Below are 57671 nucleotides of genomic sequence, written 5' to 3'. Positions count from 1 at the left end.
AACCATGTGCATGGCTACCTCCGGCACTGCGGCAGGAATGACCGTGAGCATCGAAGGTGTCCGCAATCGCAGTGACAAGCCGGTGACAGTCCTGACGGCCGAGCTCACCAGGGCGGTGCAAGTCCAGGTGCTCGGTATCAACGCGCTGCGGCAGGACTCCTCGACGCCATTCGGCGGATTCGGACAGTGGTACGGGTATCCGCCGAGGGGACTGCCGAAGGCGTGGCGGGCCGCCTGGAAACGCAGCGAGCCTGCCGAAGGCTCGGTGATTCCACCGCAAAGCGGCCGGGACGAATTCACCGGGTTCGTCATTGGCTACGCGGCAGTCCGCGGCTCGGCCGGGCCGCTTCGGATCACGTATGAAGATGGCGACGGGCGTCATGGTTCCGTCGAGATGTCAACGATCCTGGTCACCAGCCCGCATTGCCACGGACCTTTCCCGGGCTACCGGGGCTTCGGCAAGGAGTGAGCATCGGGATGGTCCCTCGCTGGGCGGCGATGGTGTTGGGGGCGCTGCTGAGGAGTCCGGACTGACATGGGTGTTCCCACCACACGCCGGCCAACCTTTCGCCAACCTCGCCGGCCTAGCGTGAGCCAGGTCACAGGTTCAGCCGTCGTTTGCATGCCCTCCAGGAGCGTTCATGACCAAGATCCAACTCACCGTCGACGGGGCCACGGTCTCCGACGAAGTCGAACCCCGGATGCTCCTCGTGCAGTACCTGCGCGAGAAGCTCGGAAAGACCGGCACCGTCATCGGGTGCGACACCAGCAACTGCGGTGCCTGCACCGTCCACCTCGATGGCAGGAGCGTGAAGTCCTGCAACGTCCTGGCCGTCCAGGCTGACGGACACGAGGTCACCACCATCGAGGGCCTCGCCCAGGACGGCGAGCTGCACCCCGTGCAGGCCGCCTTCCACGAGTGCCACGCCCTGCAGTGCGGCTTCTGTACGCCGGGCATGATCATGCAGTGCGTCGACCTGCTCAACGAGAACCCGAACCCGACCGAGGCTGAGATCCGGGTCGGCATCGAGGGCAACCTGTGCCGCTGCACCGGCTACCACAACATCGTGAAGGCCGTGGAGCACGCTGCCGCAGGAGGTGCCAAGTGACTGCCGTCCAGGAGCCGAAGGTCGCCACCGAGATCGGCCGCGACCGGCGCCGCAAGGAGGACCAGCGGCTGATCACCGGTCGCACGCGCTGGACCGACAACATCACGCTGCCCGGGATGCTCCACCTGGCCATGGTGCGCAGCCCGTTCGCGCACGCGAAGATCACGGCCATCAACGTCGACGACGCCAAGGCCTCCACCAACGTGGTCACCGTCATCACCGGTCGTGATGTGGCCGAGGAGCAGGGTTCGCTGCCCAACGCCTGGCCGATCACGCCCGACCAGGTCACCCCGGCGCACCCGCCGGTGGCCGTCGACCGGGTGACCTTCGCCGGTGAGATCGTCGCCGTCGTGGTGGCCCGCACCGCGGCCGAGGCCCGCGACGCAGCCGAGCTCGTCGATGTCGACTACGAGGAGCTGCCGGCCGCGCTCGACCTCAAGGAGTCCGCGGAGGACAAGATCCTGGCCCACCCCGACCTGGGCACCAACAAGTCGGCGCTGTGGCAGTTCGACTCCGGGGCCGCCGGCACCGGGGGCGACGTCAACGCAGCCATCGAGAAGGCCCGTGGGGACGGTGTGGTGATCGAACGCGAGTTCCGTCAGCAGCGCCTCATCCCGGCGTTCATGGAACCCCGTTCAGTGGTCGTCGACCCGACCGGCGAGCAGATCACGATGTGGTCGGCCACCCAGATCCCGCACATCCTGCGCTTCCTGCTGGCCGCTGTCCTGGGCATCCCCGAGCAGAAGATCCGGGTGATCGCGCCCGACGTCGGCGGTGGCTTCGGTGGCAAGCTGCAGACCACGCCCGAGGAGTTCATCGCCATGGTGCTGGCCCGTCGGCTGGGCAAGCCCGTGAAGTACACCGAGACCCGCTCGGAGTCCTTGATGGCAGCCCACCACGGTCGCGACCAGTGGCAGAAGCTCACCCTGTCGGCCGAGAGGGACGGCACGGTGACCGGTCTCAAGGTCGAACTGCTGGCGGACCTGGGCTCCTACGTGTCCCTGGTCGGCGGCGGTGTCCCGGTCCTGGGTGCGTTCATGTTCAACTCGATCTACAAGTTCCCCGCCTACCACTTCAGCTGCCAGACGGTCCTGACCAACAAGACCTGGACCGACGCCTACCGCGGCGCCGGCCGGCCCGAGGCCACCTTCGGCATCGAGCGGATGATGGACGAGCTCGCCGTCGAGCTCGACATGGAACCGTTGGAGCTGCGCGCGAAGAACTGGATCACCAACACCGAGTTCCCCTTCACCACGGTCGCCGGGCTCGAGTACGACTCCGGCAACTACGAGGAGGCCACGGCGCTCGCCAAGGAGCACTTCGGGTACGACGAGCTGCGGGCCGAGCAGAAGGCCCGTCGTGAATCGGGTGACCCGATCCAGCTGGGCATCGGCATCTCGACGTTCACCGAGATGTGTGGCCTGGCCCCGTCGCGGGTGCTGGGCTCGCTGGACTACGGCGCTGGCGGGTGGGAGCACGCCGAGGTCCGGATGCTGCCCACCGGCAAGGTCGAGGTCGTGACCGGTGCCTCCGCCCACGGTCAGGGACACGAGACGGCGTTCAGCCAGATCGTCGCCGACCGGCTCGGGGTCTCCTTCGATGACATCGAGGTCCTGCACGGTGACACGCAGGTGGCACCCAAGGGCCTGGACACCTACGGCTCGCGGTCGCTCGTGGTCGGGGGTGAGGCTCTGGTCAAGGCCGTCGACAAGGTGATCGAGAAGGCCAAGCCGATCGCGGCCCACCTGCTCGAGGCCTCGGTCGACGACATCGAGTTCACCGCCGGCCGACTCAGTGTCCGAGGCACCGACAAGGGCATGGCCATCGGAGAGGTGGCGTTGGCGACCTTCGCAGCCCACAACCTCCCCGACGGCGTGGAGGCGTCGCTGGACTCCGCGGCGACGTACGACCCGATCAACTTCAACTACCCGCACGGCACGCACCTGTGCGCCATGGAGGTCGACACCGAGACCGGTGCGGTCAAGATGCGCAAATACACCTGTGTCGACGACATCGGCAACATCATCAACCCGCTGATCGTCTCCGGTCAGGTGCACGGCGGCCTGTTGCAGGGCATCGCCCAGGCGCTGTGGGAGGAAGCCGTCTACGACAGTGCCGGGACGCTTGTCTCCGGTTCGTTCGTGGACTACCTGGTGCCGACGGCGGCCGACACCATCAGCTTCGACATCGACCACCGCAGCACCGCGTCGCTCACCAACACGCTCGGGACGAAGGGCGTGGGGGAGGCCGGGACGATCGCCTCGACCCCCGCAGTCGTCAACGCCGTGCTGGACGCCGTTCGCCAGTTCGGGGTGAAGGACATCACGATGCCGTGCACGCCGGAACGGGTCTGGAAGGCGATCCACGGGGCTGGGGCAGGTGGTGCGGATCCGACCACCGGTGAGGCCATGCCGCACTTCGACGAGTCCGAAGGAGGGGTCCAGTGATCCCCGCACAGTTCGACTACGTCGCTCCGGCGTCGGTGGAGGAGGCGCTCGCCGTCCTCGCCGAGCACGGCGACGACGCCAAGGTGATCGCCGGTGGGCAGAGCCTGCTGCCGGTGCTCAGGATGCGGCTCAACGCCCCCGAGATGGTGGTGGACCTCGGCAAGATCGACGCCCTGCGCGGCATCCGCGACGACGGTGACGCCATCGTCATCGGGGCCATGACCATCCATGCCGAGGTCGGCAGCAGCGACCTGGTGGCGGAGCACGCGGCGCTGATCAGCAAGGCGGTTGAGCACCTGGCCGACAACCAGATCCGCCACCGCGGCACCTTCGGTGGCGCCCTGGCCCACGCCGATCCCGCGGGCGACCTCGGGGCGCCGGCGCTGGCCCTGGGGGCGGAGTTCGTGATCGCCGGGCAGGGCGGCACGCGCACGGTCTCGGCTGACGAGTTCTTCGTCGACCTGTTCGAGACTGCCATCGGGGAGGGCGAACTGCTCACCGAGATCCGGATCCCGAAGCACACCGGCTGGGGTGCGCACTACGAGAAGTTCGTGCGCGTCGCCCACCAGTGGCCGATCGTGGCGGTCGCCGCGACGGTCCGATCCGAGGGCGGCACCATCGCCGAAGCCCGGATCGGCCTCACGAACATGGGGTCCACCCCGCTGCGGGCAGCCGTGGTCGAGCGCGCCCTCATCGGAGCACCGGCGACCGACGAGGCCGTGCGCGCGGCCGCCGCGGCCGCCGCCGACGGCACGAACCCGCCCTCGGACCTCAACGGCGACGGCGACTACCGCAAGCACCTGGCCACGGTGCTGACCCGTCGCGCCGTGCTCGCGGCTGCGGGAGTGTGAGCCCGTGGAACTGACCCACGAGTTCACCGTCCCGGCCTCGCTCGACGAGACCTGGGCAGCCTTCAACGACATCGAATCGGTAGGCGGGTGCTTTCCCGGTGCCGTGGTGACGTTGGTGGAGGGCGACACCTTCCAGGGCACGTGCAAGGTCAAGCTGGGTCCGATCGCGCTGGTCTACTCCGGCACGGGCACGTTCATCGAGAAGGATGAGTCGTCCCACACGATGAAGATCCAGGCCAAGGGCAAGGACAAGCGTGGCAACGGCACCGCCGGTGCCGACGTCGTGGCCACCATGGTGGACTCCGGCGACGGCACCACGGTGAAGGTGGTGACCGACCTGGCCATCACCGGGAAGCCGGCGCAGTTCGGCCGCGGGGTCATGCAGGACGTGAGCGACAAGCTGCTCGGGCAGTTCGTCGAGTGCCTGAAGACCCGGGTCGGCACCTCGGTGGAGGAGACCGCGGATGCGGCTGCAGCCGAGGCTGCGGCGCAGGCCGAGGCCGCCGCCCCGGCGACCGAGGCGGCCCCGGCGCCCGCGGCTGCACCACCGGCGTCCGCGCCGCGGCCGGTCGCGGCTGCACCGTCGCCCCACGACGATGCCCTCGATCTGGGTGCCACCGTGATCCCGATCCTGATCAAGAGCTATGGCAAGCAGATCGTTGCGGGCCTCGGCGTCCTCGCCGTGCTCGTCGTGCTGTGGAGGTTGATCCGCCGCTGATCGCGAGTTGCAGGGCCCGGTCAGTCCGCTGGCCGGGTCCTGTGCGGTCTGCGGTGCTCAGAACACGTTGAGCGGACGGAACTGCACCGAGATCCGCGGACCCGCGCGTGCGGTCTTGGGCACCGCGTGCTCCCAGGTGCGCTGGCAGGAGCCGCCCATGACCAGCAGGTCACCGTGTCCCATGGTGAAGGCCACGGAGGGACCGCCTCCGCGGGGCCGCAGCAACAGCCGCCGCGGGTCGCCGAACGACACGATCGCGACCATGGTGTCCTCGGTCTGTCCGCGTCCGATCGTGTCGCCGTGCCAGGCGACGCTGTCGCGCCCGTCGCGGTAGTAGCAGCACCCTGCGGTCACGAACGGCTCGCCCAGCGTCGGTCGGTAGTGGCCCGAGAGCGCGTCGCGGGCTGACGCAAGGCACGGGTGGGGCAGCGGGTCGGCGGCGGCGTAGGTGTGCACAAGTCGGGGTACGTCGACCACGCGGTCGTACATCTCCCGGCGCTCGGCCCGCCAGGGCACCTCGCTGACCAGGGCCGTGAACACCTCGTCCGCGCCCGTGAGCCAGTTGGGCCGGACGTCGACCCAGGCGCCGCGCGCCAGCGGCGTACGTCGGATTGCGCCCCCCAGTGGCCTGATGGTCACGGCGGGTGCAGTGTCGAACAGGTTGCCCTGGATCTCCACGGTCACCGGGGCAGACTACCACAGGTTCGAACACCTGTTCGAACCAAACAGGCGGCGTGGTCGCGAGGGGCGTGGCACCGAGGCGACTCGGGGTCGGCTCAGGGAGAACCCGGTAGCCGATCCCAGGCGTGGGCGGGCAAAGTTGTGCCATGACCACCATGACAACCGCTGGCCCGGCTGCCCGCGTCGAACACCTCACGAAGTCCTACGGCACCGGCGAAGCGCGCGTCACGGCGCTCGACGACGTCACCCTCGCGATCGCCGAGGGCGAGTTCACGGCCGTCATGGGACCCAGCGGGTCGGGCAAGTCGACCCTGATGCACTGTTGCGCAGCTCTCGACACGGCCGACAGCGGTGCGGTCTTCATCGGCGAGCAGAACCTCGTCGGGATGAAGGACAAGGCGCTCACGCAGTTGCGCCGTGACGCGATCGGTTTCGTCTTCCAGTCCTTCAACCTGGTCCCGACCCTGACGGCTCGGGAGAACATCCTGTTGCCGCTGTCGATCGCCGGCCGCAAGCCGGACCCCGCGTGGTTCGACAGCGTCATCGCGACCGTTGACCTGGCAGACCGACTGCACCACAAGCCCAATGAGCTCTCCGGGGGACAGCAGCAGCGGGTGGCGGTGGCCAGGGCGCTGGTGAGCCGCCCGCGCATCGTCTTCGCCGACGAGCCCACCGGCAACCTCGACAGCCACAGTGGCGCCGAGGTGCTCGGCCTCCTGCGCAGCAGCGTGAAGGACCACGGTCAGACCATCGTCATGGTCACCCACGACCCGGTGGCGGCCGCCTACACCGACCGTGTGGTGTTCCTGGCCGACGGTCGCGTCGTCCACGAGCTGCGTGACCCCACGCGGGACCAGATCCTCGAGACCATGGCCGCGATGACGGCGAGGGGCTGAACGGCATGCTCAAGGTCACGTGGCGCAACCTGATCGCTCGCAAGGTCAGACTGTTGCTCTCCGGACTCGCGATCGTCATCGGAGTGGCGTTCGTGGCCGGCTCGTTCATCTTCACCGACTCTCTCGGCGGCGCCTTCGACGACATCATCGAAGGCTCGACCGCTGATGTGGAGATCGCCCCGGCCGGGGCCAACGACTTCGACTCCGTGCAGGACTCCCGCACCATTCCCGCCTCGGTCGTGGCGGATCTGGAGAAGCTGCCCGAGGTCGGCTCGGTGCACCCCCAGAACGGCCTGCAGAGCGTCTTCGTGATCGGTGAGGACGGCAAGGTGGTGGGTGGCAACGGGCCGCCCGGACTTGCGTTCAACCCGAGTGGCGCCACCTCGCTGACCGGCAACCCGATCCTCGAGGTGGTGAAGGGCGAGCTGCCCTCGGCGCCGTACCAGATCGCCCTCGACGTCGACACGGCCGACAAGGCCGGCTACAGCGTCGGCGACACGGTCAAGCTGGTGACGCCCGGCAAGCCGCCGACGATGGAGACCACGCTGACCGGCCTGGTGGAGTTCGGCAACGGCAGCGGCCTCAACGGAGCCACGCTCACGCTGTTCGAGCGGAAGTTCATGCAGGACCAGTTCTTCGGCGGCAAGGACGTCTACTCCACGATCTCCCTCAACGCCGCTGACGGGGTCAGTCAGCAGGAGCTGCGCGACGCGGCCCAGGCGGTGCTGCCGAAGGGGGTCGAGGCCCGCACCGGCGACGAGTACGTGAAGACCAACCAGGACGCCCTCGACGAGATCCTCGGCTTCATCCAGACCTTCCTGCTGGTGTTCGCCGGAGTCTCCCTGGTGGTCGGCGTCTTCATGATCATCAACACCTTCTCGATCCTGGTCGCGCAACGCAGCCGGGAGCTGGCCCTGTTGCGCACCCTGGGCGCCTCGAAACGCCAGGTGACGGTGTCGGTGGTGCTGGAGGCGCTGGTGGTCGGGATCGTCGGTTCCACCATCGGGTTGGGCGTGGGCTACCTGTTGGCGCGCGGACTCGCGGCGATCTTCGGCCTGCTGGGCCTCGACCTCGGCAACGCCGACTACCCGATCACCGTGCCCACCGTGCTGTGGTCCTACGTGGTGGGGATCGTGGTCACCGTGATCGCGGCCTACCTGCCGGCCCGCCGGGCCTCCGCGATCGCCCCGATCCAGGCGCTGCGCGACGACGGCACCCTGCCCGAGACCGCGCTGCGGCGCCGCCTCATCGTCGGTGGAGTGCTGGTGCTGCTCGGGCTCGGCAGCCTGACGGCCGGTTTCGCTGGCGACGGCACGCTCGGCCTGAGTCTGATCGGCCTCGGCATGTTGCTGGTCCTCGTGGGAGTGGCACTGATGAGTCCGATCGCGGCGGTCCCGGTCATCAGTGCCTTCTCCGCTCCCTACCGGGTGTTCGGGACGGTCGGCCAGCTGGCCACCCAGAACTCGATGCGCAACCCGCGGCGTACGGCGGCCACGGCCAGTGCCCTGATGGTCGGTCTGGCGCTGGTCGCGATGATCTCGATCCTCGGTCGCTCGGCCTCGGAGTCGACGGAGGCTGCGCTCCAGGAGAACCTGACCTCGCAGTTCATCGTCTCCAACGTGGTGCAGCAGCCGTTCTCCACCGACGTGGCCACCGAGATCCGCAAGATCGACGGGGTGGCCGCCGTGGCGAGCCTTCGCTCGGCGTTCGTCGAGCTGGACGGTGACCGGGTGACCGTCGGAGCCATCGACCCGGCCGTGTTCTCGCAGGCGCTGGCTCTGCCCTTGATCTCGGGGTCGCTCGCGGACCTGAAGTCGGGCACCGTCATCGTCGCCAAGACCCGCGCCGACAGCCTCGGTCTGAAGGTGGGGGACAGCACGACCCTGAAGATGCAGGGTGGCAGCGTCCCGTTGACGGTGGCCGGAGTCCTGGCCACCACCGCGGTCGTACCCGCGGAGGCACTGGTCACGTTCGACACGCTCACCAAGGGCGGCATCGCACCCTTGGACTCCCTGGTCCTGGTGACCAAGGACCCGGGGGCCGACACGGCCACGGTGCGCGACGAGATCGAGGCGGTCACCCGGGACCTGCCAACCGTCACGGTGAAGGATCCCGAAGGGCTCGCCGCCGAGCAGCAGGGCCAGATCAACACGTTCCTCAACCTGATCTACGGGCTGCTGGCCCTCTCCGTCGTGATCGCCATCCTCGGCGTGATCAACACCTTGAGCCTCTCGGTGATCGAGCGCACCCGGGAGATCGGGCTGCTGCGAGCCATCGGCATGAGCCGGCGTCAGCTGCGCCGGATGATCCGGTTGGAGTCGGTGGTGGTGGCCGTCTTCGGTGCCCTGCTCGGCATGGTGCTGGGGCTGGCATTCGGTGCCGGACTCATCTACGCCCTGCGCGACCAGGGGCTGACCGAGTTGTCGATCCCGTGGTTCCGGCTGGCGATCTTCGTGGTCGCGGCCGGCCTGGTCGGTGTGCTCGCGGCCTACATCCCGGCTCGACGAGCCGCCAAGCTCGACGTGCTCAAGGCGATCGCCACGGAGTAGGGCGGGGTCCACGGGCTGGCCAAATTGTCCGTATTCTGCAGACGGGGTCGCTCTGCGTCCCTACAATCGAGGGATGACCGAGGTCGTGTCGAGCAAGGAGTCGCGCACCCTCCCCACCCTGAAACACATCCAGGTGCGGGAGTATGTCCGGGCGCTTGTCGACGGCTGCGAGCCCGGATCCTCGGCCCCGTCAGAGCGGGAGTTGGTGCAGCGGTTCGGGGTGGCCAGGATGACGGTCCGTCAGGCCATGGACGCTCTGGTGGGTGAGGGCCTGCTGGTCCGGATACCGGGTCGTGGCACCTTCGTGGCCCAGCCCCGGAGTCAGCCCGGCAAGCTCCTGAGCTTCTCCGAGGAGATGACCCAACGTGGATTGCTGCCGGAGTCGCAGACCCTGATCGCGCGCCGCGAGAAGGCCGGACCGGGCGTGGCCCGGGCTCTGAGCCTGACCGAGGGCGACCCCGTCATCCACTGGAAGCGACTGCGGCGTGCGGACGGCGTCCCGGCCTGTGTCGAGGACGCCTACCTCAACGAGGTCCTGCTGCCCGGCTTCCTGCAGAGTGGGATGCCGACCAGCCTGTACGCCGATCTCGAGAGCCGTGGCCTGCGTCCGACCTGGGCGGAGGATTCGGTCTCCGCGGACCTGGCCGGTGTGGATGAGGCGAGCCATCTCGAGGTCGATCCCGGCTCCGCAGTGCTCCGGGTCGCCCGTCGCGCCCTCGTCGACGACCGACCCATCGAGGTTTCTCGCGCCGTGTACCGTGCCGATCGCTACACCCTGTGGGTGCAGTTCGACGGGACCCTCTGAGCACTCCGGTCAGGCGCGGGCCTGGTAGGAGCCGGGAGGCACCCCGATGAGTCGGGTGAACTCGCGGGTGAAGTGAGCCTGGTCGAACCACCCGTAACGTGTAGCCAGGTCGGCCAGGGAGCCGTCGTACCCCTCGTCGAGCTCGGTGACGGCGTCGTGGATGCGATAGCGCGCGAGCACCCACTTCGGGCTCACCCCGACGTAGTGGGCGAACAGCCGCTGCAGCCGGCGTGCGGAGACTCCGAAGTGATCCTCCAGCTGGGCCACCCTGACCAGCGATCGGTCCGCGAGCATCGCACCGATGACCTGGAGCACGAACTGGTAGTCGTCCTCGGGAACGCCGTCCTGCGGGGCGAGGAGGGCCTCGACCCGGCTCCGGCAGGCGTCCAGGTCGAGCGCAGGTCCGAGCGCCTCGAGTGCCTCGCTCCTCGCTGCACCGACGACTCCGGTCGCTGGCACCGTGGCGTCGCGCAGGGCCCGGGCGCTGATGCCGGTCAGGCTGGTGAGGCCCCCGGGGCGGAACTTGACCCCGAACACCCAGCCCTCCCCGGCCACCCGCACGTCGAAGCGTCGGGTCACCACACCCGTCACCACGACGTGCTCGGGGCCGACGCCGTCGCGCCGGTGACCTCGCTCGACGCTGAGGTTGCAAGCAGGGTGCGGCAGGGTCGAGCTCAGGTGGGATGTGCCGGGAGGGAGGTGCCACCTCAGCAACCAGTAGTTGTCCACCCACGGCGACAGGTGGGCGGCACAGTCTGCCCGTTCGAGCTGGACGTGGCGCGCGAACTCCTCAGGACGCAGCACCCCGGCACCGGTCGTGGTGGCCTCCGACGTGTTTCTCCAAGCGTCCACTCAGCCCATCGTAGGAGGCTGGGGGGACACCACCACCCATCAGAGGAGCATTCGATGACTACCCCCGCCGCTCGCCTTGCCATGGTCACCCTGGACTGCGCCGACCCCGAGGAGAGCGCGAGGTTCTGGTCGGGCCTGCTGGGCTGGGAGATCGCCCACGCCGAGCGCGACTACGCCATGCTCACCGGCCCCGACCACGCGCTGGGATTCGGTCGTGTGGAGGACTACGTGCCGCCCGCCTGGCCCAACGAGCACGGCAGCAAGCAGTTCCACTTCGACCTGGCCGTCGCTGACCTCGACGAGGCCGAACGTCGCGCGGTGGAGCTCGGAGCGACCCGCCCCGAGGATCAGCCCGGAGAGACCTGGCGCGTGCTGCTCGACCCCGCCGGCCACCCGTTCTGCCTGACCGACGCTGCGAACTGGGGCTAGAGCGAGCCGAGCGGCGCGACGGTGGCGCCGGACTCCTCGCACACCCAGACCGGGTCGGGCCCGCCGAGCTCTGGATGGATGTAGATCGCGTGGGGCTCGTCGCTGTCGCAGGCCGAGCACAACGGCCAGCGGCCCACGCGCTCCAACAGGGCGTCCTGGATGTCCTGGGCGACGAGCCCGGCGACGTACGTGCCCCCTTCGGGCCACTGCTCGACCCACCAGCGGCGGGTGGTGACAGCCTCCTCGAGGAGCGAGACCACCTCGGCATCGGCGACCCGGGTGGTCTGCAGGTCGCGCAGCACCAGAGCGCGCGCGACGTACACCGCTGAGTCGTCCACAGGTTCATCCTGCCGCTAGCGGCCAAACGCCCGCCGTAGAGTTCACCTCATGACCGTGTCGGCAGGGGTTCAGCTCGAGGTCACGGTGCTGCACCTCCGCGACGTGGCAGGCGCTGTCGAGGGCGGTGCCGACCGGCTGTTCCTGACAGCCGGCGGGCTGTCGCCGGCACCCGCCGACGTCAGCGCAGCCGTGCGGGAGTCCGACCTGCCGCTGCGAGTGATGTTGCGCCTCTCGGAGCACCGCACCACCAACGGGGGTGAGTTCTCCCGCCTCGTCGCGTTGGCCGAGGAGTACGTCGCACTCGGCGCCGAAGGCGTCAGCTTCGGGTTCCTCGACTCCGACCTCAGGATCGATGTCGGCACGTGCCGGGCCCTGGCCCAGGCGCTCCCCGGTGTGCCGTGGACCCTCAGTCGCGCCATCGACGACACGTTGGAACCGGCCCGATCGTGGCGTCAGTTGGCCGGCCTGCCGGGGCTGGACGCCGTCCATTCGGCGGGCTCGCCGCGCGGTCTCGACGGTGGGTACGACGACCTGCTCGCCCTGGCTGAGGCCGATCCGGCGATCGCCGCCCTGCTGGTGCCGTCCGGGGGACTGCGTGCCGAGATGGTCCCGTGGTTCGTGCGCGCCGGCGTGACCCGGTTCCACGTCGAGGAGCAGGTCCGCCCCGGTGCCAGCGACAAGGCCTACGTCGACGCCGGCCACGTCCGGTCCTGGCGGCTGCTGCTCGACGCCGACACATGATCCTCATCGATCCGCCCAACGCGTCCGGTCACGGTCGGCTCTGGTCCCACCTGGCCAGCGACACCTCCTATGACGAGCTCCACGTCTTCGCCCGGGTGATCGGCGTGCCGGAGCGCGGGTTTGACCGTGACCACTACGACGTGCCCGCCGAGTGGTACGAGCGGGTGGTCGAGGCCGGAGCCACCCCGGTCTCGTCCCGGGAGCTGATCGTGAGGATCCAGGCCGCCGGACTGCGGCGGCGCAAGAGCCAGTCACTGCGTCCTCGGCTGCCGGGCCGTCCGTTGGTGCGGCCGGCGGTGCTCAGCCCGGGCGACGTCGTGGCCGTGGTCGCGCCAGCCGGGCCGGCCCACCCCGAGCGGGTGGCGGCAGGAGCGGCGATCCTGCGGGGCTGGGGGCTCGAGGTGCGGGTCGTGGCCGCCGACGGCGACGCCGAGTTCGGGTGGCTGGACGCACCCGACGACGACCGCGCGAGGGCTCTGACCCGGGCCTGGCTGGACCCCGCGGTGGCCGCCCTGTGGTGCACCCGGGGCGGGTTCGGCTCACATCGCGTCCTCGACCTCCTCGACTGGGGCGCGATGGCGGCGGCCAGCCCCAAGCTGCTGGTCGGCTTCTCCGACATCACCGCCCTGCACCAGGCCTTCGCCTCACGCTTGGGCGTGTCGACGGTGCACGGTCCGGGCGTGGCCGGACTGCCGGAGAGCGACCCGGCGACGCGGGACGCGGTCCGGTCGGTCGTCTTCGACGGGGTCACCGGCCCGATCCGCGGGACCACGGTGGTCGCCGGTGTCGCCGAGGGCACCCTGGTGGGCGGCAACCTCACCGTCCTGGCCAGCTCGTCCGGCGGACCGCTCGTGCAGCCGGCGACGGACTCGATCGCGATCCTCGAGGACGTCGGGGAGGCGCCCTACCGCCTGGACCGGTCCCTGACCCAGCTGCTGCGCTCGGGCTGGTTCGAGGGGGTCCGCGGGATCGTCCTGGGCCAGTTCACCCACTGCGGGGATCCCAACGTGGTCACCGACCTGCTGCGCACCCGACTGACCCCCCTGGGCGTTCCGATCCTGGGTGATGCCCCGATCGGTCACGACCAGTCCAACATCGCCGTCCCGCTCGGTGTCCGAGCCCGCCTGGAGGACGGTCAGCTCACCGTCGCAGCTCGCTGAGCTCGCGCTCGACGTTCGCCCGGGCCGGCGCCTCCCAGTGCTCGCGGGCATGGGCGGTGTGGAACAGGGCGGGCTTGGTCAGCAGGTCGGCCAGGATCGCCGACCGGCCGCTCGCGAAATCCGCGTCGCTGACGTGGGCGTACTCCGCGCGCACACTGGCCACGTAGGCGGCATAGCGCTCCGGTGGTGCCGCCAGGATCGCGAGGTCGGCGTCGCTCAGAGCGCCGCCGTTGACGTCATCGTCGGCCGGTCGGTGGTGCTCGGTCAGCAGCACCAGCCTGACCACCTCCTCGACGCCCGGGTGATCGGCCAGCGCCGTGGCTGCCCACTGGGCGGATCGTTCCTCCGCACCAGGCTGCCCGTCGTACACGGCGTCGTGGAACCAGGCCGCCAGCAGCACCGGCTCCCGGTCGAATGCCGTGGTCGGGGCCAGCTCGACGAGCCGGTCGAACACCTCGCACAGGTGGACGGTGTCGTGATAGCCACGGGAGCCGTCGGCATAGGCCGCCTCCAGTGCTACCCGCACGTCCTCGTGATCGGCGAGCGGCCACCACAGCGACAGCGAGGTCATGCGACCAGTCTGGCACCGAGTTCCTCGGGAAGGGGCCGATCGTGCAGGATCACCAGCGAACTCACAGCACGGGTCAGGCAGACATACAGCCGGCGCAGTCCGGTCACCCGATCGGGTTCCCCGGCCACGATCGCAGCGGGCTCGACGAGGACGACGTGGTCGTACTCGAGGCCCTTCGCCAGCGAGGCCGGCACGACGTCGAGGTGAGCGTCGAACTCGCTCGTGCCGTCATCCGCTGAGCCGACCAGCGCGACCTGGAGCCCGACGAGGTCGGCCAGGACCGTGCTGATCATGGCGTCGGGCACGATCAACCCGATCGAGCCCTCGCGCATGGCGATCGCGTCGAGGCGAGCGCGCAGGTCCCGCAGCGGCGCGAACCCGAGTTCGCCGCGGGTACGGCGCACCGACGTCGGCGGCTCCAGATCAGCGGCGATGTGGGGCAGCAACCCGGCGGCGTACTCGATGACCTCGCCGGGCACCCGGAAGCCCCGGGTCAGCTGCTCCACGTGCGCGCCCGGCTTGCCCAGGTGGACGAGCGCGTCGGTCCAGGACCGACTTCCCCACGGCGTCGTGGCCTGGGCGAGGTCGCCCAGCACCGTCATCGACCCGGTCGAGCAGCGGCGGCCGAGGGCGCGCAGCATCATCGCGGACAGGTCCTGGGCCTCGTCGAGCACGATGTGGGCCAGGGAGCCGGTGCGCTCCACCAGGTCGGTGGCCTCGTCGATCAGGACGGCCTCGGCCAATGTCCATCGGGTGGTGCCCGGCGAGCGCGCGGGGCGCGACCACAGCAACTGCGACTGCTCCTCGGCTCCGAGGACCCCCTCGGCGGCCTCGGCGAGGAACGCCGCGTCGGACAGCAGCCGGTGCACGAGCTTCGCCGGCTCGACCTCAGGCCACAGCGCCTTGGCGTAGGCCCTGACCGGCGCGCTGCGCGCGACTGCGTTCTGCACCCGGTCGTCAGGGGAGTCCCCGGCGTTCTCCATCTTCACCAGGATCCGGTGGGCGAGGGCCTGCGGCAGCATCGCCCGCGCGGCGCCGTACCTCACTCCGCGGGTGCGCAACTCGGCGACGATGTCCTCGGCCTCGTAGGCCGCGACCCGCCAGCGACTCGAACCGCGAGGCACGACCAGGCCCTCGCTGGGCAGCCGGAGCTGGGACCACAGCGCACGTTCCAGCACCTCGGCCAGGCGTGCGTCGCCCTTCAGGATGGCGATCTGTGCCGGCTCCTCGGCCCGGACCGCGGTCGCCTTGCCCACGAGGGCTTCGATGGTGGTCTGGCTGGCGTCGATCTCGCCCAGGGCGGGGAGTACGTCGGCGATGTAACGCAGGAAGCTCGCGTTGGGGCCAACCACCAGCACGCCTTGTCGCGACAGTTGCTCGCGGTGGGCGTAGAGCAGGTAGGCCGCCCGGTGCAGTCCCACCGCGGTCTTGCCCGTCCCCGGGGCCCCCTGGACGCAGATGGTGTCGCTGAGGGCTGCGCGGACGATGACGTCCTGCTCCGGCTGGATGGTGGCCACGATGTCGCGCATCGGTCCGACCCGGGGGCGTTCGATCTCTGCCTCGAGCAGCTCGGAGAAGTCGTCCTCGATGTTGGCGGTGAGGTCCTCGTCCTCGTAGGCGGTGAGGACACCTGCCTGGAAGCCGAAACGTCGGCGCCGGGTGATGCCCAGGGGCTCGGTGCGACTGGCGCGGTAGAACGGCAGGCTCACCGGCGCCCGCCAGTCGATCACCATGGGGTCGCCGTCCGGGTCGGAGATGTGTCGGCGACCGATGTGGAAGGCCTCTGCGTCGCCGTAGGTGATCCGTCCGAAGAACAGCGGGATCGTGGGGTCGTCTGCCAGTTGCTGCATCCGCAGGGCGAAGGTCGACTCGAGATAGGCCCGACTCACCCAGTCGCCGGCGGCCGCCGAGTCGAGGGCGGCGGTCCGTTCCCGCATTCGGGTGAGTTGCCGGCGGGCCTCGGCCAGGTGCTGTCGTTCCTGCTGGAGATCGGGATGGAGGTCAGGTTGCGTGGGAGTAGGCACGCGGGAGCTCCTCCTGTCGGGAGGTGGGGAAGTGGAAGCCGATCGACCTTACGCGTGCGGTCGCAGCCTGTCACCGGCTTTTCCGCTGAGGGTGAACGGGGTTGTGTTCGTAATCCTGTAAGTGTGTAATCAGAGTATGAGTGAAATTGATGAATGGTTCGCCGGACGGCTCCCTGAGGAGTGGTTCGACGGTGCAGCGCAGATCACGGTCGACCGCGAGGAGATCCTCGTCGTCGGCACCCTCCCCGACCAGCCCGAGGCCCCTGCCTCGGCGGCCGAGGCCGACGGTCGGATCCAGCGGTTCCGTGAGGAGACCCGCAGGCCCCGCATGACCATCGCCGACGAGGCCGAGGCCCGGTTCGGGCGCAAGGTCGCGTGGGGAGCGAGCCTGGGGGAGCAGTCCTACGTGTTCACCTCGATGGCGATCCCGGTGATGACCAGGCTTCGTCAGCCGGAGCGGCTGGTGCTCGACACCCTCGTCGAGGCCGGGGTGGCCCGCTCGCGTTCGGAGGCGCTGTCGTGGTGCGTGAAGCTCGTGGGCCGCAACGAGGAGGACTGGATCAAGCAGCTCCGCGATGCCCTGGACGTGGTCGCCACCGCGCGCGGCGAAGGCCCCACCTCCCGATAGTCCAGGACGTTCGGCACCGCGACACGCCGTACGGCGGGTGCCGAACGTTCGGGACTATCGGGGAAGAGGCGGGAGCTCCTGAGTATGCGGGCGGACGTGTGGGTGACCTCGATGCGTGATGATCGCAGTGGGTCGCCGGTCGGGTGGCCGTCCACATCGAACCCGGGGGACACCCATGAAGTCACGCCTGTCGAGCACTCTCGTCGCCGCCGCACTCGTCGCCAGCCCACTGCTGGTCATCGGAGCCGGCACCGACGCCGGAGCCGAGACAACTCTCCACGCCGCCGCCGCCAGCAGCGCAGCGCACCACCCGAGCGTGCGCCAGGTGCGCGACTCGCGCGGCGACGTCCAGAAGGTCACTGATCGCGCTGGTCAGGAGACCTTCGCCCCTGCTCCCAGCCGTCGGCACGGGGACATCACGTCGCTGCGGGTCCGGCATGCCGGGTCCGCGGTCGTCGCCACCGTGAGGATGCGCAGCCTCAGTCGTCACGACCGGCTGTTCGGAGCGGTGCTGCAGTTGCGCACCGGCCGGGCCACCTACACAGCGGTCCTGTTCCGGATGGCCCCCGGTGAGCCCCTGTCGACGGACTTCGAGGGCGGCGGTGAGACCGCGTGCGCCGGCCTTCGCCACCACGTGTCCTATCGCCACGACCGGATCACGATCGCCGTTCCGCGCACCTGTCTGGGGTCGCCGGCCTGGGTGCGTGCACGCGCGGTCATCGACTACTTCGGCCGCCCGGTCGGTGGCGAATCGTTCTTCGCTGACGCCGCTCCGGGCAGCACCTTGGTGCGGATCCCCTTCATGGCCAAGGCGTGGCACCCCGGCGCCTGATCGCAGCGTGCCGGTCTCAGGTGGTCCAGGTGCGCAGCCAGATCGTGTGCTCGGACTGCCTGAGCTTGTCCAGGGCCGTCTCGGACAGGGGCTCATCCGCGTCAGTCACGACGTAGCCCTGTTCGCCGCGCGTCGACAGGAACTGGGCGGTCACGTTGTCACCGTTCTCGGCGAGGACCTGGTTGATGCCAGCCAGTACGCCGGGCACGTTGACGTGGAGGTAGCCCACCCGGAACGCGCCCTGGGTCACCGGTGCCTGGACCTCGGGCAGGTTGACCGACACGGCAGTGGAACCGTGCTGGGCGAAGCCGACGAACTTGCCCGCCACGAAGTAGCCGATCTCCTCCTGCGCCTCCTGGGTCGAGCCGCCGACGTGCGGGGTGAGGATCACGTTGTCCAGACCGCGCAGGGCCGACTCGAACGGGTCGCCCTGCTTCTTGGGCTCCACCGGGAAGACGTCGAGGGCGGCGCCGGAGAGATGTCCCGACAGGATGTTGTCGCGCAGGGCGAGGTCGTCGACCACCATGCCGCGCGAGGCGTTGATGAACATGGCCCGAGGCTTCATCTTCGCGAACTGTTCCGCGCCGAACAGGCCGGCGTTGCCGGGTCGGCCGTCCACGTGCAGGCTGACCACGTCGGACTTCTCCAGCAGCTCATCGAGGGTGTGCACCCGACGGGCGTTGCCGTGGGCCAGCCGATCAGCGGTGTCGAAGAAGATCACCCGGAAGCCGAGGGCCTCGGCCAGGTTGGACAGCTGCGTGCCGATGTTGCCGTAGCCGACGATCCCCAGGGTGCGCCCGCGCACCTCGTGGCTGCCGTTGGCCGACTTGTCCCACACCCCGTGGTGCATCTTCTGCGTCTTCTCCGGCAGCCGCCTGGCCAGGGCGATGATCTCGCCGATCACCAGTTCCACCACGCTGCGGGTGTTGGAGTACGGCGCGTTGAAGACGGCCACGCCGCGATCGGCAGCGGCCACGAGGTCGACCTGGTTGGTGCCGATGCAGAAGCATCCGACCGCGATCAGGTCGGGAGCGGCGTCCAGGACCTTGGCGGTGATCGTCGTGTTGGAGCGGATCCCGAGCATGGCCACGCCGGGAAGGGTCGCGATCAGCTCGTCCTCCGACAGGGACCCGGATCGCAGTTCGACCTCGAAGCCGTTGCTCTCGAGGATCTCGACGGCGAGCGGATGGATGTTCTCGAGCAGTAGCACCTTCACGCCCCCAGCGTAGGCGCTGGAACCGGGGTGACCCCGCCGCGTCTTACGCGACATGGGTCACCCCGGCTTCGTGCTCTCAGAACACCTGCTCAGCTGTTCCGCGGCTGGGGCCAGCTGGCCGTGGCCACGTCCCCGCCCCTGACCTGGACGGTCAGGGTCACCTCGTGGGTCCCCTTCTCGTAGAGCTCATAGCCACCCTCGACGAGCTCGGGGAACACCAGCGACGGCACCGAGCCGGCACCGACCGGGCGACTCACGACCGCCACGTGCGGGTGGATCCCCGACGGATGATCATGCGTGTGCCCGTCGGGGGAATGGTCGTGCGCGTGGTGGTGCCCACCCGCCTGGTTCCCCGAAGCGCGCGGGTCACTGTGCAGGTCAGGACCGCCGACCGGCCGGATCTCGACCTCGAGCCCGTCGAGCTCGGCCGGCATGGTGACCACCAGGGCGCCGATGTCCCCGCCGATGTCGAGCAGGACCGAACCCTGCCCGGCGAACGGGTTCTCAACGTGCTGGGCGGTCATGACGCCTTCGTCGTTCCCGGCGTGGTCTGGTAGCCACCGCCCGGCGTACCGAGGTAGGGGAAGTAGTCCCACGTCGGCGCGTTGGTGTCGCTGGTCCCGTCCTGTACGGCGCTGGCTGCGCCGTCCGGGGTGAAGCTCGGGTCGACCAGCGGGATCGTGAGGCCTGCCACAGCCCGCAGCTCGATGGTCACGACGTCGTCGATGATGCGACGACCGTTCGGGAAACCTGCGGCGTCCCCCGCCACCAGGCCGAGGCTGTTGGGCTTGGCGCTCGGCGCGATGGCCACGTTGAGACGCAGCATGTCCGAGGCCACCGGGCCCGTGTAGTTCTGGAAGCCCGGCACCACACCTGTCGGGATCCCGGTGAGCAGGATCGCGTTGAGGTCGGCCCGAGGCTTCTTGTACGCCGCCAGGTTGGGGAACACGCCCGGGTAGAGCGCGGGCAGGAGACCCGCGAGCTCCGGCTTGTTCACGTACTTGGCGTAGCGGCTGTCGCCAGCAGGCTGACGCGCGTTCCACTCGTCCTTCTCGGCCATCGGGACGATCACCTCGTTGAACAGCGGGTTGCCCAGACGCGAGACCTGCTCCCAGGGCCCGTGGCCGACGTACTTGCCTTGGGCCTGGTCGAAGATCCGCGACTTGCGCCGGCTCGCGGTCGCCCACACGCCGATCACGGCACCCGGCTTCATGGGGTCGGTGGGCCGGTCGCGGTTGCGGGTGACCTCCTGGATCGGGACCTGCAACGCGATGGTGTGCACGTTGTAGGACTGGACCGAGTTGACCCCGTTCATGTTCGGCATCGAGATCAGGTGTGCCTCGTTGAAGGGACGCAGCGCACCGAGGTCGAAGATGCTCCCGAGGTCGACGTGGAAGGCGTCAGCGCGCTGACCGGCGAAGACCTGCTGGCCACCGGGAAGCTTGCGGACGGCCTGCTTGGACAGCGCGGCGTAGTTCGGGGTGCTGCGCGGGCCGACGTTCACCGGGGGACACGGAACGTTGCGCGCGATCACCCTGGACACCTTGCCTCGCACCCGGGTGACCGAGTAGTACTGCGGCCGGTTCCAGGTCTCGTCGTCGATGTCGGCGATGGGACCGGTGTTGTAGAGGAAGGTCTTCTCGTTGCGGATCTTGGTGTGGAACCGGAACTGGTACTTCAGGTCCGAGGCGCCCTTGCCCTTGTTGGAGACGTGGATCTCGTAGAGCACGTCGTCGCCGAACTCGTAGAAGTTCGGACCACCATCGGGCTTCTGGAGGGGGATGAAGTTGGCGATGAGCGTCACGGTCGTGGGCCGCTTGGGACTGACGAACGCGTAGACGTCAGTGCCGTCGGCGACCGGGTCCTTGCTGATCTCGGGTGCTTCGCGGTGTGACGACATCAGTTGCCTCCTGCTGCATTGAGGATGCGGTTGACGAGATCGGCGTCGTGCACGATGACCTCGCGGTCGCCGACCATCAGCCGCAGCTTGCTCGAGCGGTGGTCCTTCACATAGGCCACCACGGTCTCCTGTGCGCTTCCCGGCTTGCGCTTGGTGTCGCCCGGCGCTGCTGCTGCCGCCGGCGTGGCGAGACCGGTCAGTCCGACCGTGCCCGCCGCTGCTCCTGCGCCGGCAACGGCGAGGAACTTCCTTCTGTTCGTTTCGCTCATCTGTGTCTGCCTCCTGGGATGGGCACACCTCGATGTGAGGTGCGCCACTCGTGATTCGGTGCGGAGGCCGCATCGGATGGGAGCTCCGCCGAAGATTTCGGCGGTGACGAGCAACCCCCGGGCCCTTCACCGCGTCATAGGGTCTGAGGACTCCAGAGCAACGAGAGGACGACCATGTCTGTGATGACGTCGAGCCGGCACTTTTCCCGCACCTGGGGGTCGGTGACGCTCGGACTGACCGTCGGACTCACTCTGGGGGTCGTCGCCTTGGCGTCGCCGGTCACCGCGGAAGCTGCGGGGGTGGCCTCCGCGGGGCCGGTGGCGCCGGGAGACCGGGGGACCTGGCAGGTGACCCGCGTCAATGACGGGACCTGGCAGGTCTCCTGGCGCTCCCCGGTCCTGCTGCCGGTCACCTCGGACCGGCCGACGATCGTGGAGGATGCCGAGGCGATCGGTACGCCGACGATCGCCGACGACGGCCGCACGGTGCAGGTCACCGTGCAGTCGGCGCAGGCACCGGACCCCGCCGACCTGGACGTCGTCCTGTCGGGCGATCGCCTCGACGCCACCGGAGACGACCTGGCCGGTACGGCGCCAGCGGTCGCCGCCCCGGTTGCCGGCGCCGTCCTCGGCGAGGATCCGGCGACCCCGGGTCCGTACGACGTCGTCTCCAGCGACTACGAGCTCCCCGGTGTCAAGATCGCCGGGATGTCCGAACCCATCGAGATGGTCGGACACGTCGTTGAACCCGCCCCGGACGCCGCGACGGGTCCGCGTCCGCTGGTGCTCTTCCTCCACGGCCGGCACAGCTACTGCTACGACCCTGCCACCGGCGACGACGGGTGGGAGTGGCCGTGCCAGGCTCCCTTCGAGGAGATCCCCAGCCACCTCGGCTACACCTACATCCAGCAGGTGCTCGCCTCGCAGGGCTACGCCACGGTGTCGGTGCGGGTCAACGGCATCAATGCCCAGGACTACGCCCTCGATGACGGTGGGGCCGATGCCCGGGCCCGGATCATCCGCGAGCACCTCGACCACTGGGTGGACCTGGCCGCCGAGCACCAGGTGGACCTGAGTCGCGTGGTGCTCGTGGGTCACAGCCGTGGCGGCGAGGGCGTCGACCGCGCCTCGATCCAGATCCCGCTGTCCGCGCCCTACCGCATCGCCGGTCAGGTCCTGATCGCGCCGACCGACTTCGGCACCCAGACCGCCCCCTACGTTCCCACGGTGACCCTGCTTCCCTACTGCGACGGTGACGTCTCCGACCTGCAGGGCCAGCGGTTCACCGACACCGCCCGCGACCTCACCACCGACGACACCTCGCTGAAGAGCTCGGTGCTGGTGATGGGCGCCAACCACAACTTCTTCAACTCCGAGTGGACACCCGGCGTCGCCGCGGCGCCCTCCTGGGACGACTGGGGCGGCAACGCCGACGGCGCGTGCGGCAAGAAGACCGCCGCACGCCTGAGCGCGCGTGAGCAGCGTGACGTGGGCAAGGCCTGGGTCGCGGGCGCCGTACGCCTGTTCGCCGACGCCGACGAGGTCTTCCTACCGATGTACGACGGCTCCGGGGCCACCGTGGCCTCTGTCGGGGACGCCGACGTGCGGTCCCACGCACTGGGCGGCGGACGCGAGTTGCGGCGTCCCGCCCTGGGCACGGGACTGTCGCTGGCCGACGGCGCCGACACCCAGTTCTGCCGGGGCAGCACCGACTTCGCCGGCGGGCACAACATCTGTGGCCGCGGCATCGAGCAGGGCAACCAGACGCCGCACTGGCCGTCCTCCTACGAGCAGGTGCCGACCCGCCGGGCCTTCGAGATGTCCTGGACGGCCGCTGGACAGTCCGGCGGGATGGTGTTCACCAAGCCGCTCGACCTGAGTGGCGGCCGACTGGAGCTGCGGACGATCGTGGATCCCACGCTGGGCGGGGTCCGTCTCCGGGTCCGGGTGAGCGACGCCGACGGCGCCACCGCCACCTTGACCCCATCGGCCGACGGGGTGGTTCCGGCGCTGCTGCGTGGCCATGGCCTGTCCAAGCGGTGGGCCCAGACCGTGCTGGTCGACACCTCCGCGGCGACCGGGGTCGACCTGACCCGGATCTCCCGGATCGACCTCGTGGGGGACAGCCCGGTCGGCCGGATCTGGGTGGAGGACCTGGCTGCTGCCCCGACGACCCTGGCTCCGGTCCCCGACGAGCGGCTGCCCCTGGTCAGCATCGGCAACCTCCGCCAGGTGGAGGGCGACGGGCCGGGGACGGTCACCGCCCGCCTGCCGTTCACCGTGACCGGCGCGGTGACGCGCCCGGCTCGTCTGGTCGCGGTCGTGGCCGGTCAGGAACGCGGAAGCATCCACCGGATCAGCATCGATCTCGCTCCGGGCCAGACCTCCGGGAGCATCCCGATCGACTACGAGGCCGACGACCGCGACGACTACCCGGCCATGTACACCATCGTGGCCGCCTGGGCCACGCGGGAGGCGATGACCGACGACTACGCGGGACAGCTGATCATCCGCGACGACGACCCGACCCCGGCGTTGACCGTGACCCGGGTGGCGCCCACGGTCAAGGAGGGGCAGAGCGCGCAGTGGCGTCTGGAGTTCGCCGCACGTGTCGACTACGACCTGTTCGTGGACGGCAAGGTGGTGCGGGGTGCCAAGCCGCCGGTGCGGGGGAACGACGTACCCCTGAAATGGCTGCGGCAGCACGGGGCCACACAGCACCGCGACCGACCCCTCTGGCGGCTCGGCGGCTACCTGTACGACGAGTTGCCCACCGGTCGGCGGGTCCTGACCGTCTCGGTGCCGATCCGCAAGGACGGCGTACGCGAAGGACGCGAAGCGGTGACCGCGCGGTTCAAGGTCAACGGACGCGTCTACACCCGCACCATCCACATCGCAGCGTCGAGCTGAGGCGACGGCTCGTCCTCGGTTCCCATCCCACAGGGGACCGAGGATGAGCCGTGCCTGACACAGGCGCCCCCGCAGACACGTCTGTCGACGTAGAGCGGTTCGGAGCTGTGAGCGATCCGGATGGGACTGACGTGAGGTTGTCCAGACCACTCAGAGGTCGTCGGCGTCGACGATCCGGTAGGCGTAGCCCTGTTCGGCCAGGAAGCGCTGCCGGTTCTGGGCGAACTCGGCATCGACGGTGTCGCGGGACACGATCGTGTAGAAGTGCGCGCTCTTGCCCTCGTCCTTGGGGCGCAGCAACCGCCCCAGGCGCTGGGCCTCCTCCTGCCGGGACCCGAAGGAACCCGACACCTGGACGGCCACCTCGGCCGAGGGCAGGTCGATGGAGAAGTTCGCGACCTTGGACACCACCAGCAGGCCCACCTCGCCGGTGCGGAACGCCTCGAACAGGCGCTGTCGCTCCTTCACCGGGGTGTCGCCCTTGATCACGGGGGCTTCAAGGACGGCGGCGAGCTCGTCGAGCTGGTCGATGTACTGCCCGATCACCAGGGTCGGCTGCCCCTGGTGCTGCTTGACCAGCTGCTTGACGACGTCGATCTTGTGGTGGGTGCACGAGGCCAGTCGGTAGCGCTCCTCGGGCTCGGCCGTGGCGTAGGCCAACCGCTCGTTGTTGGGCAGCGTCACCCGCACCTCGACACAGTCGGCCGGTGCGATCCACCCCTGCGCCTCGATGTCCTTCCACGGGGCGTCGTAGCGCTTCGGCCCGATCAGTGAGAACACGTCGCCCTCACGACCGTCCTCACGCACCAGGGTCGCGGTCAGGCCGATCCTGCGGCGGGCCTGGAGGTTGGCGGTCATCCGGAAGATGGGTGCCGGCAAGAGGTGCACCTCGTCGTAGATGACCAAGCCCCAGTCGCGCGCGTCGAGCAGCTCGAGGTGGGTGTAGACGCCTTTGCGGCGGGTGGTGAGCACCTGGTAGGTCGCGATGGTGACCGGGCGGACCTCCTTGACGGCCCCGGAGTACTCGCCGATCTCCTCCTCGGTCAGTGAGGTGCGCTTGATCAGCTCCTCCTTCCACTGCCGGGCACTCACCGTGTTGGTGACCAGGATCAGGGTGGTGGCCTTGGCATGGGCCATCGCGGCCGCGCCGACCAAGGTCTTGCCCGCGCCGCAGGGGAGGACGACGACGCCGCTCCCGCCGTGCCAGAACGAGTCAGCGGCGTCGCGCTGGTAGTCGCGCAGGTGCCACTCCGTCTCGTCCAGATCGATGGCATGGGCCTCACCGTCGACGTAGCCCGCGAAGTCCTCGGCCGGCCAGCCCAGCTTGAGCAGGGCCTGCTTGAGGTTCCCCCGCTCACTCGGGTGGATCGCGACGGTGTCCTCGTCGATGCGGGCCCCGATCATGCCGGCGACCTTCTTGGCGCGCAGCACCTCCTCGAGCACAGGCCGGTCGGTGCTGGCCAGCACCAGTCCGTGGACGGGGTGCTTGTCGAGGCGCAGGCGGCCGTACCGGGCCATCGTCTCGGCGATGTCGACCAGCAGGGCGTGCGGCACGGCGTACCGGCTGTAGGTGAGCAGGGTGTCCACCACCTGCTCGGCGTCGTGTCCCGCCGCCCGGGCGTTCCACAGACCCAGCGGGGTGAGCCGGTAGGTGTGGATGTGCTCTGGCGAACGCTCGAGCTCGGCGAACGGCGCGATCGCCTTGCGGCACTCCTGCGCGAGCTCGTGGTCGATCTCCAGCAGCAACGTCTTGTCGGACTGGACGATCAGGGGGCCTTCATTCACCTGTTGAGTGTACGGAGCGCGGGTGAGGCGCGCGCCCGACGCCGCGGGTTCCCCCGGATGGAGGTTTCCTCGGGGTTGGAGGTTTCCTCGGGTGGAGGTTTCCCCGGTCGGCCGGGGGAACTCGCGGTTGTCAGCCGGTGCAACGCCCGACAACCGAGGGCAACACCTGACCGGTGAGACGCATGTGGCGAGAGAGGTACGCCGAGTGACCCACGCGGGGGTGACTCAGGCGCCCGCCTTCTGCCGCGCCCGGTAGGCGGCCACGTTCGCGCGAGACGAGCAGCGGTCGGAGCAGTAGCGGCGGGACTGGTTGGGGGAGGTGTCGACGTAGACGTTGGTGCAGGGGGTCGAGCTGCACACACCCGGCCGACTCGGTCCGAGGTCGCAGACCACCGTGGCGAGCCCCAGGAGCGCCTCGGAGATCAGCAGCTCAGCCACCGAAGCCGCGCGGTTCGCGACGTGCAGGTGCAGGTTGGCCGGGTCGTGGTCGCTGATCATGGGGGTCACCGGATGGCGGCCGAGCAGCTCGTTGAGACCGTCGACCACCCTCGTCGAGTCGCCCACGTCCGATGCCTCGAACACGGCTCGGAGGTCCTTCTGGAACCTGCGCAGCGTGATCAGGTCCCGCTCGTTGCACTGCTGCTGCAGCCACTCCCGATCGGCGAGGTACGCCGAGAGCGCGCCGACGTCGATCAGGTCGGTGTTGAGCAGCGCTGCACCTGACTCGGCATAACGGACAAAATCCACGCCTGAATCCTACGGGCGGACCTCAGAGCGACCGGACCGTCGTGATGCGGTGGACGGCAAAGGTTCGGGTCTCGTCGCTGCGGTGGTCGCGGGCCGTCAGCCAGCCGCCCTCCACCTGGAGGGGGTCCACGACCCGCTCGGAGGTGGTCCCGTGGTTGTCGACGTAGCCGATCAGCACCGAGCCGCCGGCCTCCACCGCGGAGCGCAGTGCGGTCAGCGAGCTCGACGGGGTGAGCAGGTCCGAAGCAACCGGGCGGGTCGCCTCGATCCGGTCACCGGCACGCACCGCCCGCGCAGCCTGCACGAGCTGAGCGCTCTCGCGGGCCGCCACCAGCCCCGCGGGTCGTCCGGCTCGTGGGGTCCGCGCCCGCAGGAGGTCGCGGCGCGCGATCCGCACCGTTCCGTCGGCAGCTTCGAGGACCGGTGCGCTGCCGAGCTCCCGCAGTCGCGGGAGGAGTACGTCGACCGGCGTATCGCTGACCAGGACCGTGGGAGCGATCCGCCGCAGGCCGAGCGATGCCGCTTTCGGGTGGTGCAGCAGCTCGGAGAGCACGGTCTCGTCGTCGGCCCTCAGGAACGACTCCGCTGCGCCCACCCGGACCGCGCCGAAGGTCCGTGAGGTGTCGTCGATGAGATAGCTCAGGGGCTGCGGCACGGTCGTGCGGGAGACCGATCCCACGAAGTCGTGCAGTTCCAATGCGGACCATCCCGCGTCGAACGCGCGCCGCACCGAGTCGGTGGTGAACCGGTAGACGGTCGCCCCGCCCCGGGACTCGACGTCGGCCACCAGCTGCAGCTGCCGGGCCAGGAGCGGTTCCAGGGGGCCGGGCGCGACGGCAGTGAGGTCGGCCTGGAGCAGCACGTGATCGATCGGTTCGGGGATGAGCGGCGCGAGGGCCTCCGCCGGCGTGCCCTCCTCCTCGAGCAAGGCACGTGCGAAGCCCGAGAGGCCACCGATGCCGAGGAGACCGAGTGTGGCCGCCTCGCGCAGGGTCCAGACGACCAGGTCGTCGCGGGTCCGCGGTCGGCGCGGGCGCAGCCACGTCAACCGCTGGACCAGGCTGGGCGAGCCCGTGCCGGTGGCCAGGACCGTGCCGGGCGGGAGTGCCGCGAGCTCCTGGAGCACCATCATCCGGGTCTCCAGCGACAGGGTGCTGGACAGGTCAGGCGTCAACGCGTTGACCGGCTTGTCCTGCTGATCGCGCGAGCCGACCAGCCCCGGCATGCGCTGGCTGGTCAGCCAGGTCGTCGCCAGGCGCACCCAACGATCCGCCGTGGGCAGCGTGGACCACGCGTCGTACGCATCGGTGGGCAACCAGGCCGGCGTCCCGTCGGGCAGGCTCGCCTGGACGACCAGCTGGGCTGCGGCAGCGATCTCGACCAGCAGGGCGGTCGTGGCCTCGTCGGTGCTGATCTCGGCTGCGGCCTGGCGGAGGTCCCGCACCCCCAGGCCACCGGTGCGCAGTGCCACCGGCGGCGCAGTGCTCCACCGGTCGAGCAGCAGCTCGACGCGCCGTACCGCCTCGAAGGCAGCGCCGGCCGCGGCCTTGTCGATGAGGTGGGCATCGCGGGTGCTGGCCGCGATCTCCGGGGGCGCGTCGATCGGCTCGCGGGTGGTGTGGCCACCGCGCAGGGCGATCCCGACCTCGCCGGGCAGGTAGACGCTGCCGCCTTCGCGGGGCAGCAGCAGCCGCCGGGACAGGGCCTCCTCGACCGGGGTGCGTGCCTGCTCGGGCCGGATGCCCCGTCGTGCCGAGTCGGTGCGGCCCTCGCCGCCGGCGGCGTCGACGTGCTCGAGCAGTGCGCGCGCTGCGGGGCTGAGCTCGTCGAGCAGGGCCGTGGCCGCGTCGACGTCGAGGCCGCCGGAGGCGAACGGCTGCAGGCCGCTGCCGCTGCCGCGCAGGACGTCGGCCACGCCGGTCAGCGCGCGCACGCTGTCGCCGCTCTCCCACACCACGGCCAGGTCCAGCAGTCGGTCGATCGCCGGGCTGACGGATGCGGGATCCGCGAACAGGATGGAGGCCACCTCGGAGCGACTGGTCTGGCCCAGCACGACCACCGCGTCGAGGACCATGAGCTCGGTCCGGGTGAGCTGATCAAGGGCGCGGAGAAGGGACGCCCGGGTGGCCGCACGCGAGGCGAGCTGAGCCGAGTCGTGCGGCGCGGGGGTCGCAAGATCGGGCCGGTCCCGCAGCAGACCCAACAGCCGATCCTCCGGCCAGCCACGCAACTGGTCCGCGAGTGAGCGAGGTGGGGAGGCGGCCATCGGGACAACGCTACTAGGGTGCCCTGCGAGGGTGGTCGGCACGGAGAACGAGAGGCGGTGACCTGGCTCGATGAGCGAAGTCGAACTGAGGTACGCCGGAGCCACGGACGTCGGACTCGTCCGCGACCACAACGAGGACGCCTGGCTGGCATCGCCGCCGGTCTTCGTCGTCGCGGACGGGATGGGCGGACACCACGGGGGAGATGTCGCCAGCGGCATCGTCGTCGAGGAGTTCGCCCGGTTGGCCGGCACCCCCGGCCCTCTGGGCGCGGCAGAGGTCTCGGCGACCCTGGAGTCCTGTCAACGCCGGATCCTGGAGTACGCCGCAGCCCACGGCGCCGCCGGGCCCGGCCAGTGGTACGCCGGTACGACGGTCGCCGCCGCGGTGCTCGTCGAGGACCAGGCCTCGCCGCGCTGGCTCCTGGTCAACCTGGGGGACTCCCGGATCTATCGCCTGCACGACGACCAGCTCGTCCAGGTCAGCGTGGACCACTCCGTGGTGCAGGAGCTGCTCGACGCTGGTCTCATCTCCGAGGCGGAGGCTGAGACCCATCCCGACCGGCACGTCATCACCCGGGCCCTGGGCGGTCCCGAGCTCCCGCCGGCGGATGTATGGGAGCTGCCGGTCGGCGAGACGGGTCGACTCCTGCTCTGCTCCGACGGGGTCAGCGGCCTCGTGTCAGCCGCCGAGCTCGCTCGGCTCCTCGCCGCCTCCCCGGACCCGGCAGCTGCCGCCGAGGGGATCGTTGCGGCCGCCCTGGCAGCGGGGGGCACGGACAACGCCACCGCCGTGGTCATCGATGTGGTGGGATGGCCGACATGAGCACGACGTCGCCGCTGCGGTCCTACCGCCCGGGCAGCTGGTTCGCCATCCTGGGAGAAGTCGTCACCGTCGCGCTGCCGGCGAGTGAGAAGCGCCGCGTGGCGGCCCTCTGGGAACTGGTCGACGCGGGCTCGACCTGGGACGAGCTGCTCGATGTCCTGCTCGACACCGGCCTGCGCGCGCTGCCCGGATTCGTGCTTCTCGGCCACGATGGCGGTGGCCTACGGGTGCTGGTGCGCGGAGCCGCCGTGGTCCGCGTGACGACGGCCGGCGGTGACAGCGAGGAGATCGACGGAAGCGCGGCGCTCACCTGGGCCGAGCGCAGCTTCGGTGAGGTCGCCTCCCTCACGCTGCTGCTCGACGAGTCGGACGGTGACGACCTGGTGATCTCCACCGGCCTGGTGCGGGTCGCCCGGATCGACGCACCGCCGCGCGAGCGAGAGACGCAGGCACCGCCGGAGGCAGAGCCAGAGGTGGAGCCGACATACGACGAGTCGCCGGAGTCGGAGCCCGAGCCGGAGCCGGAAGCGATGCCCGAGCCCGAGCCGACGCCGGAGCCCGCGGTGCTGGACGAGCAGCCGACCGAGATGTTCCCCGCACTCGCGGAGCCCGTGGTGGAGGAAGAGCGCCCGGTGTCGCCGGTGTGGGAGACGCCTCCGGTCTGGGGCAAGGGCCCCGGCGCGGTCGTCGCGCCGGACCCGGACCCCGAGGTGCCGGCAGCGGCGTCCCCCCTGACAGATCCACTCCTGGCGCCGATGCCGAGCGTGGCCCCGGTGGCCGTGTTGTCCTTCTCCAGTGGGGAGGTCATCGAGGTGGATCGCGCCATCCTGGTCGGACGGGCTCCGGAGGCCCGGAGATTCGCCTCGACCGAGCAGCCGATGCTCGTGACTGTGCCGAGTCGCAACCAGGAGATCTCCTCGACCCACCTGGAGATCCGACCGGGCAGCGACGTCGACCTCGGCACCGCCATCGTCACCGACCTGGGCTCGACGAACGGGACGGTGTTGGTGCGACCGGGGGCTGGTCCCGAGGACCTGCAACCGGGCATCCCCGTGCACCTGGTGCCCGGTTCGATCATCGACCTGGGTGACGGCATCACGATCTCGGTCACCGCGCCCTGATGCGCCGATCGTGAATCACAGGTCCTGAGCGCCGTGGCCGACTCGTTCCTCCACCTGCTCTATGCCGAGGCTCCCCGTGAGGCCTTCGACCAGGTGGTGGCCGACGCCGAGCGACGCGGCAGCGCGGGGGCGGATCTCGCGAGCGTTCGGGCCGACTACGACGTGGCGCTGAGGCTGCGCGAGCTGATCGCACGACAGCGATCGCGTGAGGCCCAGCTCTCCGCGCTGTACGAGACCGCGAGCGACCTCACCGCCATCCGCGACGTCGATCTCATCCTGACCGCCATCGTGCGCAGGGCCCGGCAGCTGCTCAATGCCGACATGACCTACCTGTCGCTGAACGACGAGGGCGAGGGGGCGTCCTACATGAAGGTGACCGACGGGGCCCTGACCCAGGAATTCCGCCGGCTGCGCCTCCCGCTCGGCACAGGTCTGCTGGGTCTCGTGGCGCAGACGGGGGCGCCGTACTTCACCGAGGACTACCAGTCCGACGAGCGCTTCGTGCACCGCGACTACATCGACTCGGCGGTCGACGGGGAGATGATCCGGGCCATCCTGGGGGTTCCGCTGGTCGTGGACGGGCGGGTCACCGGGGCACTGCTCGCGGTGCACCGCACGGTGCGTCAGTTCCCTCCCGACGAGGTGTCGCTGTTGACGTCGTTCGCGGCCCATGCGTCGGTGGCACTCGAGAACGCCCGGCTCTTCGAGCGGGTCGAGGAGGCCCATCGATCGATGCGCGAGCACACGGCCGCTGTCGAGGCGGCTGCCAACGCCCACGACCAGCTCACCGACCTGCTGCTGCGTGGCGAGGGCGTGGCGGAGGTCGCCACCGCGGTGTCGGAGCTGCTCGGGGGGCACGTCGCCGTGCACGACTCCTTCGGGGAGCTCCTGGCCGGCCAGGACGGTGACCTTGCCCCGTTCGCCGACTCGATCGCCGCCTCGGTGTCCTCGGGTCGCTGCGTGGAGTACGCCGACTGCCACGTGGCGGCAGCGCTGGCCTCGGGCGAGCATGTGGCCACGCTGGTGCTGCGGGACAGAAAGGCTGCGCTGGGGCTTCCCGAACGCCGGACCCTGGAACGCGCCGCCCTGGTGACGGCGCTCATCCTGGTCTTCGACCGATCGGTCGCCGATGCCGAGGAGCGGCTCGGCGGGGAGCTGCTGGCCGACCTTCTCGACGGTCGCGAACCGGACCCGGTCCGCCGGCGCGAGCGGGCCGGACGCCAGCACGCCGATCTGGAGGGGCCGCTGGCCCTGGTGGTGGCCTGCCTGGACGAGCCCGGTCAGCAGACCGCCCATCGCGCGGGCGCCCGGTTCGCCACCGGCAACCGAGGCCTGTCGGCGCGCTATCGCGGCACGGTCGTCGTGCTGGTGCCCAGCGCGGACCCCGGGGAGACCGGACGCGCGGTCCACTCCCTCCTGGGGGACGGCGCCACATCAGCGGTGGTCGCCGCCGACGTCGACACCCTGCCGGCTGCCTTCGCCCAGGCGCGCCGATGCGTGGAGGCTCTGCTCACGCTGGGACGCCACGGCACGGTGAGCGATCCGGTCGCAATGGGTGTGAGCGGGCTGCTGCTCGGCAGCCCCGGCGCCGACGACCTGGCTGCGTTCGTCTCGGCCACGGTCGGTCCTCTGCTGGAGTACGACGCTCGCCGCGGGAGCGCGCTGGTCGACACGGTGCTGGCCTGGTTCGCGCACGGGGGACACCTGCGCGACACCGCGGCACAACTGCACGTGCACCCCAACACCGTCGCCCAGCGCCTGGAACGCGTCGGCGAGCTCCTCGGCCCCGAGTGGCGAGACCCGGCCCGCAGCCTGGACCTGCAACTCGCGCTGCGCATGCACCAGCTGCGAGATGTGTGACACCGACACATAGGTGGCCGTGAACAGTGGGTGTCCTTCCCATGTCGGGCGTGCCTGCGGGCGCCGTACGTTCGATGCATGCCTGAGACCCACGTCACCACTCTGACCGGCCGCACCGCCGTGGTGACCGGTGGCGCCAGCGGCATCGGCGCGGCCATCGCCACGCAGCTCGCCGAGCAAGGAGCACTGGTCGTCGTGCTGGATCGCGACGGCGAGGCCGCGGCCAAGCTGGCGGCCGCCATCCATGGCGACTTCAGGGCCGTCGATCTCACCGATGCCGAGGCGATCGACGCTCTCGACCTTCAGGCCGACATCTTGGTCAACAATGCGGGGTTCCAGCACGTCGCACCCATCGAGGAGTTCGACCCTGAGCAGTTCCGGAGGATGCACCGGCTGATGCTGGAGGCGCCGTTCCTGCTCGCTCGCCGGATGCTGCCGGGAATGTATGAGCGAGGCTTCGGCCGGATCGTGCACGTCTCCAGCGTCCACGGACACCGGGCCTCGCCCTACAAGTCGGCGTACGTCAGCGCCAAGCATGGCCTCGAGGGACTCTCCAAGGTGATCGCCCTCGAAGGTGCCGACAAGGGGGTCACGAGCAACACGGTCTGCCCCGGCTACGTGCGCACCGCCCTCGTGGAGGGCCAGTTGGCCGATCAGGCGAGCGCCCACGACATCGACGAGGACGAGGTTCTGGACCAGGTACTGCTGGCCCGAACCCCAGTAAAACGGCTCGTCGAACCCCAGGAAGTTGCCGAGATGGTCACGTTCCTCTGCGGCGTCGGCGCGCAGTCGATCACCGGCAGTTCCTTCCTGCTCGACGGCGGCTGGACCGCTGCCTGAAACACCCGACCTCCCCCACCGCAGCACCCCCGAAAGGAACCACGATGTCCGTCACCACCACCGGCTCCTCGACCGAGAAGATCCCTGAAGGATCCGGGACGAACTCGATCGTCAAGATCGTCTTCGCGAGCCTGATCGGTACCGCCGTCGAGTGGTACGACTTCTTCCTCTACGGCTCGGCCGCAGCCCTCGTGTTCGGGACCCTGTTCTTCCCCTCCTCCGACCCGATCACCGGCACCCTGCTGGCCTTCGGCACCTACGCCCTGGGCTTCGTGGCGCGGCCGCTGGGCGGCGTGATCTTCGGTCACTACGGTGACAAGGTCGGCCGCAAGAAGATGCTGGTCGTCGCCCTCTTCCTCATGGGTGCCGCGACGGTGGCGATCGGCCTCCTGCCGACGTACGCCACCATCGGTGTCGCCGCCCCCATCCTGCTGCTGGTCTGCCGCCTCGTGCAGGGTTTCGCCGTGGGCGGTGAGTGGGGTGGTGCGGTGTTGATGGCCGCCGAGCACGGCAAGGACGAGCATCGCGGCTTCTGGTCGTCGTTCCCGCAGGCCGGCGTCCCCCTGGGCAACCTGTTGGCGACCGGTGTGCTGTGGGCGCTCGCGTTCTTCCAGAGCGACTCCACCTTCGAGGCCTGGGGCTGGCGGATTCCGTTCCTGCTGAGCGCGGTGCTGGTGTTCATCGGGCTCTGGGTACGCCTGAGCCTGGAGGATTCGCAGGTGTTCAAGGAGGCCAAGGCCGAGATCACGCAGACCGCTCGCCCGCACCTGCCGATCATCGAGGTGCTGCGCTCCTACCCGCGCGAGGTGACCATCGCGATGGGCATGCGCCTGGCCGAGAACATCTCCTACTACCTGTTCACGATCGTGGTCATCACCTACGTGAAGGAGTATCTCGACGCGAGCACTGACGTCGTGCTCACGGCACTCCTGATCGGCGCCGCCTTCCAGTTCTTCCTCATCCCGGCGCTGGGTGCGCTCTCGGACAAGGTGGGACGGCGCCCGCTCTACCTCACCGGCGCCGCGGGTGTCGGGGTGTGGGGCTTCGTGTTCTTCGGCCTCATCGACTCCCTCGACCAGGGGCAGGTGCTGCTCGCTGTCGTGGTGGGCCTGTTCTTCCACTCCTTGATGTACGCCCCGCAGGCCGCGTTCTTCTCCGAGCTGTTCGGGACGTCGGTGCGCTACACCGGTGCGTCGGTGGGCTACCAGCTGGCGTCGATCTTCGCCGGCGCGCTGGCCCCGATCATCGCCCTGAAGCTGCTCGGTGACGCCTCGGACAAGAACACCCTCGCGGTGTCGATCTACCTCGCCTCGGCGTCGGTGCTGACCATCGTCGCGGTGCTCTGCGCCAAGGAGACCTCGGGCTCCTCGCTGCGCCACGACCGGGTCCTCGAGGACGCCTGAGAAAGTCCTTCCGACGGGGGTCGGGTGGCAGTCCGCAGACTGTCCACCTGGCCCCCGAAGGTCACGATTCAGTCAGTTTTCGCGTTTCACAACGGCCCGCAGAGATTTGCGCTTTGATAACGGTTCTACTACTTTCGTTGACTTGCCATGCTGGTGCAGGGTGCGGATCTCGGGCTGTATCAGCGACATGACAGATGTTTGTGCACAGGGTTCCCCCGTCCTGTGCCCGGAGGACGTATGACTTTCAGGCTCGAGCACACACCCGAACCTGCCCATCGAAATGCCACCCCGAGACACCGCGCACGCGTTGATCTCGCTACCAAGACCCGGACGCCACGCCGGACGCTGATCCTGATCGGCACCCTCGTGGCCATGCTGGTGGCCGTTCCGGCCGCCCTCGCGGTCACCGGTGGGCTGAAGACCAGCAAGGCCTCCTTCCGCAGTATGGAACTCGTCGTCAACGGAGACTTCGAGGACGGTACGACCGGTTGGAAGGTCAACTACCCCGCCCGTCAGCAGCTCGCGGCCACGCGGCCTGCGGCCAACGGTGCAGCGGCGGCCCAGCTGACCAGCAGCACCGCAGGCAACGTGATCGTCAACGACGTGGCCCCGACAGTGACCTCGACGACCACCGGTCGCGTGTACAACGTCAGCGCCTACGTGCGCTCGACCGGTGAGGACCTGCGCGGCCGCCTCCGCATCCGTGAGGTGTCCGGCGGCGCGTCCATCGCCAGCGCCCACGCCGAGTTCCGCGCCACCAGCGATGCCTGGTCGCGCATCGAACTGGCCTACACGACCGTGAGCAACAACGCCTCGCTGGACCTCAACGTGGTCGGTCTCAAGGTCCCCAGTGGCGTAGGCCTGCTCGTCGACAGCGTGTCGATGGTGGCCATGGAGCCGACCTCGGCCCCGACGAGCGCGCCCACCTCGGCCCCGACGAGCGCGCCGACCTCGGCGCCGACGTCGTCGAGCCCGTCGACCTCACCGTCCTCGAGCCCCACCAAGGCGCCGAGCACCAGCCCGTCGTCATCGCCGACCAAGGCCCCGACCTCGGCTCCGACAACGGCGCCCACGTCGAGCCCCACCTCAACGCCGACCTCGACACCGTCCGCGCCCAGCGGCTGTGTCAGCAACGCGATGGGGATCCCCACCACCGGGACCTACCTCGGCGCTGTCGTCAACGGTGTCAGCACCATCGAGGCTCGCGAGTCGCAGCTCGGCCGCACCATGGCCCTGCACCGGACCTACTTCTCAGCCGACCGGATCGCCGGCGCCGTGAAGCAGGCCAACGCGGACCTCGCCGCAGGACGTCTGCCCTGGATCAGCTTCAAGGAGCCGTTGTCCTGGTCGCAGATGGCTGCCGGCGCCGGTGACGCCTGGGCCACGGAGTTGGCCGACGCGCTCGGCAAGGTGAACGGCCCCGTGTGGCTCGCGGTGCACCACGAGCCGGAGAACGACGGTGACATGGCGTTGTGGACGGCCATGCAGGCCCGGATCGCGCCGATCATCCACGCGCGGACCAACAACGTCGCCTACTCGGTGATCTACAGCGGTTGGAACACCTTCGGCGGCGACCAGAACACGATCGCCACCAAGTGGCCCGGTGACGCCAACGTCGACATCCTGGCCATCGACGCCTACAACGACTTCGGCGCCGTGCGCAACGGCAAGGAAGGCGTGAAGGTGCTCGAGCTGAAGACCTACTACGCCAAGATGGCGGCCTGGTCCAAGGCGCACGGCAGCCGGTTCGCCATCGGTGAGACCGGTCAGACCGCGAAGGCGTCCGCAGTGGACCCGACCTGGCTCGACCGGACCTACCACGACATGGTGGCCGCTGGCGGAGTCGGCCTGTCCTACTACGACTCGAACGCCAACTCGGTGGCCGACTGGTCCCTGAACGACAAGGTCAAGTTCAACCGGTTCAAGGCTCTGATGTCGGAGTCTGCCTACCTCTGCTGACGCTCAGCACCAGCACGACCCGCACGCCGACCCGTGGTTCACCGACCACGGGTCGGCGTTCTGGTTGGATGGCCCGATGGCACTCATCGAGGCGCGGGGGCTCGGGAAGGTGTACGGCGGCAAGCCGGCGGTCACGGACCTCACCTTCGACGTGCACCCCGGCACCGTCACCGGCTTCCTGGGACCCAACGGGTCCGGCAAGTCCACCACCATGCGGTTGATGCTCGGGCTCGACCACGGCTCTGGCACCACCACCTTCGACGGACGGCCCTTCACCGCACTGGCCCACCCCATGCGACACGTCGGCGCCCTGCTCGAGGCCAAGCCGTTCCACCCCACCCGCAAGGCGCGCAACCACCTGCTGATGCTCGCGGTCGCCAACGGCATCCCGGCCTCGCGCGTCGACCAGGTCCTCGAGCAGCTCGGACTGGCCGAGGTGGCCCGCAAGCGGCCCAAGACCTTCTCCTTGGGCATGGGGCAACGACTCGGCCTGGCAGCGGCCCTGCTGGGGGACCCCCACACGCTCATCCTGGACGAGCCGGCCAACGGCCTGGACCCGCAGGGCATCCAGTGGATGCGCCAGTTGCTGACGTCGCTGGCGGCCCAGGGACGCTCGGTCTTCGTCTCCAGTCACCTGCTCTCGGAGATGGCGTTGATGGCCGACCACCTGGTGGTCATCGGCAAGGGCCGGATGATCGCCAGTGGCCCGGTGGCCGACTTCGTGAAGAGCGCCCGCACCGGCGCCGTACTCGTCCGGACACCGCAGGCCAGCGAGCTCGCCGCCCTGCTCGGAGCTCAGGAGGGGGTGGTCGTCACCCCCGAGCACGACGGGCTGCGCGTCACCGGCCTGGAGGCCGACCGGATCGGCGACCTGGCCTTCGACAACCAGATCCGACTGCACGAGCTGGCTACCCAGATGGCCACGCTGGAGGAGGCCTTCTTGGAGGCCACGTCAGGCGCCGAGGAGTTCCAGGCCCAGCAGCCGGCGCGGCGCGAGGGGGACGCCTCGTGACCGCCGCGCTGCGTTACGAGTGGACCCGGATCCGCACGATCAGGTCGACCTGGTGGCTGACGGTGATGGCCGTTGTCGTCGGTGTCGGCATCTCGACGCTGTTCTCCTGGGCGATGCACCACGAGTTCTCCCGGTTCGGCACCGATCGCGAGGACCTCAACGGTCTCGGTGCCGCGGTGCTCACCCAACTGGCCGCCACGGGCCAGATCCCGTCCGTGGTCTCGTTCATCCTGGCGATGCTGGGCATCTTCGCGTGGGGGCACGAATACCGCCACGGCATGATCCGGGCCTCCTTGACCGCCCTCAGCTCGCGCACGTCCTTCTGGATCGCGAAGTACGTCGTGGTCGGGCTGTGGGTGGCGGTCTCGTCCCTGGCGGTGACCCTGCTCTCCGGGCTGGTCGCGGTGGTGTTCCTGAGTGACTACGTGACGATCTTCGACAGCGACGCCTGGAGCGTGATCGGACGCCAGGTGGTGTTCGCCGTGCTGCTCGCCTGGCTGGCCATGGCGTTCACCTCGTTGACCCGGTCGCAGGCCTTCGCGCTCGTCACGATCTTCCTGTGGCCGCTGCTGATCGAGAACCTGATCCTGGTGTTCTTCCTGCTCGTGCCGGGCCTGCGTGATCACACCGACATCCTGCGCTTCAGGCCCTTCTCGGCCGGCAACAAGCTGCTCGACGTCCTCAGTGAGCCGACCTCGACCTTCGGCGACCCGCTGTCCCCGCTGGGTGGCGGCATCGTGTTCGGTGGGCTCACGGCGGTGCTGATGCTGGCCTCGTTCCTGTTGTTCCGCAGCCGCGACGCCTGAGGCGTCCTGGCCGATCGGAGGGTGGAGGACGGGACCGGACTGACCTAGGGTGCGAGGCATGGAGTCCTACGCCGCAGGCGAGACCAGTCAGCCGCTGCTCGAGGAAACGGTCGGCGCCAACTTCGAACGCACGGTCGCCACCCATCGGGGCCGCGAGGCGCTGGTGGAGCTCGCATCGGGTCGTCGCTGGATGTGGGGCGAGCTCGACGACGACGTCAACGCGTGCGCGCGGGGCCTGATGGCGGCCGGTGTCGCGAAGGGTGATCGGGTGGGGATCTGGTCGCCGAACTGCGCGGAGTGGACCATCACGCAGTATGCGAGCGCCAAGATCGGCGCAGTGCTGGTCAACGTGAACCCGGCCTACCGGACCCACGAGTTCTCCTACGCGGTGAACCAGAGCGGGATGCGGCTGCTCATCGCGGCCAGCAGCTTCAAGACCAACGACTACCGCTCGATGGTGGAGGCGACGGCCGACCAGTGCGAGACGCTCGAGCGCACGATCTATCTCGACACCTCGGACTGGGCCGAGCTCCTGGCCTCGGGCATCCACCTGCCCGAGGACGCCGTCGCGCAGCGCATGGCGAGCCTCGACCCGTTCGACCCGATCAACATCCAATACACCTCAGGCACCACGGGCTACCCCAAGGGCGCCACCCTGAGCCATCGCAACATCCTGAACAACGGCTACTTCGTCACCGAGCTGATCAACTTCACCCAGGACGACCGGTTGTGCATCCCGGTGCCGTTCTACCACTGCTTCGGGATGGTGATGGCCAACCTGGGATGCACCACGCACGGCGCGACGATGGTGATCCCGTCGCCCGGCTTCGATCCCGGCCTGACGCTGAAGGCGGTCGCCGAGGAGCGGTGCACGGCGGTCTACGGGGTGCCCACCATGTTCATCGCGATGCAGAACGTCCCCGACTTCGCCTCCTACGACCTGTCGTCGTTGCGGACCGGGATCATGGCCGGGTCGATCTGTCCCATCGAGGTGATGAAGCACTGCATCAACGACATGAACATGGCGGAGGTCTCGATCGCCTACGGCATGACCGAGACCTCGCCGGTGTCGTGCCAGACCCGCCACGACGACGACATCGAGCGGCGTACGGCCACGATCGGGCGGGTGCATCCGCACGTCGAGGTCAAGGTGGTCGACCCGGTGACGGGGGAGACCATGGAGCGCGGCCAGACCGGGGAGCTCTGCACCCGGGGCTACTCGGTGATGCTGGGCTACTGGGACGACCCGGACAAGACCGCCGAGGCGATCGACGCCGAGGGCTGGATGCACACCGGCGACCTGGCCGAGATGCGCGAGGACGGCTACTGCAACATCGTGGGCCGGATCAAGGACATGGTGATCCGCGGTGGTGAGAACATCTACCCCCGTGAGATCGAGGAGTTCCTCTACGCCCACCCCGACATCGAGGACGTCCAGGTCATCGGGGTGCCCGACGAGAAGTACGGCGAGGAGCTGTGCGCCTGGGTGAAGCTCAAGTCCGGTGCCGCGCCGCTGGATGCCGCCGGGGTGCGTGAGTTCGCCACCGGCCAGCTGGCGCACTACAAGATCCCGCGCTACGTGATGGTCGTGGAGGAGTTCCCGATGACGGTGACCGGCAAGATCCGCAAGGTGCAGATGCGCGAGGAGACCGCCAGGACCCTGGGCCTGCCTCCCCGTTGAGTCGGCCCATGCCTCAGCCCGAGGCCCCGAACTGCTCGACCCTGATCGTGTCGGCGCGGACGCCGGCCTCGCCCAGCAGCCGGGTGGCGAACGACGCGAAACCGACCGAGCCGCACACGTAGGCACGCTCGGCACCCTCGGCGAGGGGTGCGAGCTCCTCGAGGTACGGCGGCGCCGCGACCCGCCCGTCCAGGTTCTCCCGGGTCAGCGCCACGAAGGCCCCGCCGGCCAGCAACTCCGAGGCGTAGGGCAGATCGGCCAGGGTCCGCGCGACTGCCACGATCCTCAGACGGTCCTGCACACCCAGTCGCCGGGCATGGCGCAGCATCGAGACGATGGGCACGACACCGGACCCACCCGCGACACAGACGACGGGCTGCTCACCGGTCCAGGTGAACCAGCCCCCGATCGGGCCGCGCAGCTCGAACTCGTCGCCGACCCGCGCCTCGTCGTGGAGGAAGCCGGACACCTCACCGTCGGGCAGGCACTCGACCATGAGCTCCAGGAGAGGATCAGCGGGCTCGGAGGCCACCGAGTAGGAGCGCTGGGCGGTGTAGTCGTCGGGGGCGCGCAACCGCAGCACGTAGTGCTGGCCGGGCAGGTGGTCGACGCGCTCGGCGACGTCGAAGCGCAGTTGCACCAGCCGGTCGGTCGGACGCGACACCTCAACCAGGCGGCCGGTGGTCCAGCCGCCGGCCGGTGCGCTCACGGATCACCTTGGTAGCGCTGTTCCAGCCACGGGTCCCCCCGGTCGTGGTAGCCGTTCTGCTCCCAGAACCCGGGCCGGTCCCGGGCCATGAGCTCGAGCCGGGTCACCCACTTGGCGGACTTCCAGAAGTAGAGGTGCGGCACCAGGAGTCGCACCGGGCCACCGTGGTCGACCGGCAGCGGCTTCCCGTCGTACTCCCAGACCACCCAGGCCTTCTGATCGGTCACGTCCTCGAGCGGAAGGTTCGTGGTGTAGCCGGTCGTCGAGTGGGCCATGACGTACGCCGCCTCGGGCAGCGGTCCTGCGGCGTCCAGCAGCGTGTCGACGCTGACCCCGGCGAACGTGGTGTCGAACTTGCTCCACGTGGTGACGCAGTGAATGTCGCCGAAGAAGCTGGACGGCGGCAGCGCATGGATCTCTCGCCACGTCCAGGTCTGCGGCGACGACACCAGGCCGTCGACAGTCATGGTCCACTGCTCGGCGTCCAGGTGCGGAGTGACCTCGGCAGTCAGGGACGGCCAGTCCCTGCCGGCGTCGTACTGGCCCGGCGGCAGACGGTCGGCGCGCGCCTCGCGCTCGGCGCGCCGACGACCGGTGAACCCTCGAGTGATCGGCATGCCCCCATTGTCCCCGCAGCGTTGCGACCCGTCACGCCGGGCCGCCGGTCACTCGGAGATGACGAGGGGGATCCGCACGGAGATGCCGTTGGCTCCGCGCCAGGTGATCCAGCCGCTGTCGACCCGACGCTGGTCGGTTCCGGTGATCCGGACAGTGAACGTGCGGCTCGCCCCGGGCGCCAGGCGCACAGCCACCGGGGTGATCGACACCCGGTGGGTGCGCAGGCCCCGGGCTCGCACCGAGTAGTACATCGCGCGCGGCCCGACGTTGGTCACGGTGCGGCGCACCACCACCGCGCCGGCCACCATGATCGAGGGCAGGTTGAGGTCGCGGCCCTCGATCTCACCCGACAGGTAGCGCCGGTAGGCCGAGGGCCGAAGGTCGTAGACCAGCCCGGGCCGAGCGGCCCCCTGGGTCCGGACACGGCCGGCACCCTGGCCGAGGGAGGACTGGTCCCCCGGCAGCGTGCGGGCGGTCGTCATGAGGGCCGAACGCACCCGTGCAGGGCTCCAGCGAGGGTGCTGGGCCACCAGCACCGCAGCTTCCCCGGAGACCTGGGCGGTGGCCACCGACGTGCCCGAGTAGAGGCTCCAGTGGGTCGGCGATCCCGCGCCCGGCGGTACGGCGCCGAGTACGTCGACCCCGGTGGCTGTCAGATCCGGTTTGACCAGGTCACCGCGAGGGTCTCCGGTTGCCGACCAGCGCGTGACCCGGGCGGCGTCCCCCACGGACGGGCCGGGACGCAGGGTCGCCCTGGTCGCCGGGTGGGCTCGCAGCCGAGCGCGGAGCTGGCGCGCGTCGGCGGCGGTGAGGTGCAGGGTCGGCACCCTCTGGAAGTCGGCATGCAGGTCCGAGCCGCGTGGATTGGTGAGCACCATGCCCACGCCGTCGGCCAGGGCGACGGTGCTCGACTTGTCCACGCGGCCGATGGTGCCGCGCTCACACACGACGATGCGTCCGGCGGCCCGTCCCGCATCAAGGGAGCCGGGAAGGCACTGAGCGGCCTGGTTGCGCGTGGCGGCTGGAGCAGCGATGTCGCGGCCCTGGACGATCCCGGCGCGGACACTGCGCTGCGAGCTCATGGCGCCAGACAGCGAGCCGCCCTTCCAGGAGATGGTGCCGCCCTGGATGGGACCGGTGACCGCCCCGACCGTGGTCACCCACGGGACAGGGTGGGCTGCGTAGTGATCGCGGCCGTTGTTGCCCGCGGCGGCGGCGACGAAGACCCCGCCCTCGGTGGCGCCGAGCAGGGCTCGGTCCACGGTGTCGAGGGTGGATGCGCCAGCCACCGCGAGATTGAGCACATCCACCCCGTCGGCGGTGGCCCGGTCGATGGCGGTGACCAGGTCGGCGGTGGCGCAGCCGTCGTCGGAGGGGTCAGGGGCGCTCCAGCAGGCCTTGTAGACCGCGATCCGGGCGCTGGGCGCCGTGCCGGCGTACGCGCCGAAGGACTGCGCGCCCACGCGCACGGAGACTCCGGAGTTCCCGGCCGCGACCGAGGCGACCAAGGTGCCGTGTCCGGTGTCGTCCGCGGGCGACAGCGCGGAGGTCGAGCGCACGTTGTCCTCACCGAAGCCGTGGATGAACCAGCGCGAGCGCACCACCTTGGAACGGCCGACGGCCGGCACCGGGGTGAACAGCGGGTTGCCCTCGTCGAGCCCGGAGTCGACGATGCCGATGACGACACCCGCGCCACCCGTCGCGCGAGCAGGCGACCCGGTGGGCAGGGTGGCTCGGCTGGGGGTGGCCGCGACCCGGCGTACGGCGTTCCGCTCCACCGAGACGACCCCGGGGGTGGCGGCCAGTGCACGAGCCTGTCCCGCGGTGAGCGGCACAGCGACGCCGTTGAGCGCCGTGGTCCATCGGTAGACCGGATCTCCCGCGCCGACGGCGTCGAGCACGCGGTCCTGTCGGCTCTCGAGCACCGCGGTGTGGAACGCGCCGTTGAAGAGGCCCCGGTGGGACGACGCGCCGCCGCCCTCGAGGGTGACGAGGTAGAGCACCGGGGAGTCGGTGGCGGGGGTTGCGGGCGCAGCGAGGGTGGCGGTGGCGAGCCCGCTCGTCAGGGCAGCCGTGACGGTGGCAACGGCGCCTGCGCGCCGCAGCGATCCGACCAGCCCTGAGGGTCGCATGCGTGAACTCCCAACTCAACCGTCCCAATTGTCCCGCGAAGTGACCCATGATGACAGTCGTATCCTCGAATCGGTCAGTTCGCGGGTCCTCGTAGGCTGAGCGGGTGCCCCACGACGGACTGGTCATCGGTTTCGACCTCGACATGACGCTCATCGACACCGTGCCCGGATTCAGCGCGACCCTGGCCGCGCTGGGGGCCGAGCTCGGCGTCGACTTCCCGGTCGCAGAGATGACCGCCCGGCTGGGCCCACCGCTGGACCACCTGCTCATCGAGCACCTGCCCGAGTCGGACGTGGCTGCCGCCGGGGACCGGTTCCGGGCGCTCTACCCCGATCATGCGATCACCAGCGTGGGGGTGCTGCCGGGCGCCCACGAGGCGCTGGCCGCGGTGCGGCGTCACCACGGGCGGGTGCTCCTGGTCACCGGCAAGTTCCCGGCCAACGCCCGACGTCACGTCGAGCACCTCGGACTGGACGTGGACCGCGTCGAGGGATGGGTCTGGGGCGCAGGCAAGGCGGCCGCCCTGCGTCAGGAGAACGCCACGGTCTACGTGGGCGACCACGTGCACGACGTCGAGGGCGCCTTGGCGGCGGGCGCGGTGAGCGTCTCCGTCCTGACCGGGGGCTGCACCCGTGACGAGTTGCTGGCCGCCGGCACCCACGTGGTCCTCGACGACCTCACCCACTTCCCGGCCTGGCTCGACGCACACCTCCTCGACCTCAGGCTGGAGGTGCTGGCGCGCGACCTCCGGGCCCGTGGCAGTCTGCTCGTCGCCTTCAGTGGGGGCGCCGACAGTGCCTTCCTGCTGGCGGCCGCGGTCCGTGCCCTCGGCGCCGACCAGGTGGCCGCAGCCACGGCGTACAGCGACTCCCTGCCGCTGGTCGAGCGGGACCCGGCCCGGGACTTCGCCGCCGAGCTCGGCGTGCGGGTGCTGACCCCGACCACGCACGAGATGGACCGCGAGGGTTATCGCGCCAACGCCGGGGACCGGTGCTACTTCTGCAAGGCCGAGCTCATCGAGGTCCTCACCCCACTGGCGAGCGAGCACGGCCTGGCCCACGTGGCCACCGGCACCAACGCAGATGACGCACGGGCCGGGTTCCGCCCCGGCATCCGCGCCGCGGGCGAACGTGGCGCCATCACCCCGCTGCTCGATGCCGGGATCACCAAGGAGCAGGTGCGCGCAGCGTCGCGGGCCTGGGGCCTGCCGACCTGGGACAAGCCGGCGGCGGCCTGCCTGTCGTCCCGGGTGGCCTACGGCGTGGAGGTCACCCCCCATCGCCTGGCTCGCGTGGAGCGGGCCGAGCACGCCGTACGGGACCTCCTGCCGGGCGTCCGGGACCTGCGGGTGCGTGACCTGGGGGAGTCGGCCTCGATCGAGATCGACCCGGCGGCCCTGGCGGGCCTCGACGCGGCCACGCAGGGTGCGCTGCACGCCGCCGTACTCGAGGCTGGATTCGCCGAGGCGGCGGTGGATCCGCGAGGTTTCCGGTCGGGATCCATGAACGAGCGACTACCCGATCCGGACAGATATCGCTAACCGTTCGCGAACAGTTGCCTCGGCCACATAGGCTTGCCCACTGCACACGGCGAGGGGTCGGGTGCGTTGAGCAAGAAGAGGTCATCGCGGTGCCCAGTGGCAAGGTGAAGTGGTACGACGCCGACAAGGGATTCGGGTTCCTGTCCCAGGAGGACGGGCCCGATGTCTATGTGCGCGCCGAGGCGCTGCCTGACGGCGTCACCGCGTTGAAGAACGGCACCCGGGTCGAGTTCGGCATCGCCCAGGGCCGCAAGGGTGACCAGGCCCTGCAGGTCCGCGTCCTCGATGCCCCGCCGAGCGTGGCGCGGGCCCAGCGGGCCGCTAGCCGTCCGCCCAAGAAGAAGCCCGAGGAGATGGTCTCCATCGTGGAGGACCTGATCCGTCTGCTCGACGGCATCGGTGAGGGCTACCGCCGTGGACACGCTCCCGACTCCAAGATGGCCGCTCCCGTCTCCAAGCTGCTGCGGGCGCTGGCTGACGAGCTCGACAGCTGAGAGCTGGAGTTTCATCAAGGGATGCAGGTGAACCTGCCTGATCTGTCACCTGACCCTAGGTGAAACAGCACTTCCCTCGGTGAATTCACCGTGGGAGGGGGAGGTTGGCCTGCATCCCTTGATGAACCAACCCCGGAACCATCCCGAGCTGAACGACCGTACTGACTCGAGGACTACGTCGAGCGTCGGGCGGGTCGACGTGCGCTCAACACCAGCACCAGCCACGCGATCAGCACCGCGGCGGCCACGCCGAGGCCCAGGCGGGGGTTCAACGGCATGGCGATGCCCACGAAGCCGCCGATGACCCACGCCATCTGCAGCACGGTGTCGGAGCGCGCGAAGGCGCTGGTCTGCACGCGTTCGGGCACGTGGGCCTGGATGGTGGAGTCGAGGCTGAGCTTGGCCAGGGACTGGGCCAGGCCGGCCACGAACCCCAGGAGCCCGACGGTGAGCACGCTGTAGAAGAGCGCGGCGACCAGGGACATCGAGGCACCGGCCGCCACCGCCAGCACCACGGTGATGGCCGGGTTGAGCTTGCGCAGCAGGGAGCCCAGCGCGATGCCGAGGGTGTTGCCGACCCCGGCACCACCGATGACGACGGCCAACAGCGCCGTGGTGCTCCAGTCGCCGATCGGGTTCTCCCGCAACAGGAAGGCCATGAACATCGTCAGGAACCCCGAGAGCCAGCGCGGACCGCAGTTGGCGCGCAGGGCGTGGGCGACCGGGGCCGGCATCCCGAAGCGGCGCTTGGTGCCTTCGGCCGAGCGTGGACGCAGCGACATCTGCTTCTCGCCGTGGCTGGAGTCCACCCGTGAGGGGAGCAGGATCGCCAGGATGGTGGCGACCACGAACAGCAGGAACGCGTAGCGCAGCGACCACTCCGGACCGATCGAGGCCGCGAGCGCTGCGATCGGTGCAGAGATCCCGGCGCCGACGATGCCGGCCAGGGACGTGCGGGCGTTGGCCTTCACCAGCGTCAGGTCCCGCGGGAGCAGGCGGGGTACGGCGGCCGAACGGGTGACGCCGTACGCCTTCGACGCCACGAGTACGCCGAGCGCGGCCGGGAACATCCATGTCGACTCGTCGACGACGGCCGTGGCCAGCACCCACACCAGGAACGCCCGGATGGCCATCGTGGCGCCGATCGCCCAGCGGCGCCCGTGGCTGAAGCGGTCCAGGAACGGCCCGATGAGGGGTGCGACGATGGCGAACGGCAGCATCGTCAGGCCCAGGAACAGGGCAACCTGCCCGCGGGCCTCGCCGGTGGGGACCTGGAAGAACAGGGTGCCGGCCAGCGAGATCGCCACGGCGGCGTCGCCGGCGGCGTTGAACGCGTGCAGCTCGATGAGCCGCGACAGACCGGAGTCGCCCGCCCCCTCCGCGTGCGAGGCCCGGCGGGCCTGGCGCACCGAGTAGGCGCCGAAGCGGGCCGTGCCGCGAGCCATGGCTTTGGCCCCCTTGGCCGTGGCTTGAGCGCTCTTGCGGGCGGTCCCGGCGGCCTTGGCGCCCTTCGAGGTGTCCTCGAAACCGGCGCCGCTCCCCGGTTCGTCTGGATGGGGGTCGCGCCACCGCTGCTCCTCCCGGGAGGGGCGAGGGGGAGGTGAGGCGCTCATGGCTCCATCCTGCCTCAGGTCTCGTGAGGCGTGCCCTAGACTCGGCCGCGTGATGGCCACTGCTCTGAAGCCCGACGCGACCCTGACCAAGGCTGTCGAGGTTGCTCACGCCGCTCTTCTCGAGCAGGCGTCGCCCGACCAGGTGGGTGAACACCTCGGGTGCGTGGCCGAGGGCGAACGCGTCGTGACCCACCTGTTCGCCTGCACCATGCCCGGCTACCGCGGTTGGCGCTGGTCGGTGACCGTGACCCGGGCCACCCGTCAGAAGCAGGCGACCGTCGACGAGGTGGTGCTGATCCCGGGTGACGAGGCGATCGTCGCCCCGCAGTGGGTGCCCTACCGCGAGCGCATCCAGCCCGGGGACCTGTCGCCCGGCGACCTGCTCCCCGTCGAGGACGGCGACCCGCGGTTGGTGCCGACGTACTCCTTCGGCGATGACGACCTCACTGCCGACGAGCGGGCCCAGGTCAAGGCGGTCGCCACCGAGCTCTACCTCGGACGGGTCCGGACGTTGTCCCTGGAGGGTCGCGACCTGGCGGCCCAGCGCTGGTACGACGGCGAGGGCGGCCCCGACAACCCGCTCGCCCAGTCCGCTCCCGCGTCCTGCACCAGCTGCGGCTTCCTGGTCCGGCTGGCCGGTTCCCTGTCGGAGATGTTCGGGGTCTGCGCCAACGGCAGCGCCAACGACGACGGCAAGGTCGTCTCCCTCGATCACGGTTGCGGGGCCCACTCGGAGGTGCAGTTCGGCAAGCAGCAGCTGCCTGAGCCGTTGCCCGAGCATGTCTTCGACACGCTGACGATCGACGAGATCGAGCGGTTCTGACTCAGATCCTGCTCGAGTGCAGGATCCTGTCGACCTCGATCCGCAGCGCGACGCGGGCCGGGTTCTCGCGGGGCGTGCGGTAGCGCTCGGCGTACTTCTCGACCGCGCGGCGCACCGATTCCGGGTCGTCGAGAACCGTGGCGCGGCCCTCGATCGTCGACCACCGGCCACCGTCGACCTGACAGGCCGCCACGTGCGGATTGGACCCCTCGGCTGCCAACAGCCGGGCCTTGTACGACGTCCCCGAGGTGATCACCCAGGCGCATTCGCGCTCGACGTCGATCGTGACCCCCACCGGCACCAGGTGCGGTCGCCCGTCGGGACGCACCGAACTGAGGGTGCACAGGTGCCGCTCGGTCCAGAAGGCCAGCAGGTCACCGGGAAAGGCAGCCCAGTCGGGCCGGATCGACGTCACGATGCCGAGGGTAGCGTTGCTGGCATGACTTCCCTGCCCCTGCGGCTCGCCCGTGGCCTCGACACCGTGCTCGACCGCACCGTCGCCCCCGGCTACACCCGGATAGGGCCGGCGATCCGTCGTCGGCTGCCCACGTGGCCGGCCGACCCCGAGCCGGGTGCGCTCGCGGGCAAGGTGGCTGCGGTGACCGGCGCGACCTCGGGCCTGGGCGTCGCCACGGCGCAGGGCCTGGCCAAGCTGGGAGCCCAGGTACGCCTCGTGGTCCGTGATGTCGACAAGGGCGAACGGGTCCGCGCCGAGATGCTGCGCCGCCTGCCCGGGGCCGACATCGTGGTCGACCGCTGCGACCTGGCCGACCTCGACGACGTACGCCGCTTCGCCGCTGAGTTCGGGCCCCACCGGCTCGATGTCCTGGTCCACAACGCCGGTGTCATGCCCGCCACTCGCACCGAGTCACCCCAGGGTCACGAGATGACCATGGCGCTGCACGTGCTCTCGCCGATCCTGATGACCGAACTGCTCAGGCGCCGGCTGCACGGGCACGACGCCCGGGTGATCCTGGTGACCAGTGGCGGGATGTACAGCCAGGTGCTGCGTGCCGACGACCCCGAGTTCCTTGACGGCACCTACTCCGGGACCACCGCCTACGCCCGGAGCAAGCGCGCTCAGGTCGAACTGCTGCCGGTGCTCGACGCCCACTGGTCCTCTGACGGCATCGGGGTCAACGCCACCCACCCGGGCTGGGCTGACACCCCCGGGGTGGTCGACTCGCTGCCCACCTTCCACAAGCTCACCGGACCGTTCCTCCGCGACGCCGAGGGCGGCGCGGACACGACGGTGTGGCTGGCCGCGACGATGCCTTCGCCGGACACCGGCGAGCTGTGGCACGACCGTCGGGTGCGCCCGACCCACCTGCTGCGCCGCACCCGCACCGGCGACGCGGAGCGTGAGCTCATGTGGGACTGGGTGCGCGCGCAGATCGGGACGTCGTAGCCTCTGGCTGCCCCGACGGCCCCGCTGTGATGACGTCCAGAGGCGAGCGGGCGGACGGTCAGGAGGCGCGGCGCGATCCGCGACCGCTGCGCGCCTTCTTGCGTCGCCGGCAGTACTCGAGCCCGAAGAGGCCGAGCCCGAAGCCGGCCAGGCAGGTCCACAGCCACCAGGTGTGTCCATCGTCGGCGAGCCGGCCGTAGAAGGGCAGCAGGGCCAGGAATCCGAGCAGCCACAGTGCCGTGCCGACCTCGGTCGTGCGAATGCCGTCGACGTCGAGGGGCTCGACGTCGGCAACGATGTAGGTGCGGTTGCCGATCTCGTGCTGCATCGGCTGCTCGTCGCGGAATTCCATCATGGGCAACCTACACGCCGACCTGTCGCAGATGTACACGCAGAACGCGCTGACCTGTCGCAGATGTGCAGACCAGGGTGTACATCTGCGACAGGTCAGGGATTTGATTAGCAAGGGTAATGACCTAGACTAAGGACATGCCCACTGTGGAGAAGGTGTCGAGGAGCGATGCCGGTCTCGCGTCGGAGTTGCGGTTGTCGGTCATGCGCCTGCGCAGGCGGCTGGCCTCGGAGCAGCACCCGGACAACGAGCTGAGCCTGGGTCAGATGGCCGTGCTCGGCTACCTGTTCCGCCACGGCGAGCTGAGCGTCGGTGAGCTCGCCCAGGCCGAGCACGTGCAACCACCCTCCATGACGCGCACCATCAACTGCCTGGCCGAGGCCGGCTACGTGACCCGTCGCAAGCACGCCACCGATGGCCGGCAGGTCGTCGTCGTACTCAGTGAAGCTGGTCGAGAGCACGTGATCGCCGACCGCGCCCGGCGCGACGCGTGGCTGGCCCAGCAGCTGCGCACCCTGACTCCTGATGAACGGGCCGCCCTGAGGGCGGCCGCACCGATCCTCGAAAGACTGGCACAGGCTTGAGCCCCACCTTCTCCTCCCTCTCCAACTCCAACTACCGCCGCTATGCCGCCGGCGGTGTGGTGTCCAACGTGGGCACCTGGATGCAGCGCGTCGCCCAGGACTGGATGGTCCTGCAGCTCACCGGGAACAGCGGGGCGGCCATCGGCATCACCACGGGGCTGCAGTTCCTGCCGTTCCTGCTGCTCTCGCCGTTCGCCGGCGTCGTGGCCGACCGGATCCCCAAACGCCGCCTGCTCCAGCTGACCAACCTGGGCATGGCCGTGCCGGCCCTGATCCTGGGGCTCCTGGCGGTCACCGGCAACGCCCACATCTGGCACGTCTACGTCCTGGCCCTGATGCTCGGAGTGGCCTCCGCCTTCGACGCCCCGGCCCGACAGTCGTTCGTCTCCGAGATCGTCGACAAGGACGACCTCACCAACGCGGTGGGCCTCAACTCGGCCAGCTTCAACGCCGCGCGCATCGTCGGCCCGGCCCTCGCGGGGCTCCTGATCGCAGCTCTGGGCGGAGGGGTGGTCGCCACCGGCTACGTCATCCTGGTCAACTCCTTCTCCTACATCGCGCCGATCACGATGCTGCGCCGCCTCGACGAGCGGCTGCTGCACAGCCCGGACCTGGTGATCCGCGAGCCCGGCCAGATCCGCGCCGGTGTCGCCTACGTGCGAGGGCGCCCCGACCTCATGCTGATGCTGGCGATCGTGTTCTTCACCGGCACCTTCGGCCTCAACTTCCAGATGACCTCAGCGCTGATGGCCACCCAGGTCTTCGACAAGGGACCGACCGAGTACGGCCTCCTCGGCACCTTCATGGCGGTCGGCTCGCTGACCGGCTCGCTCATCGCAGCGCGCCGCGAACGAGTCCGCCAGCGCCTGGTGATCGGGGCCGCCCTGGCCTTCGGCACCCTGGAGATGATCTCCGGGCTGATGCCGACCTACACCTGGTTCGCGCTCATGACCCCGCTCCTGGGCATCACCGCCCTGACGATGATCACGGCGGCCAACGCCTTCGTGCAGGTGTCCACCGACGCGGGGATGCGCGGTCGTGTCATGGCGCTCTACATGATGATCTTCATCGGCGGTACGCCGCTGGGAGCACCGCTGATCGGCTGGATCGGCGAGCAGTACGGCGCCCGCTGGACGCTGCTGCTGGGCGGTTTCATGACAGTTGTGGGGGTCGGCGTGGCCACGCTGGTGTTCGCGCGGGCTCGGGGCGTTTTGACCCCCGATCAGCGAGCCGGTAATCTCGTACCTCGTGTCTGGCACAACCAGACTGTTGCGCGTGCTCGGAAGTAGCCAGCGGCCCTGACCGCCCGGTTTCCAGCACAACCAGCCTCCGCCATGGATCTTGGTCCATGGCTGTGCGCGCACCAAGCAGACACACCGCACTAGCAGTCCATCGTGCCCGGCAGAGTGCCAGGTTCTGAGAGAAAAACGAAGGGGAACCACCCGGTGCCCACGATTAACCAACTGGTCCGCAAGGGCCGCCAGGACAAGGTGTCCAAGAGCAAGACGCCTGCCCTGAAGGGTTCGCCCCAGCGACGCGGTGTCTGCACCCGCGTCTACACCACCACTCCGAAGAAGCCGAACTCCGCCCTGCGCAAGGTCGCCCGTGTGCGCCTGTCCAGCGGCGTCGAGGTCACTGCCTACATCCCGGGTGTCGGTCACAACCTGCAGGAGCACTCCATCGTGCTCGTCCGCGGGGGTCGCGTGAAGGACCTGCCCGGCGTTCGCTACAAGATCATTCGCGGTTCGCTCGACACCCAGGGTGTCAAGAACCGCAAGCAGGCCCGCAGCCGTTACGGCGCGAAGAAGGAGAAGAGCTAATGCCACGCAAGGGTCCCGCCCCGAAGCGTCCGATCGACGTCGACCCGGTCTACGGTTCGCCGCTCGTCTCCCAGCTGGTCAGCAAGGTCCTGCAGGACGGCAAGAAGCAGGTTGCCCAGCGCATCGTCTACACCGCTCTCGAGGGTTGCCGCGAGAAGACCGGCACCGACCCCGTGGTCACGCTCAAGCGTGGCCTGGACAACGTGAAGCCGGCCATCGAGGTCAAGTCCCGCCGTGTCGGTGGCGCGACCTACCAGGTGCCGATCGAGGTCAAGCCGGGCCGCAGCACCACGCTGGCCCTGCGCTGGCTGGTGGGCTACGCCGCCCAGCGTCGTGAGAAGACCATGGCCGAGCGCCTGATGAACGAGATCCTGGACGCCAGCAATGGTCTGGGCGCCGCGGTCAAGAAGCGCGAAGACACCCACAAGATGGCTGAGTCCAACAAGGCCTTCGCGCACTACCGCTGGTAATCCACCCGAAATCTTCCTGAGGAGACATCACTTCAGTGGCTGTCGACATCACCACCGACCTCAACAAGGTCCGCAACATCGGCATCATGGCGCACATCGACGCCGGCAAGACCACCACCACCGAGCGCATCCTCTTCTACACCGGCATCACCTACAAGATCGGTGAAGTCCACGAGGGTGCAGCCACGATGGACTGGATGGAGCAGGAGCAGGAGCGCGGCATCACCATCACGTCGGCCGCGACGACCTGCTGGTGGAAGGACCACCAGATCAACATCATCGACACCCCTGGACACGTGGACTTCACTGCCGAGGTCGAGCGCTCGCTGCGCGTCCTCGACGGCGCCGTCGCCGTGTTCGACGGAGTGGCGGGCGTCGAGCCCCAGACGATGACGGTCTGGCGCCAGGCCAACAAGTACTCCGTCCCGCGGATGTGCTTCGTCAACAAGCTCGACCGCACCGGAGCGGACTTCTTCCGTTGCGTCGACATGATGGTCGAGCGCCTCAACTCCACCCCGCTCGTGCTGCAGATCCCGATCGGTGCCGAGGGCGACTTCCTCGGTGTCGTCGACCTCGTCGGCATGCGTGCCCTGACCTGGCGTGGCGAGACCACGATGGGTGAGGACTACACCATCGAGGAGATCCCGGCAGAGCTGGCCGAGCAGGCTGCGGAATACCGCGAGAAGCTGCTCGAGACGCTCTCCGAGGCCGACGACGAGATCATGGAGAAGTTCCTCGACGAGGGCACCTTCGAGGTCGCCGAGCTCGAGGCTGCGATCCGTCGCGCCACCCTGGCCGACAAGATCAACCCGGTCCTGTGCGGCACCGCGTTCAAGAACAAGGGCGTCCAGCCCCTGCTCGACGCCGTGGTCCGCTACCTCCCCTCGCCGCTCGACATCGACGCCATCAAGGGTCACGCGGTCAACGACGAGGAGAAGGAGATCGACCGTCAGCCATCCGACGACGAGCCGTTCTCCGGTCTGGCCTACAAGATCGCCTCCGACCCGCACCTGGGCAAGCTGATCTACGTCCGCGTCTACTCCGGCAAGCTGGCCGCAGGCGCGAGCGTGCTCAACTCGGTCACCGGCCGCAAGGAGCGGATCGGCAAGGTCTACCAGATGCACGCCAACAAGCGTGAGGAGATCGCGTCGGTCGGTGCCGGACAGATCGTGGCCGTGATGGGTCTCAAGGAGACCAAGACCGGCCACACCCTGTGCGACATCCAGCACCCCGTCGTACTGGAGTCGATGAGCTTCCCGGCCCCGGTGATCGAGGTCGCGATCGAGCCCAAGACCAAGAGCGACCAGGAGAAGCTGGGTCTCGCGATCCAGCGCCTGTCCGACGAGGACCCGACCTTCACGGTCAAGTCCGACGAGGAGACCGGCCAGACCATCATCGCCGGGATGGGCGAGCTCCACCTGGAGATCCTCGTCGACCGGATGAAGCGCGAGTTCCGCGTCGAGGCCACCGTCGGCAAGCCGCAGGTGGCCTACCGCGAGACGATCCGCAACGAGGTCAAGAACCACAGCTACACGCACAAGAAGCAGACCGGTGGTTCGGGGCAGTTCGCCAAGGTCGTCATCTCGCTGGGCCCCAACATCGACCCCGAGACGGGCACCGGTGCCGGCTACGAGTTCATCAACAACGTCTCCGGTGGCCGCGTGCCCCGCGAGTACATCCCGTCGGTGGACCAGGGCGGCCAGGCGGCCATGGAGTTCGGCGTCCTCGCCGGCTACCCGATGGTGGACGTCAAGTTCACCCTCGAGGACGGCGCCTACCACGATGTCGACTCCTCCGAGCTCGCCTTCAAGATCGCCGGCAACGCGGCGTTCAAGGAAGCGGCCCGCAAGGCGCGACCGGTCCTGCTGGAGCCCATGTTCGCGGTCGAGGTCATCATGCCCGAGGCCTACATGGGTGACGTGATCGGCGACATCAACAGCCGTCGCGGCCAGATCCAGGCCATGGACGAGCGTCACGGGGACCGCGTGGTCAACGCGCTCGTGCCGCTTTCAGAGATGTTCGGGTACGTTGGCGACCTGAGGTCGAAGACCTCCGGTCAGGCGTCGTACTCGATGGAGTTCGACTCGTACGCTGAGGTTCCCCAGAACGTCGCCGACGAGATCATCAAGAAGGTTCGCGGCGAGTAGCATTCGCGTGCCCTCGGCAGTTCAGCAAGTCCCATACGAGTCAGTCAGAGTAGAACCACACACAGGAGGAGCCCACCGTGGCTAAGGCGAAGTTCGAGCGGACCAAGCCGCACGTCAACATCGGCACCATCGGTCACATCGACCACGGCAAGACGACCTTGACCGCGGCGATCACCAAGGTGCTGCACGACGCGTACCCGACCCTCAACGAGGCGTCGGCATTCGACCAGATCGACAAGGCGCCTGAAGAGCGTCAGCGCGGGATCACGATCTCGATCGCGCACGTCGAGTACCAGACCGAGGCGCGCCACTACGCGCACGTCGACTGCCCTGGTCACGCCGACTACATCAAGAACATGATCACCGGTGCGGCCCAGATGGACGGCGCGATCCTCGTGGTCGCCGCCACCGATGGTCCGATGCCGCAGACGCGTGAGCACGTGCTGCTCGCCCGCCAGGTCGGCGTGCCGGCCCTGGTCGTGGCGCTCAACAAGTGCGACATGGTCGACGACGAGGAGCTCATCGAGCTCGTCGAGATGGAGGTGCGCGAGCTCCTCTCCGAGTACGAGTTCGACGGCGACAACATCCCCGTCGTCCGCGTGGCTGCCTTCCCGGCGCTGCAGGGTGACGCCAAGTGGGGCGAGTCGGTCCTCGAGCTGATGAAGGCTGTCGACGAGGCCATCCCGACCCCGGCCCGCGAGACCGAGAAGCCCTTCCTCATGCCCGTCGAGGACGTCTTCACGATCACTGGTCGTGGCACGGTCATCACCGGTCGTATCGAGCGCGGCATCGTCAAGGTCAACGAGGAGGTCGAGATCATCGGCATCCGCGAGAAGTCGCAGAAGTCGACCGTGACCGGTGTCGAGATGTTCCGCAAGCTGCTCGACGAGGGTCAGGCCGGCGAGAACGTCGGGCTGCTGCTTCGTGGCACCAAGCGCGAGGACATCGAGCGCGGCATGGTCGTCATCAAGCCGGGCACCACCACCCCGCACACCAACTTCGACGCGAACGTCTACATCCTGTCGAAGGAGGAGGGTGGCCGTCACACGCCGTTCTTCAACAACTACCGCCCGCAGTTCTACTTCCGTACCACGGACGTGACCGGTGTCGTGACCCTCCCCGAGGGCACCGAGATGGTCATGCCCGGCGACAACACGGAAATGGCCGTTGAGCTGATCCAGCCCATCGCCATGGAAGAGGGCCTGCGTTTCGCGATCCGTGAGGGTGGCCGCACCGTCGGCGCCGGTCGGGTCACCAAGATCACCAAGTGATGTAGTCCGTCGCTGGTCGAGCTTGTCGAGACCACTGCAACGCCCCCCGAACCGCAAGGTTCGGGGGGCGTTGTGCTGTCCTTCTGCGACAGGTCGACGCGATCTCGATGTGCATCTGCGACAGGTCGAGGCGAGGATGAGCACGTGCACGACGACCAGCAGCCGCGGCCACCTCGCCCCCACCAGAAGGAGACCGACGACGGTCGCCGGCTGCGGGAGGTGCTGTCCTACTCGCGCCGCGGGAGCCGGTTCAGCCCCAAGCAGGCGGCCGCCTGGGAGGCGTACGCCGACCAGTGGTGGATCGCCGACGACGAGGTCGACGTCGAGGGCTTCTCGCTGGCCGGGTGCTTCGAGAGGGACGCGCCGCTGATCGTGGAGATCGGCTCGGGGATCGGTGAGTCCACTGCCGTCCTGGCAGCCGACCGCTCGGCGTACAACGTCGTGGCCTTCGAGGTGTGGCGTCCTGGGGTGGCCGACACGCTGGCCAGGATCGCCGAAGCGGGGCTGAGCAACGTGCGGATGATCGGGGTGGACGCGGTGTGGTCGCTGGAACACCTGGTCGGTCCGGGCGAGCTCGCGGGGTTGTGGACCTTCTTCCCCGACCCCTGGCACAAGAAGAAGCACCACAAGCGACGGCTGGTCACGCCCCGGTTCGCGAACGTCGCCGCCGCCCGGCTCGCGCCGGGAGCCGAGTGGCGACTGGCCACGGACTGGGCCGACTATGCCGAGCAGATGGTGGCGATCCTGGATGCCGAACCCCTGCTGGAAGGTGGGGTCGTCGAGCGATGGGACGAGCGGCCGGTGACGAAGTTCGAGCGCAAGGGCCTTGCGGCGGGACGCAGGATCACCGATCTCGCCTACCGTCGTGCCTTTCTTGACTGATTCAAGAAAGTGGCGCAGACTGCACAGGTGCCCACCACGACCCAGCTCGAGCACCTGCTGCGCGAGGCCGCGCTCCGGGTGACTCGCCCGCGCGTGGCGGTCCTGGCGGCGGTGTACGAGCATCCGCATGCTGACACCGACGCCATCATCGGAGTCGTGCGGACACAGCTCGGCGAGGTGTCGCACCAGGCCGTCTACGACGTCCTGCGGGCCCTCACCGCCGCTGACCTGGTGCGGCGCATCCAGCCCTCGGGCTCGGTCGCGCGCTACGAGTCGAGGGTGGGGGACAACCACCATCACGTGGTGTGCCGCACCTGCGGTGCCATCGCCGACGTCGACTGTGCGGTTTCCGCCACCCCCTGCCTGACCGCCTCGGACGACCATGGTTTCGCCATCGACGAGGCCGAGGTCACCTACTGGGGCGTCTGCCCTGCCTGCTCCACCACCACAGCGGCCATCACTGCCCGCTGATCAGCCCGCCCCGGAAGGAAGCACATGACCGAGCACGATGCAGTCGTCGGAGACATGAACGACGAGGAGCGCGAGGGCGAGTGCCCCGTTGCCCACACCCGCACCT

54 protein-coding genes (1 of these 54 cut by a window edge) are annotated in these 57671 nt (G+C 69.4%); 36 read left to right on the top strand and 18 right to left on the bottom strand.

All coding sequences use genetic code 11. The features are described from left to right. Window positions 1-43: 43 nt before the first annotated feature. The 5 genes from AB7I40_RS12860 (at window position 44) to AB7I40_RS12840 (ending at window position 5125) form a co-directional block, all read left to right on the top strand. A complete protein-coding gene (locus AB7I40_RS12860; protein ID WP_428344800.1) occupies window positions 44-469 on the top strand; it encodes a hypothetical protein in 426 nt (141 codons plus the stop codon). Window positions 470-641: 172 nt separating this feature from the next. Further along, window positions 642-1109, top strand: a complete 468-nt coding sequence (locus tag AB7I40_RS12855; protein WP_428344799.1) for a (2Fe-2S)-binding protein — start codon at window positions 642-644, stop codon at window positions 1107-1109. Continuing rightward, the gene (locus AB7I40_RS12850; RefSeq protein ID WP_428344798.1) at window positions 1106-3556 is read left to right on the top strand and encodes a xanthine dehydrogenase family protein molybdopterin-binding subunit; all 2451 of its coding nucleotides are present in this window, start codon (window positions 1106-1108) and stop codon (window positions 3554-3556) included. Before AB7I40_RS12855 ends, AB7I40_RS12850 begins: the two co-directional genes overlap by 4 nt. Further along, a complete protein-coding gene (locus AB7I40_RS12845; RefSeq protein ID WP_428344797.1) occupies window positions 3553-4407 on the top strand; it encodes an FAD binding domain-containing protein in 855 nt (284 codons plus the stop codon). The genes AB7I40_RS12850 and AB7I40_RS12845 overlap by 4 nt, the downstream gene beginning before the upstream one ends. Window positions 4408-4411: 4 nt before the next feature. Further along, a complete protein-coding gene (locus tag AB7I40_RS12840; RefSeq protein ID WP_428344796.1) occupies window positions 4412-5125 on the top strand; it encodes an SRPBCC family protein in 714 nt (237 codons plus the stop codon). A 57-nt stretch (window positions 5126-5182) separates the two neighbouring features. Here the strand turns inward: AB7I40_RS12840 and AB7I40_RS12835 are convergent, their stop codons facing one another. Further along, the gene (locus tag AB7I40_RS12835; RefSeq protein WP_428344795.1) at window positions 5183-5809 is read right to left on the bottom strand and encodes an alpha-ketoglutarate-dependent dioxygenase AlkB; all 627 of its coding nucleotides are present in this window, start codon (window positions 5807-5809) and stop codon (window positions 5183-5185) included. Between the two features lie 143 nt (window positions 5810-5952). On the opposite strand from AB7I40_RS12835, the gene AB7I40_RS12830 reads away from it, so the two are divergent. The 3 genes from AB7I40_RS12830 to AB7I40_RS12820 all read left to right on the top strand — a co-directional run bounded on the left by AB7I40_RS12830 (window position 5953) and on the right by AB7I40_RS12820 (window position 10056). Beyond that, entirely contained in the window at window positions 5953-6702 is a 750-nt protein-coding gene (locus tag AB7I40_RS12830; protein ID WP_428344794.1) for an ABC transporter ATP-binding protein, read from the top strand. 5 nt (window positions 6703-6707) lie between these two features. Then, complete coding sequence (locus AB7I40_RS12825) at window positions 6708-9251, top strand: ABC transporter permease (protein ID WP_428344793.1); 2544 nt, start codon at window positions 6708-6710, stop codon at window positions 9249-9251. Between the two features lie 73 nt (window positions 9252-9324). Then, window positions 9325-10056, top strand: coding sequence for a GntR family transcriptional regulator (locus tag AB7I40_RS12820; RefSeq protein ID WP_428344792.1), 732 nt, complete (start codon window positions 9325-9327; stop codon window positions 10054-10056). 9 nt (window positions 10057-10065) lie between these two features. Here the strand turns inward: AB7I40_RS12820 and AB7I40_RS12815 are convergent, their stop codons facing one another. Then, complete coding sequence (locus AB7I40_RS12815) at window positions 10066-10908, bottom strand: DUF6597 domain-containing transcriptional factor (RefSeq protein WP_428344791.1); 843 nt, start codon at window positions 10906-10908, stop codon at window positions 10066-10068. Window positions 10909-10962: 54 nt separating this feature from the next. On the opposite strand from AB7I40_RS12815, the gene AB7I40_RS12810 reads away from it, so the two are divergent. Further along, a complete protein-coding gene (locus AB7I40_RS12810; RefSeq protein WP_428344790.1) occupies window positions 10963-11337 on the top strand; it encodes a VOC family protein in 375 nt (124 codons plus the stop codon). Here the strand turns inward: AB7I40_RS12810 and AB7I40_RS12805 are convergent. Beyond that, window positions 11334-11675: a hypothetical protein gene (locus tag AB7I40_RS12805; protein ID WP_428344789.1), complete on the bottom strand. Its 342-nt coding sequence runs from the start codon at window positions 11673-11675 to the stop codon at window positions 11334-11336. The genes AB7I40_RS12810 and AB7I40_RS12805 overlap by 4 nt on opposite strands. 49 nt (window positions 11676-11724) lie before the next feature. Here AB7I40_RS12805 and AB7I40_RS12800 point away from each other — a divergent pair, with 49 nt between their 5' ends. Beyond that, window positions 11725-12417, top strand: coding sequence for a copper homeostasis protein CutC (locus tag AB7I40_RS12800; protein ID WP_428344788.1), 693 nt, complete (start codon window positions 11725-11727; stop codon window positions 12415-12417). Continuing rightward, complete coding sequence (locus AB7I40_RS12795; RefSeq protein WP_428344787.1) at window positions 12414-13577, top strand: DUF4031 domain-containing protein; 1164 nt, start codon at window positions 12414-12416, stop codon at window positions 13575-13577. The genes AB7I40_RS12800 and AB7I40_RS12795 overlap by 4 nt, the downstream gene beginning before the upstream one ends. Here AB7I40_RS12795 and AB7I40_RS12790 read toward each other — a convergent pair. Then, window positions 13558-14148, bottom strand: a complete 591-nt coding sequence (locus AB7I40_RS12790; RefSeq protein WP_428344786.1) for an HD domain-containing protein — start codon at window positions 14146-14148, stop codon at window positions 13558-13560. The two genes, AB7I40_RS12795 and AB7I40_RS12790, sit on opposite strands and share 20 nt — an antisense overlap. Further along, window positions 14145-16172, bottom strand: a complete 2028-nt coding sequence (locus AB7I40_RS12785; RefSeq protein ID WP_428344785.1) for a HelD family protein — start codon at window positions 16170-16172, stop codon at window positions 14145-14147. The genes AB7I40_RS12790 and AB7I40_RS12785 overlap by 4 nt, the downstream gene beginning before the upstream one ends. A 136-nt stretch (window positions 16173-16308) precedes the next feature. On the opposite strand from AB7I40_RS12785, the gene AB7I40_RS12780 reads away from it, so the two are divergent. Beyond that, complete coding sequence (locus AB7I40_RS12780) at window positions 16309-16800, top strand: hypothetical protein (protein WP_428344784.1); 492 nt, start codon at window positions 16309-16311, stop codon at window positions 16798-16800. A 175-nt stretch (window positions 16801-16975) separates the two neighbouring features. Next, complete coding sequence (locus AB7I40_RS12775) at window positions 16976-17632, top strand: hypothetical protein (RefSeq protein ID WP_428344783.1); 657 nt, start codon at window positions 16976-16978, stop codon at window positions 17630-17632. 16 nt (window positions 17633-17648) lie between these two features. Here the strand turns inward: AB7I40_RS12775 and serA are convergent, their stop codons facing one another. From serA to AB7I40_RS12755, 4 genes are all read right to left on the bottom strand, one after another. Continuing rightward, entirely contained in the window at window positions 17649-18848 is a 1200-nt protein-coding gene (gene serA, locus AB7I40_RS12770) for a phosphoglycerate dehydrogenase (protein ID WP_428344782.1), read from the bottom strand. An 89-nt stretch (window positions 18849-18937) separates the two neighbouring features. Next, window positions 18938-19372, bottom strand: coding sequence for a hypothetical protein (locus AB7I40_RS12765; protein ID WP_428344781.1), 435 nt, complete (start codon window positions 19370-19372; stop codon window positions 18938-18940). Then, on the bottom strand, window positions 19369-20748 hold the full coding sequence (locus tag AB7I40_RS12760; protein ID WP_428344780.1) for a DUF4331 domain-containing protein: 1380 nt from the start codon (window positions 20746-20748) through the stop codon (window positions 19369-19371). Before AB7I40_RS12760 ends, AB7I40_RS12765 begins: the two co-directional genes overlap by 4 nt. Then, the gene (locus tag AB7I40_RS12755; RefSeq protein WP_428344779.1) at window positions 20748-21017 is read right to left on the bottom strand and encodes a hypothetical protein; all 270 of its coding nucleotides are present in this window, start codon (window positions 21015-21017) and stop codon (window positions 20748-20750) included. The genes AB7I40_RS12760 and AB7I40_RS12755 overlap by 1 nt, the downstream gene beginning before the upstream one ends. Window positions 21018-21200: 183 nt before the next feature. Here AB7I40_RS12755 and AB7I40_RS12750 point away from each other — a divergent pair, with 183 nt between their 5' ends. Then, window positions 21201-23927: a hypothetical protein gene (locus AB7I40_RS12750; RefSeq protein WP_428344778.1), complete on the top strand. Its 2727-nt coding sequence runs from the start codon at window positions 21201-21203 to the stop codon at window positions 23925-23927. 150 nt (window positions 23928-24077) lie between these two features. On the opposite strand, the gene AB7I40_RS12745 is transcribed toward AB7I40_RS12750, so the two are convergent. The 3 genes from AB7I40_RS12745 to AB7I40_RS12735 all read right to left on the bottom strand — a co-directional run bounded on the left by AB7I40_RS12745 (window position 24078) and on the right by AB7I40_RS12735 (window position 28725). Next, window positions 24078-25712 (bottom strand): DNA repair helicase XPB, encoded by a 1635-nt coding sequence (locus AB7I40_RS12745; RefSeq protein ID WP_428344777.1) that lies wholly within the window; start codon window positions 25710-25712, stop codon window positions 24078-24080. 225 nt (window positions 25713-25937) lie between these two features. Further along, entirely contained in the window at window positions 25938-26459 is a 522-nt protein-coding gene (locus AB7I40_RS12740) for a CGNR zinc finger domain-containing protein (RefSeq protein ID WP_428344776.1), read from the bottom strand. 22 nt (window positions 26460-26481) lie between these two features. Then, a complete protein-coding gene (locus AB7I40_RS12735; RefSeq protein WP_428344775.1) occupies window positions 26482-28725 on the bottom strand; it encodes a helicase-associated domain-containing protein in 2244 nt (747 codons plus the stop codon). Between the two features lie 70 nt (window positions 28726-28795). Here AB7I40_RS12735 and AB7I40_RS12730 point away from each other — a divergent pair, with 70 nt between their 5' ends. The 9 genes from AB7I40_RS12730 to AB7I40_RS12690 all read left to right on the top strand — a co-directional run bounded on the left by AB7I40_RS12730 (window position 28796) and on the right by AB7I40_RS12690 (window position 40230). Next, complete coding sequence (locus tag AB7I40_RS12730) at window positions 28796-29548, top strand: PP2C family protein-serine/threonine phosphatase (RefSeq protein WP_428344774.1); 753 nt, start codon at window positions 28796-28798, stop codon at window positions 29546-29548. Next, window positions 29545-30669, top strand: coding sequence for an FHA domain-containing protein (locus AB7I40_RS12725; RefSeq protein ID WP_428344773.1), 1125 nt, complete (start codon window positions 29545-29547; stop codon window positions 30667-30669). Before AB7I40_RS12730 ends, AB7I40_RS12725 begins: the two co-directional genes overlap by 4 nt. Before the next feature lie 33 nt (window positions 30670-30702). Continuing rightward, the gene (locus AB7I40_RS12720) at window positions 30703-32529 is read left to right on the top strand and encodes a helix-turn-helix domain-containing protein (protein ID WP_428344772.1); all 1827 of its coding nucleotides are present in this window, start codon (window positions 30703-30705) and stop codon (window positions 32527-32529) included. 78 nt (window positions 32530-32607) lie between these two features. Further along, window positions 32608-33369: a 3-hydroxybutyrate dehydrogenase gene (locus AB7I40_RS12715; RefSeq protein ID WP_428344771.1), complete on the top strand. Its 762-nt coding sequence runs from the start codon at window positions 32608-32610 to the stop codon at window positions 33367-33369. 44 nt (window positions 33370-33413) lie between these two features. Continuing rightward, a complete protein-coding gene (locus AB7I40_RS12710; RefSeq protein WP_428344770.1) occupies window positions 33414-34772 on the top strand; it encodes an MFS transporter in 1359 nt (452 codons plus the stop codon). Window positions 34773-35009: 237 nt separating this feature from the next. Then, on the top strand, window positions 35010-36731 hold the full coding sequence (locus tag AB7I40_RS12705) for a carbohydrate binding domain-containing protein (protein ID WP_428344769.1): 1722 nt from the start codon (window positions 35010-35012) through the stop codon (window positions 36729-36731). Window positions 36732-36807: 76 nt separating this feature from the next. Then, on the top strand, window positions 36808-37743 hold the full coding sequence (locus AB7I40_RS12700) for an ATP-binding cassette domain-containing protein (protein ID WP_428344768.1): 936 nt from the start codon (window positions 36808-36810) through the stop codon (window positions 37741-37743). Next, on the top strand, window positions 37740-38549 hold the full coding sequence (locus AB7I40_RS12695; protein ID WP_428344767.1) for a hypothetical protein: 810 nt from the start codon (window positions 37740-37742) through the stop codon (window positions 38547-38549). The genes AB7I40_RS12700 and AB7I40_RS12695 overlap by 4 nt, the downstream gene beginning before the upstream one ends. Window positions 38550-38607: 58 nt before the next feature. Further along, window positions 38608-40230 (top strand): AMP-binding protein, encoded by a 1623-nt coding sequence (locus AB7I40_RS12690; RefSeq protein ID WP_428344766.1) that lies wholly within the window; start codon window positions 38608-38610, stop codon window positions 40228-40230. 13 nt (window positions 40231-40243) lie between these two features. Here AB7I40_RS12690 and AB7I40_RS12685 read toward each other — a convergent pair whose 3' ends face one another. Genes AB7I40_RS12685 through AB7I40_RS12675 form a run of 3 tightly spaced genes read right to left on the bottom strand, consistent with a single transcriptional unit; the run spans window position 40244 to window position 43689 of the window. Beyond that, on the bottom strand, window positions 40244-40939 hold the full coding sequence (locus tag AB7I40_RS12685) for an FAD-binding oxidoreductase (protein WP_428344765.1): 696 nt from the start codon (window positions 40937-40939) through the stop codon (window positions 40244-40246). After that, on the bottom strand, window positions 40936-41556 hold the full coding sequence (locus tag AB7I40_RS12680; RefSeq protein WP_428344764.1) for a sulfite oxidase-like oxidoreductase: 621 nt from the start codon (window positions 41554-41556) through the stop codon (window positions 40936-40938). Before AB7I40_RS12680 ends, AB7I40_RS12685 begins: the two co-directional genes overlap by 4 nt. Window positions 41557-41604: 48 nt before the next feature. Continuing rightward, window positions 41605-43689, bottom strand: coding sequence for a S8 family serine peptidase (locus AB7I40_RS12675; protein WP_428344763.1), 2085 nt, complete (start codon window positions 43687-43689; stop codon window positions 41605-41607). A 104-nt stretch (window positions 43690-43793) separates the two neighbouring features. Here AB7I40_RS12675 and larE point away from each other — a divergent pair, with 104 nt between their 5' ends. Together larE and AB7I40_RS12665 are read left to right on the top strand one after the other, a co-directional pair. Further along, window positions 43794-45230, top strand: a complete 1437-nt coding sequence (gene larE / locus AB7I40_RS12670; RefSeq protein WP_428344762.1) for an ATP-dependent sacrificial sulfur transferase LarE — start codon at window positions 43794-43796, stop codon at window positions 45228-45230. An 89-nt stretch (window positions 45231-45319) separates the two neighbouring features. Then, a complete protein-coding gene (locus AB7I40_RS12665; protein WP_428344761.1) occupies window positions 45320-45724 on the top strand; it encodes a cold-shock protein in 405 nt (134 codons plus the stop codon). A gap of 173 nt (window positions 45725-45897) precedes the next feature. Here the strand turns inward: AB7I40_RS12665 and AB7I40_RS12660 are convergent, their stop codons facing one another. Further along, a complete protein-coding gene (locus AB7I40_RS12660; RefSeq protein WP_428344760.1) occupies window positions 45898-47337 on the bottom strand; it encodes an MFS transporter in 1440 nt (479 codons plus the stop codon). A 52-nt stretch (window positions 47338-47389) separates the two neighbouring features. On the opposite strand from AB7I40_RS12660, the gene AB7I40_RS12655 reads away from it, so the two are divergent. Beyond that, complete coding sequence (locus AB7I40_RS12655) at window positions 47390-48160, top strand: DUF3027 domain-containing protein (protein ID WP_428344759.1); 771 nt, start codon at window positions 47390-47392, stop codon at window positions 48158-48160. 1 nt (window position 48161) lies between these two features. Here AB7I40_RS12655 and AB7I40_RS12650 read toward each other — a convergent pair whose 3' ends face one another. Beyond that, on the bottom strand, window positions 48162-48575 hold the full coding sequence (locus tag AB7I40_RS12650; protein WP_428344758.1) for a pyridoxamine 5'-phosphate oxidase family protein: 414 nt from the start codon (window positions 48573-48575) through the stop codon (window positions 48162-48164). A gap of 24 nt (window positions 48576-48599) precedes the next feature. Between AB7I40_RS12650 and AB7I40_RS12645 the strand changes: the two genes are divergently transcribed. Then, entirely contained in the window at window positions 48600-49568 is a 969-nt protein-coding gene (locus tag AB7I40_RS12645) for an SDR family NAD(P)-dependent oxidoreductase (RefSeq protein ID WP_428344757.1), read from the top strand. Window positions 49569-49626: 58 nt separating this feature from the next. Here AB7I40_RS12645 and AB7I40_RS12640 read toward each other — a convergent pair whose 3' ends face one another. Beyond that, the gene (locus tag AB7I40_RS12640) at window positions 49627-49920 is read right to left on the bottom strand and encodes a DUF2530 domain-containing protein (RefSeq protein WP_428344756.1); all 294 of its coding nucleotides are present in this window, start codon (window positions 49918-49920) and stop codon (window positions 49627-49629) included. Window positions 49921-50057: 137 nt separating this feature from the next. Here AB7I40_RS12640 and AB7I40_RS12635 point away from each other — a divergent pair, with 137 nt between their 5' ends. From AB7I40_RS12635 to katG, 9 genes are all read left to right on the top strand, one after another. Then, a complete protein-coding gene (locus tag AB7I40_RS12635; RefSeq protein ID WP_428344755.1) occupies window positions 50058-50504 on the top strand; it encodes a MarR family winged helix-turn-helix transcriptional regulator in 447 nt (148 codons plus the stop codon). After that, window positions 50501-51793 (top strand): MFS transporter, encoded by a 1293-nt coding sequence (locus AB7I40_RS12630; RefSeq protein ID WP_428344754.1) that lies wholly within the window; start codon window positions 50501-50503, stop codon window positions 51791-51793. Before AB7I40_RS12635 ends, AB7I40_RS12630 begins: the two co-directional genes overlap by 4 nt. Window positions 51794-51949: 156 nt before the next feature. Beyond that, entirely contained in the window at window positions 51950-52324 is a 375-nt protein-coding gene (rpsL, locus tag AB7I40_RS12625) for a 30S ribosomal protein S12 (protein WP_428344753.1), read from the top strand. Further along, entirely contained in the window at window positions 52324-52794 is a 471-nt protein-coding gene (gene rpsG, locus AB7I40_RS12620) for a 30S ribosomal protein S7 (RefSeq protein WP_428344752.1), read from the top strand. Before rpsL ends, rpsG begins: the two co-directional genes overlap by 1 nt. A gap of 35 nt (window positions 52795-52829) precedes the next feature. Then, window positions 52830-54941, top strand: coding sequence for an elongation factor G (gene fusA / locus AB7I40_RS12615; protein ID WP_428344751.1), 2112 nt, complete (start codon window positions 52830-52832; stop codon window positions 54939-54941). Window positions 54942-55018: 77 nt separating this feature from the next. Then, a complete protein-coding gene (tuf, locus tag AB7I40_RS12610) occupies window positions 55019-56212 on the top strand; it encodes an elongation factor Tu (RefSeq protein ID WP_428344750.1) in 1194 nt (397 codons plus the stop codon). A gap of 144 nt (window positions 56213-56356) precedes the next feature. Further along, entirely contained in the window at window positions 56357-57094 is a 738-nt protein-coding gene (gene trmB / locus AB7I40_RS12605; protein ID WP_428344749.1) for a tRNA (guanosine(46)-N7)-methyltransferase TrmB, read from the top strand. A gap of 27 nt (window positions 57095-57121) precedes the next feature. After that, a complete protein-coding gene (locus AB7I40_RS12600; protein ID WP_428344748.1) occupies window positions 57122-57565 on the top strand; it encodes a Fur family transcriptional regulator in 444 nt (147 codons plus the stop codon). Window positions 57566-57589: 24 nt separating this feature from the next. Further along, window positions 57590-57671, top strand: the start of a protein-coding gene (katG, locus tag AB7I40_RS12595; RefSeq protein WP_428344747.1) for a catalase/peroxidase HPI. The gene runs 2153 nt beyond the window's last position; only the first 82 of its 2235 coding nucleotides appear in the window; its start codon is at window positions 57590-57592; the stop codon falls past the right edge of the window.

Origin of the sequence: Nocardioides sp. (genome assembly GCF_050246775.1) — a bacterium.
Taxonomy (GTDB): Bacteria; Actinomycetota; Actinomycetes; order Propionibacteriales; family Nocardioidaceae; genus Nocardioides.
Note: the sequence above shows the minus strand (reverse complement) of the source record. Positions and strands in the feature narration are given on the sequence as shown.

Excerpts from the sequence above, each read along its gene's own strand:
- AB7I40_RS12750 (WP_428344778.1), top strand. The coding sequence starts at position 21,201 with ATGACGTCGAGCCGGCACTTTTCCCGCACCTGGGGGTCGGTGACGCTC.
- AB7I40_RS12790 (WP_428344786.1), bottom strand. The coding sequence starts at position 14,148 with ATGACCTCGCTGTCGCTGTGGTGGCCGCTCGCCGATCACGAGGACGTG.
- AB7I40_RS12775 (WP_428344783.1), top strand. The coding sequence starts at position 16,976 with ATGAAGTCACGCCTGTCGAGCACTCTCGTCGCCGCCGCACTCGTCGCC.
- AB7I40_RS12675 (WP_428344763.1), bottom strand. The coding sequence starts at position 43,689 with ATGCGACCCTCAGGGCTGGTCGGATCGCTGCGGCGCGCAGGCGCCGTT.
- AB7I40_RS12660 (WP_428344760.1), bottom strand. The coding sequence starts at position 47,337 with ATGAGCGCCTCACCTCCCCCTCGCCCCTCCCGGGAGGAGCAGCGGTGG.
- AB7I40_RS12810 (WP_428344790.1), top strand. The coding sequence starts at position 10,963 with ATGACTACCCCCGCCGCTCGCCTTGCCATGGTCACCCTGGACTGCGCC.
- AB7I40_RS12800 (WP_428344788.1), top strand. The coding sequence starts at position 11,725 with ATGACCGTGTCGGCAGGGGTTCAGCTCGAGGTCACGGTGCTGCACCTC.
- AB7I40_RS12735 (WP_428344775.1), bottom strand. The coding sequence starts at position 28,725 with ATGGCCGCCTCCCCACCTCGCTCACTCGCGGACCAGTTGCGTGGCTGG.
- AB7I40_RS12765 (WP_428344781.1), bottom strand. The coding sequence starts at position 19,372 with ATGACCGCCCAGCACGTTGAGAACCCGTTCGCCGGGCAGGGTTCGGTC.
- AB7I40_RS12830 (WP_428344794.1), top strand. The coding sequence starts at position 5,953 with ATGACCACCATGACAACCGCTGGCCCGGCTGCCCGCGTCGAACACCTC.
- AB7I40_RS12680 (WP_428344764.1), bottom strand. The coding sequence starts at position 41,556 with ATGCCGATCACTCGAGGGTTCACCGGTCGTCGGCGCGCCGAGCGCGAG.
- AB7I40_RS12700 (WP_428344768.1), top strand. The coding sequence starts at position 36,808 with ATGGCACTCATCGAGGCGCGGGGGCTCGGGAAGGTGTACGGCGGCAAG.
- AB7I40_RS12705 (WP_428344769.1), top strand. The coding sequence starts at position 35,010 with ATGACTTTCAGGCTCGAGCACACACCCGAACCTGCCCATCGAAATGCC.
- AB7I40_RS12855 (WP_428344799.1), top strand. The coding sequence starts at position 642 with ATGACCAAGATCCAACTCACCGTCGACGGGGCCACGGTCTCCGACGAA.
- AB7I40_RS12730 (WP_428344774.1), top strand. The coding sequence starts at position 28,796 with ATGAGCGAAGTCGAACTGAGGTACGCCGGAGCCACGGACGTCGGACTC.
- AB7I40_RS12725 (WP_428344773.1), top strand. The coding sequence starts at position 29,545 with ATGAGCACGACGTCGCCGCTGCGGTCCTACCGCCCGGGCAGCTGGTTC.
- rpsG (WP_428344752.1), top strand. The coding sequence starts at position 52,324 with ATGCCACGCAAGGGTCCCGCCCCGAAGCGTCCGATCGACGTCGACCCG.
- AB7I40_RS12635 (WP_428344755.1), top strand. The coding sequence starts at position 50,058 with ATGCCCACTGTGGAGAAGGTGTCGAGGAGCGATGCCGGTCTCGCGTCG.
- AB7I40_RS12645 (WP_428344757.1), top strand. The coding sequence starts at position 48,600 with ATGACTTCCCTGCCCCTGCGGCTCGCCCGTGGCCTCGACACCGTGCTC.
- AB7I40_RS12755 (WP_428344779.1), bottom strand. The coding sequence starts at position 21,017 with ATGAGCGAAACGAACAGAAGGAAGTTCCTCGCCGTTGCCGGCGCAGGA.
- AB7I40_RS12715 (WP_428344771.1), top strand. The coding sequence starts at position 32,608 with ATGCCTGAGACCCACGTCACCACTCTGACCGGCCGCACCGCCGTGGTG.
- AB7I40_RS12655 (WP_428344759.1), top strand. The coding sequence starts at position 47,390 with ATGGCCACTGCTCTGAAGCCCGACGCGACCCTGACCAAGGCTGTCGAG.
- AB7I40_RS12710 (WP_428344770.1), top strand. The coding sequence starts at position 33,414 with ATGTCCGTCACCACCACCGGCTCCTCGACCGAGAAGATCCCTGAAGGA.
- AB7I40_RS12780 (WP_428344784.1), top strand. The coding sequence starts at position 16,309 with ATGAGTGAAATTGATGAATGGTTCGCCGGACGGCTCCCTGAGGAGTGG.
- AB7I40_RS12640 (WP_428344756.1), bottom strand. The coding sequence starts at position 49,920 with ATGGAATTCCGCGACGAGCAGCCGATGCAGCACGAGATCGGCAACCGC.
- AB7I40_RS12820 (WP_428344792.1), top strand. The coding sequence starts at position 9,325 with ATGACCGAGGTCGTGTCGAGCAAGGAGTCGCGCACCCTCCCCACCCTG.
- AB7I40_RS12760 (WP_428344780.1), bottom strand. The coding sequence starts at position 20,748 with ATGTCGTCACACCGCGAAGCACCCGAGATCAGCAAGGACCCGGTCGCC.
- AB7I40_RS12690 (WP_428344766.1), top strand. The coding sequence starts at position 38,608 with ATGGAGTCCTACGCCGCAGGCGAGACCAGTCAGCCGCTGCTCGAGGAA.
- AB7I40_RS12795 (WP_428344787.1), top strand. The coding sequence starts at position 12,414 with ATGATCCTCATCGATCCGCCCAACGCGTCCGGTCACGGTCGGCTCTGG.
- AB7I40_RS12825 (WP_428344793.1), top strand. The coding sequence starts at position 6,708 with ATGCTCAAGGTCACGTGGCGCAACCTGATCGCTCGCAAGGTCAGACTG.